This window comes from Geodermatophilus sp. SYSU D00710, assembly GCF_054050195.1.
The window spans coordinates 1-56,612 of the sequence record NZ_JBJGYX010000025.1 but is presented as its reverse complement, the minus strand read 5'-3'; the positions used below and the strand labels follow the sequence as shown (position 1 = coordinate 56,612).

The 56,612-nt window shown below is 75.6% G+C and carries 53 protein-coding genes, 3 tRNA genes and 1 pseudogene (1 of these 57 running past the window's edge); 27 read left to right on the top strand and 30 right to left on the bottom strand.

Features of this window, described 5'->3' with window-relative positions; genetic code table 11:
• The 5 genes in view from ACI78U_RS13380 to ACI78U_RS13360 are tightly spaced (at most 10 nt apart) and all read right to left on the bottom strand, a layout consistent with a single transcriptional unit that may run on beyond the window.
• Positions 1 to 961, bottom strand: the 5' portion of a protein-coding gene (locus ACI78U_RS13380; protein WP_456875810.1) for a pyridoxal phosphate-dependent aminotransferase. It extends 248 nt beyond the left edge of the window; only the first 961 of its 1,209 coding nucleotides appear in the window; its start codon is at positions 959 to 961; the stop codon falls past the left edge of the window.
• The gene (locus ACI78U_RS13375; RefSeq protein WP_456875809.1) at positions 958 to 2,424 is read right to left on the bottom strand and encodes an RNB domain-containing ribonuclease; all 1,467 of its coding nucleotides are present in this window, start codon (positions 2,422 to 2,424) and stop codon (positions 958 to 960) included. Before ACI78U_RS13375 ends, ACI78U_RS13380 begins: the two co-directional genes overlap by 4 nt.
• Positions 2,421 to 2,636 carry an RNA-binding S4 domain-containing protein gene (locus ACI78U_RS13370; RefSeq protein WP_456875808.1) on the bottom strand — a complete coding sequence of 72 codons (216 nt, stop codon included), beginning with the start codon at positions 2,634 to 2,636 and terminating at the stop codon, positions 2,421 to 2,423. The genes ACI78U_RS13375 and ACI78U_RS13370 overlap by 4 nt, the downstream gene beginning before the upstream one ends.
• A 10-nt stretch (positions 2,637 to 2,646) precedes the next feature.
• Positions 2,647 to 3,351 (bottom strand): MOSC domain-containing protein, encoded by a 705-nt coding sequence (locus tag ACI78U_RS13365; RefSeq protein ID WP_456875807.1) that lies wholly within the window; start codon positions 3,349 to 3,351, stop codon positions 2,647 to 2,649.
• A gap of 1 nt (position 3,352) precedes the next feature.
• Positions 3,353 to 4,276, bottom strand: coding sequence for an aldose epimerase family protein (locus ACI78U_RS13360; protein ID WP_456875806.1), 924 nt, complete (start codon positions 4,274 to 4,276; stop codon positions 3,353 to 3,355).
• A gap of 145 nt (positions 4,277 to 4,421) precedes the next feature.
• On the opposite strand from ACI78U_RS13360, the gene ACI78U_RS13355 reads away from it, so the two are divergent.
• Positions 4,422 to 5,594, top strand: coding sequence for a DUF222 domain-containing protein (locus ACI78U_RS13355; protein ID WP_456875805.1), 1,173 nt, complete (start codon positions 4,422 to 4,424; stop codon positions 5,592 to 5,594).
• Positions 5,595 to 5,660: 66 nt separating this feature from the next.
• On the opposite strand, the gene ACI78U_RS13350 is transcribed toward ACI78U_RS13355, so the two are convergent.
• The 4 genes and pseudogenes from ACI78U_RS13350 to ACI78U_RS13335 form a co-directional block, all read right to left on the bottom strand.
• On the bottom strand, positions 5,661 to 6,716 hold the full coding sequence (locus tag ACI78U_RS13350; RefSeq protein ID WP_456875822.1) for a hypothetical protein: 1,056 nt from the start codon (positions 6,714 to 6,716) through the stop codon (positions 5,661 to 5,663).
• Between the two features lie 118 nt (positions 6,717 to 6,834).
• Positions 6,835 to 7,182: pseudogene (locus ACI78U_RS13345) on the bottom strand (RNA polymerase sigma factor); the annotation flags it as partial.
• Between the two features lie 244 nt (positions 7,183 to 7,426).
• Positions 7,427 to 7,891: a GNAT family N-acetyltransferase gene (locus tag ACI78U_RS13340; RefSeq protein WP_456875804.1), complete on the bottom strand. Its 465-nt coding sequence runs from the start codon at positions 7,889 to 7,891 to the stop codon at positions 7,427 to 7,429.
• On the bottom strand, positions 7,888 to 8,475 hold the full coding sequence (locus ACI78U_RS13335; protein WP_456875803.1) for a TetR/AcrR family transcriptional regulator: 588 nt from the start codon (positions 8,473 to 8,475) through the stop codon (positions 7,888 to 7,890). Before ACI78U_RS13335 ends, ACI78U_RS13340 begins: the two co-directional genes overlap by 4 nt.
• 85 nt (positions 8,476 to 8,560) lie before the next feature.
• On the opposite strand from ACI78U_RS13335, the gene ACI78U_RS13330 reads away from it, so the two are divergent.
• From ACI78U_RS13330 to ACI78U_RS13320, 3 genes are all read left to right on the top strand, one after another.
• Positions 8,561 to 9,724 carry an acyl-CoA dehydrogenase family protein gene (locus ACI78U_RS13330; RefSeq protein ID WP_456875802.1) on the top strand — a complete coding sequence of 388 codons (1,164 nt, stop codon included), beginning with the start codon at positions 8,561 to 8,563 and terminating at the stop codon, positions 9,722 to 9,724.
• A 99-nt stretch (positions 9,725 to 9,823) separates the two neighbouring features.
• Positions 9,824 to 10,285 carry a DUF1707 SHOCT-like domain-containing protein gene (locus tag ACI78U_RS13325; protein WP_456875801.1) on the top strand — a complete coding sequence of 154 codons (462 nt, stop codon included), beginning with the start codon at positions 9,824 to 9,826 and terminating at the stop codon, positions 10,283 to 10,285.
• 70 nt (positions 10,286 to 10,355) lie between these two features.
• Complete coding sequence (locus ACI78U_RS13320; RefSeq protein ID WP_456875800.1) at positions 10,356 to 10,751, top strand: nuclear transport factor 2 family protein; 396 nt, start codon at positions 10,356 to 10,358, stop codon at positions 10,749 to 10,751.
• Positions 10,752 to 10,758: 7 nt separating this feature from the next.
• On the opposite strand, the gene ACI78U_RS13315 is transcribed toward ACI78U_RS13320, so the two are convergent.
• Both ACI78U_RS13315 and ACI78U_RS13310 read right to left on the bottom strand, forming a co-directional pair.
• Positions 10,759 to 11,820 carry a hypothetical protein gene (locus tag ACI78U_RS13315; protein WP_456875799.1) on the bottom strand — a complete coding sequence of 354 codons (1,062 nt, stop codon included), beginning with the start codon at positions 11,818 to 11,820 and terminating at the stop codon, positions 10,759 to 10,761.
• The gene (locus ACI78U_RS13310; protein ID WP_456875798.1) at positions 11,817 to 12,332 is read right to left on the bottom strand and encodes a SigE family RNA polymerase sigma factor; all 516 of its coding nucleotides are present in this window, start codon (positions 12,330 to 12,332) and stop codon (positions 11,817 to 11,819) included. The genes ACI78U_RS13315 and ACI78U_RS13310 overlap by 4 nt, the downstream gene beginning before the upstream one ends.
• A gap of 209 nt (positions 12,333 to 12,541) precedes the next feature.
• On the opposite strand from ACI78U_RS13310, the gene ACI78U_RS13305 reads away from it, so the two are divergent.
• From ACI78U_RS13305 to ACI78U_RS13295, 3 genes are read left to right on the top strand one after another with little or no spacing between them, the layout of a single operon-like run.
• Positions 12,542 to 13,240 carry a hypothetical protein gene (locus ACI78U_RS13305; protein WP_456875797.1) on the top strand — a complete coding sequence of 233 codons (699 nt, stop codon included), beginning with the start codon at positions 12,542 to 12,544 and terminating at the stop codon, positions 13,238 to 13,240.
• A 34-nt stretch (positions 13,241 to 13,274) separates the two neighbouring features.
• Positions 13,275 to 15,203: a histidine kinase gene (locus tag ACI78U_RS13300; protein ID WP_456875796.1), complete on the top strand. Its 1,929-nt coding sequence runs from the start codon at positions 13,275 to 13,277 to the stop codon at positions 15,201 to 15,203.
• A gap of 9 nt (positions 15,204 to 15,212) precedes the next feature.
• Positions 15,213 to 15,851 carry a response regulator gene (locus ACI78U_RS13295; protein ID WP_456875795.1) on the top strand — a complete coding sequence of 213 codons (639 nt, stop codon included), beginning with the start codon at positions 15,213 to 15,215 and terminating at the stop codon, positions 15,849 to 15,851.
• Between the two features lie 11 nt (positions 15,852 to 15,862).
• Here ACI78U_RS13295 and ACI78U_RS13290 read toward each other — a convergent pair whose 3' ends face one another.
• Positions 15,863 to 16,357: a MarR family winged helix-turn-helix transcriptional regulator gene (locus tag ACI78U_RS13290; RefSeq protein ID WP_456875794.1), complete on the bottom strand. Its 495-nt coding sequence runs from the start codon at positions 16,355 to 16,357 to the stop codon at positions 15,863 to 15,865.
• A 56-nt stretch (positions 16,358 to 16,413) separates the two neighbouring features.
• Between ACI78U_RS13290 and ACI78U_RS13285 the strand changes: the two genes are divergently transcribed.
• Together ACI78U_RS13285 and ACI78U_RS13280 are read left to right on the top strand one after the other, a co-directional pair.
• Positions 16,414 to 17,397 carry an ABC transporter ATP-binding protein gene (locus ACI78U_RS13285; protein WP_456875793.1) on the top strand — a complete coding sequence of 328 codons (984 nt, stop codon included), beginning with the start codon at positions 16,414 to 16,416 and terminating at the stop codon, positions 17,395 to 17,397.
• A complete protein-coding gene (locus ACI78U_RS13280) occupies positions 17,394 to 18,242 on the top strand; it encodes a hypothetical protein (RefSeq protein ID WP_456875792.1) in 849 nt (282 codons plus the stop codon). Before ACI78U_RS13285 ends, ACI78U_RS13280 begins: the two co-directional genes overlap by 4 nt.
• A 70-nt stretch (positions 18,243 to 18,312) precedes the next feature.
• On the opposite strand, the gene ACI78U_RS13275 is transcribed toward ACI78U_RS13280, so the two are convergent.
• A tRNA-Leu gene (locus ACI78U_RS13275) sits at positions 18,313 to 18,398 on the bottom strand.
• A gap of 165 nt (positions 18,399 to 18,563) precedes the next feature.
• Between ACI78U_RS13275 and ACI78U_RS13270 the strand changes: the two genes are divergently transcribed.
• The 7 genes from ACI78U_RS13270 (at position 18,564) to pknB (ending at position 28,199) form a co-directional block, all read left to right on the top strand.
• Positions 18,564 to 19,385 (top strand): FhaA domain-containing protein, encoded by an 822-nt coding sequence (locus ACI78U_RS13270; RefSeq protein WP_456875791.1) that lies wholly within the window; start codon positions 18,564 to 18,566, stop codon positions 19,383 to 19,385.
• Positions 19,386 to 19,398: 13 nt separating this feature from the next.
• A complete protein-coding gene (locus ACI78U_RS13265) occupies positions 19,399 to 19,860 on the top strand; it encodes an FHA domain-containing protein FhaB/FipA (RefSeq protein ID WP_456875790.1) in 462 nt (153 codons plus the stop codon).
• Positions 19,861 to 19,945: 85 nt separating this feature from the next.
• Positions 19,946 to 21,352, top strand: coding sequence for a PP2C family protein-serine/threonine phosphatase (locus ACI78U_RS13260; protein WP_456875789.1), 1,407 nt, complete (start codon positions 19,946 to 19,948; stop codon positions 21,350 to 21,352).
• The gene (locus ACI78U_RS13255; RefSeq protein WP_456875788.1) at positions 21,352 to 22,767 is read left to right on the top strand and encodes an FtsW/RodA/SpoVE family cell cycle protein; all 1,416 of its coding nucleotides are present in this window, start codon (positions 21,352 to 21,354) and stop codon (positions 22,765 to 22,767) included. Before ACI78U_RS13260 ends, ACI78U_RS13255 begins: the two co-directional genes overlap by 1 nt.
• Positions 22,764 to 24,212, top strand: coding sequence for a peptidoglycan D,D-transpeptidase FtsI family protein (locus tag ACI78U_RS13250; RefSeq protein ID WP_456875787.1), 1,449 nt, complete (start codon positions 22,764 to 22,766; stop codon positions 24,210 to 24,212). The genes ACI78U_RS13255 and ACI78U_RS13250 overlap by 4 nt, the downstream gene beginning before the upstream one ends.
• Positions 24,212 to 26,113 carry a serine/threonine-protein kinase gene (locus ACI78U_RS13245; protein WP_456875786.1) on the top strand — a complete coding sequence of 634 codons (1,902 nt, stop codon included), beginning with the start codon at positions 24,212 to 24,214 and terminating at the stop codon, positions 26,111 to 26,113. Before ACI78U_RS13250 ends, ACI78U_RS13245 begins: the two co-directional genes overlap by 1 nt.
• A gap of 139 nt (positions 26,114 to 26,252) precedes the next feature.
• Positions 26,253 to 28,199, top strand: a complete 1,947-nt coding sequence (gene pknB, locus ACI78U_RS13240; protein ID WP_456875785.1) for a Stk1 family PASTA domain-containing Ser/Thr kinase — start codon at positions 26,253 to 26,255, stop codon at positions 28,197 to 28,199.
• Between the two features lie 67 nt (positions 28,200 to 28,266).
• On the opposite strand, the gene ACI78U_RS13235 is transcribed toward pknB, so the two are convergent.
• Together ACI78U_RS13235 and ACI78U_RS13230 are read right to left on the bottom strand one after the other, a co-directional pair.
• Complete coding sequence (locus ACI78U_RS13235) at positions 28,267 to 28,917, bottom strand: aminodeoxychorismate/anthranilate synthase component II (protein ID WP_456875784.1); 651 nt, start codon at positions 28,915 to 28,917, stop codon at positions 28,267 to 28,269.
• Positions 28,918 to 28,941: 24 nt separating this feature from the next.
• A complete protein-coding gene (locus ACI78U_RS13230) occupies positions 28,942 to 29,718 on the bottom strand; it encodes a DUF881 domain-containing protein (RefSeq protein WP_456875783.1) in 777 nt (258 codons plus the stop codon).
• 148 nt (positions 29,719 to 29,866) lie between these two features.
• Between ACI78U_RS13230 and crgA the strand changes: the two genes are divergently transcribed.
• Complete coding sequence (gene crgA / locus ACI78U_RS13225; RefSeq protein WP_456875782.1) at positions 29,867 to 30,139, top strand: cell division protein CrgA; 273 nt, start codon at positions 29,867 to 29,869, stop codon at positions 30,137 to 30,139.
• Positions 30,140 to 30,655: 516 nt separating this feature from the next.
• The gene (locus ACI78U_RS13220; RefSeq protein WP_456875781.1) at positions 30,656 to 31,063 is read left to right on the top strand and encodes a PH domain-containing protein; all 408 of its coding nucleotides are present in this window, start codon (positions 30,656 to 30,658) and stop codon (positions 31,061 to 31,063) included.
• Between the two features lie 9 nt (positions 31,064 to 31,072).
• Here the strand turns inward: ACI78U_RS13220 and ACI78U_RS13215 are convergent, their stop codons facing one another.
• The 8 genes from ACI78U_RS13215 to gyrB form a co-directional block, all read right to left on the bottom strand.
• Complete coding sequence (locus ACI78U_RS13215; protein ID WP_456875780.1) at positions 31,073 to 31,927, bottom strand: rhomboid family intramembrane serine protease; 855 nt, start codon at positions 31,925 to 31,927, stop codon at positions 31,073 to 31,075.
• A 47-nt stretch (positions 31,928 to 31,974) separates the two neighbouring features.
• Positions 31,975 to 32,511 carry a peptidylprolyl isomerase gene (locus ACI78U_RS13210; protein WP_456875779.1) on the bottom strand — a complete coding sequence of 179 codons (537 nt, stop codon included), beginning with the start codon at positions 32,509 to 32,511 and terminating at the stop codon, positions 31,975 to 31,977.
• Between the two features lie 63 nt (positions 32,512 to 32,574).
• Positions 32,575 to 32,647 (bottom strand) — tRNA-Ala (locus tag ACI78U_RS13205).
• A gap of 40 nt (positions 32,648 to 32,687) precedes the next feature.
• Positions 32,688 to 32,837, bottom strand: coding sequence for a DLW-39 family protein (locus ACI78U_RS13200; RefSeq protein WP_456875778.1), 150 nt, complete (start codon positions 32,835 to 32,837; stop codon positions 32,688 to 32,690).
• 75 nt (positions 32,838 to 32,912) lie between these two features.
• A tRNA-Ile gene (locus ACI78U_RS13195) sits at positions 32,913 to 32,986 on the bottom strand.
• Between the two features lie 60 nt (positions 32,987 to 33,046).
• Complete coding sequence (locus ACI78U_RS13190) at positions 33,047 to 33,847, bottom strand: DUF3566 domain-containing protein (RefSeq protein ID WP_456875777.1); 801 nt, start codon at positions 33,845 to 33,847, stop codon at positions 33,047 to 33,049.
• 156 nt (positions 33,848 to 34,003) lie between these two features.
• Positions 34,004 to 36,472: a DNA gyrase subunit A gene (gyrA, locus tag ACI78U_RS13185; protein WP_456875776.1), complete on the bottom strand. Its 2,469-nt coding sequence runs from the start codon at positions 36,470 to 36,472 to the stop codon at positions 34,004 to 34,006.
• A 102-nt stretch (positions 36,473 to 36,574) separates the two neighbouring features.
• Entirely contained in the window at positions 36,575 to 38,608 is a 2,034-nt protein-coding gene (gyrB, locus tag ACI78U_RS13180) for a DNA topoisomerase (ATP-hydrolyzing) subunit B (RefSeq protein ID WP_456875775.1), read from the bottom strand.
• 292 nt (positions 38,609 to 38,900) lie between these two features.
• Between gyrB and ACI78U_RS13175 the strand changes: the two genes are divergently transcribed.
• Positions 38,901 to 40,415, top strand: coding sequence for an SDR family oxidoreductase (locus ACI78U_RS13175; RefSeq protein WP_456875774.1), 1,515 nt, complete (start codon positions 38,901 to 38,903; stop codon positions 40,413 to 40,415).
• Positions 40,416 to 40,575: 160 nt separating this feature from the next.
• Here the strand turns inward: ACI78U_RS13175 and ACI78U_RS13170 are convergent, their stop codons facing one another.
• The 7 genes from ACI78U_RS13170 to dnaA all read right to left on the bottom strand — a co-directional run bounded on the left by ACI78U_RS13170 (position 40,576) and on the right by dnaA (position 49,982).
• Positions 40,576 to 42,357, bottom strand: a complete 1,782-nt coding sequence (locus ACI78U_RS13170) for an ABC transporter ATP-binding protein (protein ID WP_456875773.1) — start codon at positions 42,355 to 42,357, stop codon at positions 40,576 to 40,578.
• A gap of 7 nt (positions 42,358 to 42,364) precedes the next feature.
• Positions 42,365 to 43,258, bottom strand: coding sequence for a hypothetical protein (locus ACI78U_RS13165; RefSeq protein ID WP_456875772.1), 894 nt, complete (start codon positions 43,256 to 43,258; stop codon positions 42,365 to 42,367).
• Between the two features lie 40 nt (positions 43,259 to 43,298).
• Entirely contained in the window at positions 43,299 to 43,799 is a 501-nt protein-coding gene (locus ACI78U_RS13160) for a DUF721 domain-containing protein (RefSeq protein ID WP_456875771.1), read from the bottom strand.
• Positions 43,796 to 44,959, bottom strand: coding sequence for a DNA replication/repair protein RecF (gene recF, locus ACI78U_RS13155; protein ID WP_456875770.1), 1,164 nt, complete (start codon positions 44,957 to 44,959; stop codon positions 43,796 to 43,798). The genes ACI78U_RS13160 and recF overlap by 4 nt, the downstream gene beginning before the upstream one ends.
• Before the next feature lie 66 nt (positions 44,960 to 45,025).
• Positions 45,026 to 45,958, bottom strand: coding sequence for a phosphogluconate dehydrogenase (NAD(+)-dependent, decarboxylating) (gene gnd / locus ACI78U_RS13150; protein WP_456875769.1), 933 nt, complete (start codon positions 45,956 to 45,958; stop codon positions 45,026 to 45,028).
• A 112-nt stretch (positions 45,959 to 46,070) separates the two neighbouring features.
• Positions 46,071 to 47,279 (bottom strand): DNA polymerase III subunit beta, encoded by a 1,209-nt coding sequence (gene dnaN / locus ACI78U_RS13145; protein WP_456875768.1) that lies wholly within the window; start codon positions 47,277 to 47,279, stop codon positions 46,071 to 46,073.
• An 810-nt stretch (positions 47,280 to 48,089) separates the two neighbouring features.
• Positions 48,090 to 49,982 (bottom strand): chromosomal replication initiator protein DnaA, encoded by a 1,893-nt coding sequence (gene dnaA / locus ACI78U_RS13140; protein ID WP_456875767.1) that lies wholly within the window; start codon positions 49,980 to 49,982, stop codon positions 48,090 to 48,092.
• Positions 49,983 to 50,651: 669 nt separating this feature from the next.
• Here dnaA and rpmH point away from each other — a divergent pair.
• From rpmH to ACI78U_RS13100, 8 genes are all read left to right on the top strand, one after another.
• Positions 50,652 to 50,789, top strand: a complete 138-nt coding sequence (gene rpmH, locus ACI78U_RS13135; RefSeq protein ID WP_456875766.1) for a 50S ribosomal protein L34 — start codon at positions 50,652 to 50,654, stop codon at positions 50,787 to 50,789.
• A gap of 1 nt (position 50,790) precedes the next feature.
• The gene (rnpA, locus tag ACI78U_RS13130) at positions 50,791 to 51,186 is read left to right on the top strand and encodes a ribonuclease P protein component (RefSeq protein ID WP_456875765.1); all 396 of its coding nucleotides are present in this window, start codon (positions 50,791 to 50,793) and stop codon (positions 51,184 to 51,186) included.
• Positions 51,183 to 51,593, top strand: a complete 411-nt coding sequence (gene yidD, locus ACI78U_RS13125; RefSeq protein WP_456875764.1) for a membrane protein insertion efficiency factor YidD — start codon at positions 51,183 to 51,185, stop codon at positions 51,591 to 51,593. The genes rnpA and yidD overlap by 4 nt, the downstream gene beginning before the upstream one ends.
• Positions 51,586 to 52,770 (top strand): membrane protein insertase YidC, encoded by a 1,185-nt coding sequence (gene yidC / locus ACI78U_RS13120; RefSeq protein ID WP_456875763.1) that lies wholly within the window; start codon positions 51,586 to 51,588, stop codon positions 52,768 to 52,770. Before yidD ends, yidC begins: the two co-directional genes overlap by 8 nt.
• A gap of 134 nt (positions 52,771 to 52,904) precedes the next feature.
• Entirely contained in the window at positions 52,905 to 53,561 is a 657-nt protein-coding gene (locus tag ACI78U_RS13115) for a Jag family protein (protein WP_456875762.1), read from the top strand.
• Entirely contained in the window at positions 53,558 to 54,214 is a 657-nt protein-coding gene (gene rsmG / locus ACI78U_RS13110) for a 16S rRNA (guanine(527)-N(7))-methyltransferase RsmG (protein ID WP_456875761.1), read from the top strand. Before ACI78U_RS13115 ends, rsmG begins: the two co-directional genes overlap by 4 nt.
• A gap of 106 nt (positions 54,215 to 54,320) precedes the next feature.
• Positions 54,321 to 55,442, top strand: a complete 1,122-nt coding sequence (locus ACI78U_RS13105; protein ID WP_456875760.1) for a ParA family protein — start codon at positions 54,321 to 54,323, stop codon at positions 55,440 to 55,442.
• Positions 55,439 to 56,491 carry a ParB/RepB/Spo0J family partition protein gene (locus ACI78U_RS13100; protein ID WP_456875759.1) on the top strand — a complete coding sequence of 351 codons (1,053 nt, stop codon included), beginning with the start codon at positions 55,439 to 55,441 and terminating at the stop codon, positions 56,489 to 56,491. Before ACI78U_RS13105 ends, ACI78U_RS13100 begins: the two co-directional genes overlap by 4 nt.
• Positions 56,492 to 56,612 lie beyond the last annotated feature (121 nt).

Sequence of the window (56,612 nt, the reverse complement as noted above, 5' to 3'; positions counted from 1 at the left end):
GGCCGGCCGCGCGCAGTCCGCCCACCAGCACGTCGCGCCGGCGCTCGAGGTCGGCGGCGATGCGGGTGAAGTAGGCGTCGGGCAGGCCGAGCCCGGCGGCGATGGCCGGCTGGAACGGGCCGGCGTTGACGTAGGTGAGGAACTGCTTGGCGGTGCGGACGGCGGCCACCAGCGGCGCCGGGCCGCAGGTCCAGCCGACCTTCCAGCCCGTGGTGCTGAACGTCTTGCCCCCGCTGCTCACCACCAGCGTCCGCTCGCGCAGCCCGGGCAGCGTGGCCGGGGAGACGTGCTCGGCGCCGGAGAAGACCAGGTGCTCGTAGACCTCGTCGGTGACCAGCAGCAGACCGGCCTCCAGCACGACCTCGGCGACGGCGTCGAGCTCCGCTCGGGAGAACACCTTGCCGGTCGGGTTGTGCGGGGTGTTGAGCAGCAGCAGCCGGGCGCGCGGGGTGACGGCGGCGCGCAGGTCGGCGGGGTCGAACGTCCAGGCCGCGCCGTCGGTGTCGGCCGGTGGCGGGGTCAGCGGCACCGGCCGCAGCACGCCCCCGGCCATCGCGACCGCGGCGGCGTAGCTGTCGTAGACCGGCTCGAACACCACGACCTCGTCGCCGGGCTCGACCAGCGCCAGCATCGCCGCGGTGAGCGCCTCGGTCGCCCCGGCGGTGACCAGCACCTCGGCGTCGGGGTCGTAGGTCAGGCCGCGGAAGCGCTCGACGTGCGCGGCGATCGCACTGCGCAGCTCCGGGGTGCCCGGGCCGGGCGGGTACTGGTCGTGCGCGGTGCCGATGGCATCCCGGGCGACGTCGAGCACCTCGGCCGGCCCGGGGGTGTCGGGGAAGCCCTGGCCCAGGTTGATCGACCCGGTGGCCGCCGCCAGCGCGCTCATCTCGGCGAACACCGTGGTGCCGAAGCCCTGCAGCCGGTCGGCCAGGTACGGCGCGCGGGTCGCGGGGGCACTCATGCGCCCACCGCCGCGAAGCGCACCGACCGGCGGGTGAGGTCGGCCTCCTCCAGCCGCACCCGCACCCGCGACCCCGGCTCCAGGCCCCCGCCCGCGCAGCGCGCGCGGACGGCGGGGTCGTCGAGGACGACGGTGCCGCGACCGCCGTCGGCGTCCACCACCACCGCGTCGAACTCCTCTCCCTCGCGGCCGGCCAGCAGCCAGGCCTCCGTGGCGTCGACGACCGCCCGCTCCACCGCGCGGGTGCGCCGGTCGGAGGCGGCCATGAGTGCCGGCAGCTCCGGCAGGACGGCCCGCACGGCGGGGTCGGGCCCCCGGCCCGCCGCCAGCGCCAGGCACACCTCGGTGCCGAACCGGTCGACCAGCCGCCGCAGCGGCGCGGTCACGTGCGCGTACGGGGCGCCGACGCCCGCGTGTCCGGCGTCGGCGGGCGGGTCGCCGTCGAGGGGCGTGTAGGCGGCGCCGCGCAGGAGGGCGGCGGCCTCCTCGAGGAAGGCCAGGTGCCGCGGGTCGGTGAGGTCCAGCGCGGCCAGCACCCGGCCGGGACCCACGCCCGCCGGCCAGTCGACGCCCAGCGCGGGGGCCAGCCGGCGCAACCGGGCGACGTCCTCGGGGCGGGCCTGCGGCAGCGTGCGCAGCAGGCCGACGCCGCCGTCGACCATGAGCTGCGCGGCCACCCGCCCGGTGAGCAGCGAGATCTGCGCGTTCCAGCCCTCGACCGCCAGGGGTGCGCGGGTGACCAGCGTCCAGCCGCCGCCGTCGGTGCGGACGACCTCCTGCTCGGGCGAGCCCAGCTCGATCGCGCCGCGGGCGGCCGCCTGCTCCTGCAGCAGCCGCCCGAGCTCGGGCAGCACGGCGACGGCGTCGGGCAGGGTCCCCGCGTCGGCCTGCGCCTGGACGTCGGGGTAGGCGAGCCGGGCGCGGCTGCGGACGCGCGCGCGGCGGAGCTCGACCGACCGGACGCCGGCATCGGAGTCCAGGCGGACGGTCCACAGCGCGGCGGCGCGGGGCTCGCCGGGCAGCAGGCTGGCCGCGTCCTCGCTGAGCACCGTCGGGTGCAGCGGGGTGCGCCGGTCGGGGGCGTAGAGGGTCTGGCCCCGGCGGCGCGCCTCGGCGTCGAGCGCGCCGCCGGGCGTGACGACCGCGCCGACGTCGGCGATGGCGTAGCTGACCCGGTAGCCGCGGCCGTCGCGCGCCAGGTGCACGGCCTGGTCGAGGTCGCGGCTGCCCGGCGGGTCGATGGTCACCAGCGGCAGGTCGGTGGCGTCGAGGTCGGGCAGCGGCCGGTCGGCGGCGATCCGCTCGGCCTCAGCCAGCACGCCGGCGGGGAACTCCTCGGGGACGTCGAACTCGGCCCGGATGGCCGCGAAGTCGGGTCCGGCGGGGGCCGCCGCGGGCCAGCGGGGCACCAGCAGCGGGGGCGGCGGCAGTCCGTTCCACGTGGAACGCTCGTCGGGTCTCACGCGACGCGCACGTCCTCGCCGCCGTCGATGGAGACGACGTCGCCGCGGCGGACCTGCCGGCCGCGCCGGTCCTCGGGCTCGCCGTTCACCCGGACCGCGCCGGTGACCAGGACGTCCTTCACCTGTGCGCCGGTGGGGACGGCGTCGACGAGCTTGAGCAGCTGGCCGAGGCGGATGGAGTCCTCGCCGGGGCGGAGTTCGACGGTGCGCACGGTCCCATGATCAGGCGAGGACGAGCTCGTCGCCCACCGCCACCCGGCCGGGCACCGGGACCAGCGCGCCGACGGCCAGCGTGCTGCCGCGCTCGCGGTGGATGGTCTTGAGCACGGTGGTGTCGCGGCCGATCCCGCCGGGCTGGGGCCGGGTGACCATGACGCAGCGGCTCACCGGCTTGAGCACGTCGAGCACGGCGGTGCCCAGGCGCACGGTGCTGCCCACCAGGGCGTCCTCGCCGGCGCCGTCGAGCAGGACGTTGGCACGGAACCTGCGGCGGTCCCAGGTGCCCAGCGTGCCGGTGGAGACCAGTGAGACCCGGATGCGCGAGCTGTCGTGGAACGCGCCGGTCGCGCCCTCGAAGGCGTCCCAGACGTCCTCGTCGTCGTCGGGGCTCTCGTAGTGCCGCGGGCCGCGTTCGGCCTCGGCGGCGCGCAGCGTCACCGGCCGGCCCAGCCAGTCGGAGAGGACGCCGTCGTCGGTGGTGACGGTGCCGTCGGGCAGCACCACCTCGACGCCGCCGTCGTCGCGGAGCCGACCGGCGGCGAAGAGCAGGTCGGGCACCCGGCGGGCGGTCAGCCCGAAGCCGGTCGAGCGGTCGAACAGCGCCCACTGCCGGTCGCCGGCCAGCCCCTGCGGGCCGACGTCGACGGCGTCGAGCCGCTGGCCCTGCAGCGACTTGACCGGGTAGCGCCACAGCTCGAGCACGCGCACGTCAGGCCGCCGTCCAGGCGAGGGTCCACGTGCCCGACCAGGTCTCCCCCGGACCGAGGACGACGAGGTCGACGCCGTCGGCCAGCGCGTTGGGCGGGCAGGTCATCGGCTCGACGGCGAGGCTGCGGCGCCGCTGGCCCTCGGGCAGCGTGTCGCCGCTGTAGACCTGCAGCCACGGCCACGCCTCGTCAACGGTGAGCTCGAGGGTGCCAGCGCGGCCGCGCAGCCGGACGCGGGCCCGGCCGTCGTCGTCGCGGATCAGGTCGGTGAGGGCGTCGTCGAGGGGCCGGTCGCCGATCCGGCCGACGGCGCCGTCGAAGGGCCGCCGGGTGCCGGTGGGCAGGCCGCCGTCGAGGTCGAGGGCGGTGCGCGCCGGGACGGTGAGCTCGGCGTCGCCGATCCCGCCGTCGGCCGTGGCGCCCACCGACAGGTAGGGGTGCATGCCGGCACCGAACGGCGCCGGACGCCCACCGGCGTTGCGGACCCGCACCGTGACGGCCAGCCGGTCGCCGGTCAGGTGCGTGTCGACGGCGGCCGCGAGCCGGAACGGGTAGCCCGGCCGCGCCTCGACGACGGTGCCGACGCTCACCGCGTCGGAGTGCCGGGCCAGGACCGACCACCGCTGCCAGGTGACCAGCCCGTGCGCGGCCGGCTTGCCGGGGCCGGCGGTGTCGAGCTGGAGCTGCTGGCCCTCCCAGGTCCACCGCCCGTCGCGGAGCCGGTTGGGCCAGGGCAGCAGCACGCCCCCGCGCCGCCCGGTGGGCACCGTGCCGGCGGGGTAGCCGTCGAGGACGCCCCAGTCGCCGACGGTCAGCGCGCGCAGCCCACCGCCACGCAGGTCGACGGCGAGCCGGGCGTCCCCGCTGACCAGCTCCACCTCCGCCGGCTCGGTCGCGGGCCACGCGGTCATCGGCGGGACGCTCATGCCCGGCAGCCCACCACACCGGCGCTCCGTCAGCCCAGCGGTCCGGCTCCGGGACGAGTGTCAAGGCCTCCGCGGGATCTGTGGACGGGCCTCTGACCTGGGGATACGGGTCGCGTAGTGCGGTCGAGTCCAGTGTTCTTCGATCATGTGTTCGAGTAGGTGGGAGACCGGTGACGTCCTCGACGACGTCGCCGCGCTCATCGCCGAGCGCAACCGGATCGACGCCGCCCTGGCCCGCAGGGTCCGCGCCGCGGAACTCGCGCAGGCCCCCGAGCGCGACGGGCAGAAGAGCATGGCGGCCTGGCTGCGGGGGCACTGTCGGCTGTCCGGGTCGGACGCCGCGCGGCTGGTCGGCAACGGCCGGGCACTGGAGCACCTGCCGGCCCTCGCCGAGGCGCACGACGCCGGCTGGGTGACCGCGGCGCAGGTGGCCGAGGCCGCCGGGCTGCTCACCCCGAAGCGGCGGGCGGCGTTCGCCGCCGCCGGGGTCGATCTGGGTGAGGTCGACGGGGTGCTCACCGGGGTGGCGGTCGAGCAGGACCACGCCGCCTTCGTCACGGTGGTCAAGCACTACGAGCACGCCTGCGACCCGGACGGGCCCGAGCCCGATCCGACCGAGGGTCGGTCGTTGACGGTGTCCAAGCACGCCGACGGCACGGTGTCCGGACGGTTCCACCTCGACGCGGTGGGCGGGGAGAAGGTGCAGGCCGCCCTCGAGGCGCACGTGCAGGCCGACCGGCCCGCCGGCGACGAGCGGACCCGGGCTCAGCGGCAGGGTGACGCGCTGGTGCAACTGGCCGACACCAGCCTGGCGTCCGGCGACCTCCCGGTCCTGCGCACCGTCAAGCCCCATGTGGCTGTGCGGGTCGATCTCGACGACCTGGCCGACCCGGCCACCGGGCCCGGCACCGCGACCATGGGGTTCGGCGCGACGATCTCCGCGGCGCGGGCCCGGTGGCTGGCCTGCGACGGCGCGATCTCCCGGGTGGTGTTCGGGCCCGACGGGACCCCGCTGGACCTGGGGCGCAGCCGGCGGCTGGTCAGCCGGCAGCTGCGCCGCGCCGTCGAGCTGCGCGACGGGGGGTGTGTGTTCGCCGGCTGTGACGCCCCGACCCACTGGGCGGACGTGCACCACCTGGTGCACTGGATCGACGGCGGCGAGACCAGCCTTGCCAACTCGGCGCTGCTGTGCGAGCGGCACCACACCAAGGTCCACCACGGCTTCCGCGTCGAGCGGCAACCCGACGGTCGATGGTGCACCTGGCGCCCCGACGGCACCGAGATCACCGTCCCCGCACCGCTGGCACCCGCCGCCTGACCGACCCGCGCACGCCGGCACGGCCGCCCGCATCTCGCGCGGACGGCCGTGCCGGCGTGCCCGCGGTCAGGCCGCGGCGGTCACCTGCTCGCCGATCTGGAGGACCTGCTCACGGGTCAGCGCCTGCGGGGCGAGGAGCTGGAAGAAGCGCCCGTCGGCGAGCCGGCCGACGAGCATCCAGGAGGGAGGGGCACCGGCGTCACCCTCGACGAGCGCCAGCCGCCCGGGCCGCTCCTGGACCGTCACCGTCTCCACCGGCGCGGCCAGCGGGAGCCCGGCGAGGAGCCCGTCGATCGTCCCCGGGTACTCCTGGCCCACCGCGCTGAGCCGCAGTGACAGGCCGGGGTCGGTGTCGCTGACGAGGTCCAGGCTGCGGCTCTCCTCGTAGCCGCCCACCGACCAGCCCGCCGGCGCGAGCCCGAACTGCAGGCCCACCGGCTGCGGCCGGTCGACGACCGACTCCCCCACCGCGACCAGCGCCCCGGCGTCGGCGTGGACGCCCTCACCCGAGAGCTGGATCCACTGCCCGTCCCGGCGCTCCCACAGGAGGGTGACCACGCCGTCCTGCCGCCACACGGACGCCTCCACCCCGTCGACGGTCGCCGTGCCGGCCGGAGCCCCCTCGTGCCAGAAACCGTAGTCCTCCGACGTGCGCGGGTCCTCCGGGTAGACGCCGAGCAGCACCCGGTCCCCGCCAGGGGACGTGTGGTCGGCGATGGAGTACGGCGGCGTGCTCCCGTACTGCGGCATCCCGCCCCGGCGGCTGTAGGACGGCGTCAGCCCCTCGGGCACCGGGTCCAGGGACACCGGGAACGTGACCGCCTCGGCGGCGACCAGCACGATCGCACCCGGCGCCGGCGCGGCGACGGACGGAGCCGGGCGCGGCGGGGCCGGGGACGTCGGCTCGGCGACGACCACCGCCGTCGCCCAGGCGGCCGCGACGGCCAGCAGCCCCGCACCGACGTGCAGCGACGTCCGCCGGCCCGGCGGCCGGAGGCGGCGCCGGCCGGTCCGGGCGGTGCCGATCTCCTCGAGCAGCGCGGCGCGGGCCGCCGCGCGGGCGGCGGGCGTCAGGGCCGGCGCCTCGGGCCCCGCCTCGCGGAGCAGGGTGGTCTCGTTCACCGGATCTCCTCGGGGTCGGGTCCCGACAGCAGGTCGGACAGCGACGGGCGTCGAGGGCCGCGCGGGTCTGGCGGCGGGCGCGGTGCAGGCGGGAGCGGACCGTCCCCACCGGCACGTCGAGGACGGCCGCGACCTCCTCGTAGGACAGGTCACCCCAGGCGACCAGCAGCAGGACGTCGCGGTCGCGCCGCTGGAGGCCGGCCAACGCGGCGGCGAGCGGTCCGCGCAGCGCCTGGGCGTCCAGCCGGCCGTCCGGGTCGTCGTCGGGCCGCACGTCCCGCTCGCCGGCCACCCGGGCCAGCGCCCGGTAGCGGCGCCGCTCCGCCCGGGCGGCGCCGCGCAGGAGGTTGGTCGCGATCCCGATGAGCCACGGCCGGACGTCGAGGTGCTCGGGGCGGTAGCCGGCCCGGCGCCGGAATGCGACGAGGAAGGTCTCGCTGAGCAGGTCGTCGGCGAGCTCGCCCACCCGGCGGCCGAGATAGCGGTGCACCGCGGTCGCGTGCCGGTCGAACAGCGTCGCGAAGCGCTCCGGGTCCACCAGCGACGCCGCGACCAGCTCCGCGTCGGTGGGCAGGGCGGAGGGCAGCGCACGCAGCGGCACGGCGTCCGGCTGCTCCGCCGAGCGGGACAGGGCGGTCACGACCGGTGATGATCTGGCAGCGCAGGGTGGGCTCGTCACACCCCTCCATGTCCGGAGTGGCGGATCGGGTTCACGACCCGTCGAGCACCCGCTCGTAGTACAGCGAGCACCCGGCGTCGGGATGGTCGACGTAGGCCCCGAACGCCGGGATCGCCCGGTACCCGGCGCCCTCGTACAGCGCGATGGCCTCGGGCTGGCGCGGACCGGTCTCCAGCCGCAGCGTCGTCCACCCGCGCGACCGGGCCGCGGCCTCCAGTGCCGCCAGCACCAGCTTCGACACGCCGCGGCCGCGGGCGGCGGGGACGACGTACATGCGCTTGACCTCGGCCACGTCCGCACCCAGCGCCCGCAGCGCCCCGCAGCCCACCGCGGTGCCGTCGGCGTCCCGGGCCACCAGCACCACGCTGACGTCGGCGGCCGACGGCGGCGTCCCGGGCTCGCCCTCGCCGTCGTACCGCGCGCGCAGCTCGGCCTGCTGCGCGGCGGTCAGCCGCTGCACGTCCGCGTCGTCCCAGGCCGCCGGGGTGACCCTCACCGGCTGATCCCGTGCAGCAGCAGGCCGGCCAGCTCCCGGTAGGCGGCGGCGTCGTCCAGGCCCGTGACCCGGGCGGTGTCCCCTCGGCCGATCCGCAGCATGAGCGTGGTGACGGTGTCGGCCACCAACGCGGGGTGCACCTCGCGGAACCGGCCCGCGGCCACCCCCTCGGCGATCAGCGCGCTCACCCGCTCCGCCGCGACGGCGGTGTTCTGCTCGTACACCGCGCGCCCGGGCGGGAACGCCTCCAGGTCGCGGTGGAACGCCCGCGACGCCGGGGTCAGCGCCCGCGCCACCGCCTCCAGGTAGGCCGTCACCCGCTCCGCGGGGTCGTCCTCGGTCGCGGTGCGCGCCTCGACCTCGGCGGTGGCCCGGCGGAAGAAGTGCCGCACCACCCGGACGGCGAGCTGCTCCTTGCTGTCGGCCAGCGCGTACAGCGTCGTCTTCGAGCAGCGCAGCCGGACGGCGAGGTCCTCGAGGGTGAACCCGGCGAAGCCCTCGGCCAGGAACAGCTCCTCCAGCTGGTCGAGCAGCTCGGCCTGGCGCACGGTCAGCCGCCGCTCGCGCTGCTCCGTCGTGGTCACCACGTCTCCCCACCCTCACGCCTGGACGGAGCACAGTACCGCGGTACCGTTCGCAGTACTGCCGTCCGCGACGAGGGGGACCCCTGTGGCCGTCGACCGTGAGCTGCCCACCCAGGAGGCCGCCGACCTGATCGCGCTCACCCGCGAGCTCGCCGACGCCGAACTGGCGCCCCGGGCCGCGGAGTACGAGCGCGAGGAGCGCTTCCCGCGGGAGGTGTTCGCCAAGCTCGGCGAGGTCGGCCTGCTCGGGCTGCCCTTCGGCGAGGACGTCGGCGGCGGCGGCCAGCCCTACGCCGTCTACCTGCAGGTGGTCGAGGAACTGGCGATGCGCTGGGCCACCGTCGCGCTCGGGGTCAGCGTGCACACCCTCGCCTGCGGCCCGATCGACCGCTTCGGCACCCCTGAGCAGCGCGAGCAGTGGCTGCCGGAGATGGTCGGCGGCCGGCTGCTGGGCGCCTACTGCCTGTCCGAGGCGCACGCCGGCTCCGACCCCGCCGCCATGCGCGCCCGCGCCGTCCGCGACGGCGAGGGCTGGGTCGCCTCCGGCGAGAAGGCGTGGGTCACCCACGGCGGGCACGCCGACTTCTACTCCACCTTCCTGCGCACCCCCGACGACGGCGAGCGCGCCATCTCCTGCTTCCACCTCACTCCCGACCTGGCCGGGTTCACCGCGGCCCCGCCCGAGCAGAAGATGGGCCTGACCGGCTCGACGACGGCGGCCATGCGCCTCGACGACGTCGCCGTGCCGGCCGGCCGCATGGTCGGCGAGCCCGGCCGCGGTCTGTCCATCGCCCTGGGCGCGCTCGACTCCGGGCGGCTCGGGGTCAGCGCCGTCGCCGTCGGGCTGGCGCAGGCCGCCCTCGACGTCGCCGTCGCCTACGCGATGGAGCGGGAGGCCTTCGGCCGGCGCATCGTCGACCACCAGGGCCTGGCGTTCCTGCTCGCCGACATGGCCGCCGCCGTCGAGTCCGCCCGCGCCACCTACCTGGTGGCCGCGCGCCGCAAGGACGCCGGGCTGCCCTACTCCCGGCAGGCGAGCATCGCCAAGCTCGTGGCCACCGACGCCGCGATGAGGGTGACCACCGACGCCGTCCAGGTGCTCGGCGGCGCCGGCTACACCCGCGACCACCCCGCCGAGCGGTACATGCGCGAGGCCAAGGTCATGCAGATCTTCGAGGGCACCAACCAGATCCAGCGCATGGTCATCGGCAAGCACCTGGCCAAGGAGGCCACCCCGGCGAACGGCTGACCGTGTGCAGGACGCACGGGCGATCGATGACGTCTGTCAATGGGCACGGTCCCGGACCGCGGCGAGACTCGGGGCACACCGCCTGACGAGGAGTCCCCGATGCCCGAGCCGCACCTGCTCGCCGCCGACGCCGACCGCGCCGCCGTGGTCACCCGCCTGGACCAGGGCCTGGCCGACGGCCGGCTGACCCTGGCCGACTACGAGGACCGCTCGGCCCGCGCCCACGCCGCCCGCACCTACGGCGAGCTGGCCGACCTCACCGCGGACCTGCCCGCCGCGGCCCGGCAGCCGGACCGGCGCCCCGCCCCGGTCGCCCGGGCGGTGACCTGCGGCTCGTGGCACGGCGCGTGGGGCGCCGACCTGCGCGCGGCCTGGAGCCAGTGGGCGGTCACCGCGGTGGTCGTCGTGGGCATCTGGCTGGTCTCGATGCTGGCCACCGGCGACCTGCAGTACCCGTGGCCGGTGTGGGTGGTCGGTCCGTGGGGCGTGGTGCTGCTGGCCCGCACGCTCGGCGAGCGGCGTCCGGGGCGCAGCGACCGGCAGCAGCGCCTCCCCGCCTGATCCGGGCGGGTGTCGTCCGGACCGCTCGGGTAGGGGTCCCCCGACCCCAGCCACGCACCCGGAGGACGCCGTGCACACCCTGACCGAGCGCTTCACCGCTGCCCTGCACCACCTCGACGCCGAGCGCGACGCGCAGCCGATGGTCGAGCTGACCGGCGAGGACGCCGTCCTCATGAAGCTCAACGAGGACCACGAGGCCCGCGGGCCGGAGGGCGCCAAGCGCTTCTGGGAGGACTACCGCAACGTCTTCGGCGACCTGGAGACGACGTTCACCTCCAGCACCGTGGGGGAGAAGACCGCGGCGCTGGAGTGGGAGTCGCGGGGCACGCTGCGCAGCGGGAAGCCCTTCCGCTACAAGGGCGTGACCGTGATCGAGAGCGACGGCTCCCACGACGGCCCGCTCACCGGCGTCCGCACCTACTACGACTCCGCTGCGTTCGTGCAGGAGAGCGCCGGCACCGCCTGACCGGTACTCACTCCCCCGTCCGCGCCCGGGCGGCGCAGTCGTCGACGACGGCGTCCCAGCCCGCCCGGGCCTGGACCAGCTCCACGTCGCTGCGCCGTCCCACCGCCATCGGGTAGGTGTAGGTGAGGCCGCCGTCGGCCGAGAAGCGCAGCACGAACCCGTGTGGCAGCAGGCAGGCGACGAAGCGCTCCTCCACGGCGGGATCCGCCGACAGCGAGGGGTCGGCGGCCGAGGCGAACGCCCACGACACCGGGGCGGGGGTCCCCTCCGTCCGCGAGATGTAGCGGAGGCCGGTCGTGGACCCGTCGCGGACGAGCTCGACCACCTCCGAGCCGGGGTACACCGGCGCGGGCACCTCGGCGACCAGCGCGCCGTCGTCCTCGGGCAGCTCCGTCCACTCCCGGCCGATCGCGCCGTCGCCGAAGCGCACCGTGCCGGGCGAGTAGCGGCCACCCTCGCCGGGCCGGGTGACGACGGCCAGGGCCGGCGCGGCGCCGGTCGTGTCGAGCAGCGCCACCGTCGCACCCCGTCCGCTGCGCTCGGGCGGGGCGAGCAGGGCCAGCTCGCCGGGCGCCGCGCCGGGCGGGCCGCCGAACCAGGCGTGCAGCAGCTGGCCCTCGTCCTCGCCGATGACCAGCGCCCAGCGCCGGCCGTCGGGCAGCTTGCCGGCGAAGGCCACGTGCCGGGCCGACTCCGGCGGGCTGAGCTCGGTCCCGCCCGGACCGAGCGGCGCGGACCAGTCGATGGCCGCCACCCCGGCGACGAAGTCCTCGTCGGCGGCGAGCGAGCCGCGGGTGGGGAGGTCGTACAGGAGCGGAGCGGCCTGCGGCGTGCGCTCCCCGGCGCCGGCGACCTCCCCCGCCCCGGGGCCGGCGTCGGGCACGAGCGCCGGCGCCGCGGCCCCGAGCAGGGCGACGGCGAGCGCCCCGGCGACCCAGGCGGCCCGCGTCCGCCGCTGCCGGCGGGCCAGCGCGACGGCGGCGTCGGCGGCGTCGGCACCGCGCGGCGGGCCGGCCTCGGCGGCCAGCCGGTGCAGGGCGTCGCGGACGTCGAGGTCGGGGTGGGTCACGACGGGTTCCTGTCGGTCGAGGAGGCGGTCTCGGGGCCGAGCACCCGGCGCACGGCGGCCAGGCCGCGGGCGGTGTGCGTGCGCACGGTGCTGGGGGAACAGCCGAGCAGGGCGGCGGTCTCGGTCTCGGTGAGGTCCTCGTAGAAGCGCAGCACGAGCACTGCGCGGGCCCGCGGGGAGAGCTGGTCCAGGGCCCGCCGCAGCTCGTCGCCCAGCGCGTACGCGTCCTGCCAGTCCCCGGCGGCGCGGTCGGGCAGCGTCTCGAGCACCTGCTCGCCGTGCCAGAGCCGGCGCCGCCAGTCCAGGTGGCAGTTGAGCAGCAGCCGCCGCACGTAGGCGATCGGGACGTCGGCCCGCTGCACGCGGCTCCAGTGCCGGTGGGTCCGGGCCAGCGCCGTCTGCACGAGGTCCTCGGCGTGGCCGCGGTCGCCGGTGAGCAGGTAGGCGGTGCGCAGCAGCGCTGCCTCGTGCGCCACGACGAACGCCGTGAACTCGTCCCGGTCGGCGCCCATGTCCACCCGCTCCCGTGGTGTCCCTGACCAGTTGACCCGGTGGGAGGCCACGATGCGCGACGGCGGGAGGTCACGGAAGGGTCACGGTTCCCGGTCGCGGTCCCGGTCAGGAGGGGACACCGCTCCCGTGTGCCCGGGACCGGTCCGAGCAGACGGTGGGTGCACACCGGCGGGGACGTCCCGCCGCAGCGGACCCGGAGGTCCCTCCCGTGCACACCACCGCCCCCGCCCCCGCCCCGGCCGCGCCGGCGCCCGCGCGCACCCTCGGCCCCGTCGGCCGCCGGCTGGCCGTCACCGGCCTGGTCGTCGGCGCCGTGCTCAACACCGCCGAGGCGGCGCTGCTGCAGTTCCTGCCCGAACGCCCGGAGGAGATCGTCGACCAGCTCGCCCTGGTCGGGGAGCACACCGCCCTGTTCACCACCCGCCTGGTCACCGGCACGCTCGCCATCCCGTTCATGGCGATCGCCTTCCTGGCCGCCGCGGGCCTGCTGGCCACCCGCATGCGCAAGACCGCGTACGCCGCCGGCGCCCTGCTGCTGGCCGGCGTGTGGGGCTTCGTGGGTATCCACCTCATGGGCTACCTGCAGCTGCCGGCGTCGGAGTCCGGCGACCTCGACGGCGCGGCCGCCCTGCTCTACGCCGCCGAGGCGCACCCGGTGTTCCTCGCGCTGTTCCTCGCGCCCTTCCTCCTGGGCACGACGCTGGGCATGGTCACGCTCACCGTCGGCCTGCTGCGCTCGGGCGTCGTCCCGCGGTGGATCCCGGCGGCCTGGCTGGTGTTCATCGTGCTCGACTTCTCCGTCGGCGCGGTCGGCCCGGTCGACCCGCACTACCTGTGGCTGGCCGGTGCCCTGGGGCTGGCGGTGCACATCGCCCGCTCGGGCGAGCGGCGCGGCCTCGCCTCCTGACCGGGACCGACCCCGACCCCTACGGTCCCCCGACGTGTACCGGAACCGGCGCGGCAGCCGGGTCGCCCTCCCGGCGGCCCGGCTGCTCGCCGTCGCCGCGGTGCTCGCCACCGCCGCCGCCCTGGCCCTGCCCGTCGTGCGCGCCGGGGACTGGCTGCCGCAGCTCTTCCGGACGCCGGAGCCGGTGGCCGGCCCCAGCTTCGCCGTCGCCGGCGCCCTGCTCGTGGGGCTGCCGCAGGCGCGGCGCCTGGGCTGGCTGCTGGTGGCCGTCGGCTGCTCGGCGTCGGCGTACGTGCTCGCGACGTCCTGGTGGGCCGCGGCCGGCCAGACCGGGCCGGCCGGCTGGGTGCGCGGCTGGGTGTGGGTGCCGGCGCTGCTGCTGGTGACCACCGTCCTGCCGCAGGTGCTCCCCTCCGGCCGGCCGCTGCCCGGGTGGTGGCGGTTCCCGCACGCGGCGGCCCTGGCGCTGACGGTCCTCACCACCGCCGCGCTGGCGCTGCCCCTCGGCATCGGCGACCCGTTCGGTGTCCCCGCCTTCCCCGTCCTGCTGGGCACGCTGGTGGTGGCAGGCGTCGCCTCGCTGGCGGTCCGGGTCCGCCGTGCCGACGGCGTCCAGCGGCGGCAGCTGGCCTGGGCCGGCTACGGCGTCGTCGCCGCGATCGCGGCCACCTTCCTCGCGCCGTGGTGGGGCGTCTCGCTGGCCGTGCTGCTCGTGCCGGCCGGGCTCGCCGTCGCCGCGTTCCGGTACCGGCTCTACGACATCGACGTCCTGGTCAACCGCACCGTCGTCGGCGGCGTGCTGCTCGGCCTGACCGCGCTGGTGTACGCGGCCGTGGTCGGCTGGGCCGGCGCGCTGCTGGGCGACCGCCGCGGATGGGCCCCCTTCCTCGCCGCCTTCGCGGTGGCGCTGGCCTTCCACCCCGCCCGGCTGCACGTGCAGCGCCTGGTCGACCGGCTGCTCCACGGCGACCGCGGGGACCCCTACACGCTGCTCACCCGGGTCGACGCCGCCCTCGGCGCCGCCGCCTCCCCCCGGCAGGCGCTGCGCGACGGCGCCGCCGCGGTGGCGACCGGGCTGCGGCTGCGCGGAGCGGCGGTCGAGGTGCCGCTGCCCGGAGGCGCCGTCGTCCGGGAGGAGTCGGGCCGGGTGCCCGACGGCGCCCGCCGGGTGCCGCTGGAGCTGCACGGCGAGCCGGTGGGCGAGCTGCTCGTGGCGCCGCGGGCCGCCGCGGCCGGGCTGGACCCCGCCGACGACCGGGTGCTCGCCGACCTCGCCGGGCGGCTGGCGGCCGCCGCCTACGCGGTGCGGCTCACCGGCGACCTCGCCGAGTCGCGGGAGCGGCTGGTCACCGCCCGCGAGGAGGAGCGCCGCCGGCTGCGGCGGGACCTGCACGACGGCCTGGGCCCGCAGCTGTCGGCGGTGGTGATGACCCTGGACACCGCCGGGTCCGCGCTGCGGCGCGACGACGCCGCCCGGGCCGCCACGCTGGTCGCCGCCGCCGGCAGCCAGGCCGCCGACGCGGTCGCCGACGTCCGGCGGCTGGTGCACGGCCTGCGCCCGCCGACGCTCGACGACCTGGGGCTGCTCGGCGCGCTGCGCGCCGGCGCCGCGCCGCTGGCCGAGGGGGGACCGCGGGTGACCGTGACCGGCGAGGGCGTGCTGACCGGACTGCCCGCCGCCCTCGAGGTCGCCGCGCTGCGCATCGCCCAGGAGGCGCTGCACAACGCCGTCCGCCACGCGGGCGCGCGCACCGTCGCCGTGCACGTCCGGGCCTGCGCGGACGCCGTCGAGGTGGAGGTCGCCGACGACGGCCGCGGGCTGCCCGAGCGGCCGGTCGCCGGCGTCGGCCTGCTGTCGATGCGCGAGCGCGCCGCCGAGCTGGGCGGGTCCTGCTCCGTCGGTCCCGGCGAGCCGTCGGGCACCCGCGTCCACGCCGTCCTGCCGCTGCCGGCAACCGACTGAGGAGGACCCGTGCGCGCCGTCGTCGCCGACGACCACCCCGTGTTCCGCCAGGGCCTGCGGGTCCTGCTCGAGGACCTCGGCGTCGACGTCGTCGCCGAGGCCCCGGACGGGACCGCGGCCGTCGAGGCGGCGCTGCGGGAGCGCCCGGACGTCGTCCTGATGGACGTGCAGATGCCCGGCCTGTCGGGGATCGAGGCGACCCGGCAGCTGGTGGAGCAGTGGCCGGAGGCCAGGGTGCTCGTGCTCACCATGGTCGCCGACGACGAGGCCGTGTTCGCGGCCGTGCAGGCCGGCGCGCTCGGCTACGTGCTCAAGGGCGCCGGCCAGGCGGAGATCGGCCGGGCGCTGGAGTCGGTCGCCGCCGGGCAGGCGGTCTACGGCGCGGAGGTCGCCCGGCGGCTGCGGGCGTTCTTCACCGCGGGGTCCGGCGTGGTCGCGAAGCCCTTCCCGGAGCTGTCCGACCGCGAGCGGGAGGTCCTGGACCTGATCGCCGCCGGGCTGCCGAACACCGCGATCGCCTCCCGGCTGTTCCTGTCGGAGAAGACCATCCGCAACAACGTGACGTCGATCTTCGCCAAGCTGGCGGTGCGCGACCGCGCCGAGGCGGTGGTGCGGGCGCGCGAGGCGGGGCTGGGGCGCGGCCGGTAGGAGCGCGTGCCTCAGCCGGCCGTCGTCTCTCCGGTGGTCTCCCCGGTGGCCGCGGCGTCGGCCGTGGCCGCCTCGGCCGCGTCGACGCAGGCCCGCAGGAACCGCTCGACCACCTCGGCCTCGTCCGGCGGCAGGTCGCCGACCACCCCGCGCAACCGCCCACCCAGGGGGCGGAAGGCAGCGGCGGTCAGGTCCCGCGCCCGCTCGGGGAGCACCAGCACGCTGCTGCGCCGGTCGTGCTCGGCGGGGACGCGGACCACGTGGCCGGCCCGCTCCAGGCGGCCGATGAGCGCCGAGGTCGCGGGCGCGCTGAGCGACAGGGCCGCGGCCAGCCGGCTCGGGGTCAGCGGGTCGCGGCGGGCCTGGGCCCCCCACAGGTGCCCCAGCGCCTCGAGGTCGGTGCGGTGCAACGCGTGCCGCCGGGCGACGACGTCGGCGAAGCGGTCACTGACCAGGGTGAACTCGCGCAGCAGGGCCACCAGGTCCCCCGCCCGTTGCGCGTCCACCCGCGGGATGCTACTACTTCCATCATGGAAGCACCTGGGTCGGCAGGGTCCCCTCGGTGATCGAGGTCGACGGGCTGGTGAAGCACTACGGGCCCACGCGCGCGCTGGACGGGCTCTCCTTCACCGCCCGTCCCGGCACCGTGACCGGTTTCCTGGGCCCGAACGGTGCCGGCAAGTCCACCTCCCTGCGGATCCTGCTCGGCCTGGACCGGGCCGACGCCGGCACCGCGACCGTCGCGGGCCGGCGCTACGCCGACCTCCGCGCACCGCTGCACCTGGTGGGCAGCCTGCTCGACGCCCGGGCGGTCGCGCCCCGGCTGAGCGCCCGCGCGCACCTGCTGGCGCTCGCGCGCAGCAACGGCATCGGCGCCCGCCGCGTCGGCGAGGTCCTGGCCACCTGCGGGCTGGAGGACGCGGCACGCCGCCCGGTCGGGGGCTTCAGCCTCGGTATGAGCCAGCGCCTGGGCCTGGCCGGCGCCCTGCTCGGCGACCCCGCCGTCCTGGTCCTCGACGAGCCGGTCAACGGCCTCGACCCCGAGGGCGTCATCTGGATCCGGGAGCTGCTCCGGGAGCTGGCCGGCGAGGGCCGCACCGTGCTGCTGTCCTCGCACGTGATGAGCGAGATGGCCGTGACCGCGCACGACCTGGTCGTCATCGGGCGCGGGCGCTTGCTGGCCCAGACCACGGTCGCCGACGTCACCGCCCGCGCGGAGGGGTCGGGTGTGCGCGTCCGCACGCCCGACCCGCGGGCCGTCGCCGACCTGCTGCGGGCGCGCGGCCTGGAGGTCACTCCCGACGGGCCGCCGGACGACGACGGCCGCGGTGCGCTGTGGGTGCGCGCCGGCAGCACCGACGAGGTCGGCCGGATCGCCGCCGAGCACGGGGTGACCCTGCTCGAGCTCAGCGCCCGGCAGGGATCGCTCGAGGACGCCTACCTGCAGCTCACCGCGGAGGTGGCGCAGTACCGCGGCCGGCCACCCGCGACCGACGTCCCGGGCAACGCAGCGACGGGTGCCGGCGCCGGGCGGGCCGCCGCGTGAGCGCCTCCGACGCCGGCCCGGTCGCCGGGGCCGCCGTCCTCGCCGACCGGCTGGCGCGGGCCGCACCGGGGCGGCGCCGCCAGCTGGTGCGGGCCGTCTCCGCCGAGTGGGTCAAGGCCCGGTCGCTGCCGTCCACCTGGACGGCGCTCGGGACCTTCCTCGGCATCATGCTCGGCCTGGCGGTGCTCATCCCCCTGACCCGCGACCTGGGGTCGCTGCCACCGGCCGAGCGGGCCCGGGTCGAGCCGGTCGCCGAGGCGCTCAGCGGCGTGTTCATGGGTCAGGTCGCCCTGGCGCTGCTCGGCGCGCTGCTGGTCACCGCCGAGTTCTCCTCCCGCGCCATCACCGTCACCGGCCTCGCCGTACCGCAGCGGCGCGTGCTGCTGGCCGCCAAGGCGCTGCTCCTGCTGACCCTCACCGTGCCGGTCGCCGTCCTGGCCACCACCGTCGGCACCGCCGTCGGCCTGGGCATCCTCCGCGGGCAGGGCCTCACCGTGGGCCTGACCGACGCCGGCGTCCCCCGAGCCGTCCTCGGCGCAGCGGCCTACCTGGTCCTCGTGGCACTGCTCGGCCTGGCCGTGGGGACGCTGCTGCGCTCGACCGCGGCGACCGTGGTGCTGCTCACCGGCGTGCTGTTCCTGCTCCCGGTGCTGGTCGGGCTCCTGCCGGCCGCCATCGCGGACGCGGTCGGACCGTGGCTGCCCAGCCAGGCCGGGCAGGCGGTCCTCCAGCTCGGCGAGCCGGCCGGCTACCTCCCACCGGTCGCGGGGGTCCTGGTGCTGGCCACCTACACCGCCGTCCTGCTGACCGCCGCGGCCCGGGTGATCGGACGCCGCGACCTCTGATCCCCGGGACCGGGCACCGGGCCGGACGCGCGAGACCCCGCCCGGTCGTCCGGACGGGGTCTCGACGTGCTGGTGGGCAAGGGGGGAGTTGAACCCCCACGTCCTTCCGGACACACGGACCTGAACCGTGCGCGTCTGCCATTCCGCCACTTGCCCTGGCGAGGAACGACCTTAGCAGCCGGCCGGCCGCAGCCGGCGGAGGGGGCCCCGTCGCGGCGGCCGGCCCGCGTGGCGCGTCGCGTCGCGGGCCGGTCACCGCCCGTCGGCACGGCTAGGATCGTCGGGAGGACCATCATTACCGGGTGAGGTGGAGGAGCGACTGTGGGCGTGCTGCAGCGCTTCGAGCGACGCCTCGAGGGGATGGTCGGCGTCGCCTTCGCCCGCCTGTTCAAGGGCAAGGTCCACCCCGCCGAGATCGCCAAGGCCCTGCAGCGGGAGGCCGACGAGCAGCGCTCCGTCATGGGCGAGGGCCGCGTGCTGGCGCCCAACGTCTACGACGTGCGGCTGGGTCCCACCGACTACGAGAACCTCGCCGAGTGGTCCGAGCAGCTGGCCGCCCAGCTCGCCGACATGGTCTCTGAGCACATCGAGAGCGAGGGCTGGCAGGTCTTCGGCACCGTGCAGGTCCGCCTCGAGCGCGACGACGACCTGCCCACCGGGGTCTTCGAGGTCAGCTCGCACGTCGCCGACCCGGCGCGGCCGGGCTCCCGCGCCGACGGCGCCGTCGTCCCGCCGCCCCCGCCGATGACCGGCTCCGGCGCGGTCCCGCCGCTGCCGCCGCTGCCCGGGCGGGTCGCCACCGACACCGGCCGGCAGCACCCGTCGGTGGTCGGCCGCGCCGGCTCCCGGCCCGGCGTGACGCACGTGCTCGTCGTCGACGGGCCCGGCACCCGGCACGAGCTGACCACCGGCCGCAACGTGATCGGCCGCGGCACCGACGCCGACATCCGGCTGCCCGACACGGGCGTGAGCCGCAAGCACGTCGACGTCGTCCTGGAGGGCGGCACCGCCGTCGCCGAGGACCTCGGCTCGACCAACGGCACGCTGGTCAACGGCCGCCGGATCAGCCGGCAGGCACTGTCCGACGGCGACGTCATCCGCATCGGGCACTCCGTGCTGGTGTACCGGCAGGACGGCACGTGAGCGGGCGCCGGTCGTGACCGCCGAGATCGTCCTGCAGCTGTTCCGCTTCGGGTTCCTGCTGCTGCTGTGGCTGTTCATCTTCGCCGCGTTCCGCGTGGTGCGGGCCGACCTGTTCGGCGGCCGCACCGGGCGGGTGGCCTCGGTGCCCCCGCGCGCCGCCGCCCCCGGCCGCCGGCGCGGACGCGGCCCGCGCACGCTGGTCGTGACCGCCGGCCCGCTGACCGGTACCAAGATCACCCTCGGGGAGCAGCCGATCCTCATCGGCCGCGCCGACGACTCCACGCTCGTCCTCACCGACGACTTCGCCAGCTCCCGGCACGCGCGGCTGACCAACCGGGGTGGACAGTGGTACGTCGAGGACCTCGGCTCCACCAACGGCACCTACCTGGACCAGCAGCGGGTGCAGGGGCCGTTGCTGGTGGCTCCCGGCCAGCCGATCCGCATCGGCCAGACCGCCCTGGAGCTGCGCGGATGACCTCGCTGACGACCACGACGACGCACGCGCCGACCACGGGCGCGACGACCACGGGGAGCGACCGAGCAGACGTGAGCAGGGTCCGATGAGTCTCGCGCTGCGCTACGCCGCCCGCTCCGACCGCGGTCTGGTCCGCGGCAACAACCAGGACTCGGTGTACGCCGGGCCCCGGCTGCTGGCCGTGGCCGACGGCATGGGCGGCCACGCGGCCGGCGACGTCGCCAGCAAGGTCGTGATCGCCGCCCTCGAGCACCTCGACGACGACGCGCCCAGCGGCGACATGCTGCAGGCGCTGCGCGAGGCGGTCTTCGACGGCAGCGAGCACCTGCGCGAGGTCATCCGCGAGTCGCCGCAGCTGGAGGGCATGGGCACCACGCTCACCGCCGTCCTGTTCGCCGGGGGCCGGATCGCCCTGTGCCACGTCGGCGACTCGCGCGCCTACCTGCTGCGCGACGGCGTCCTCACCCAGATCACCCACGACGACACGTTCGTGCAGACGCTCATCGACGACGGCCGGATCACGCCCGAGGAGGCCAACCACCACCCGCAGCGCTCGCTGCTGCTGCGGGCCCTCAACGGCCAGGACGTCGACCCCGACCTGTCGATGCGCGAGGCCCGCGCCGGCGACCGCTACCTGCTGTGCTCCGACGGGCTGTCCGGCGTGGTCAGCGAGGAGACGCTGGCCCACGCGCTCGAGGACCCCGACCCGCAGTCGACCGCCGACCGGCTGGTCGAGCTCGCGCTGCGCAGCGGCGGCCCGGACAACATCACCGTGATCGTCGCCGACGTCGTCGAGGACAACGGCTCGGGCAGCATGGACCCGGTCGTCGACGGCGCCGCCGGCGACAACCGCGGGCAGCGCGAGGTCGACCCCCGCTCGGCCGCGGGGCGGGCGGCCCTCGCCGATCCGCCGCCGGTCCCGCCACCCGCGCCGACCGCACCCACGGCCGCTGCTCCCCCCGACCGTCGCCGCTCCCGGCGGCGGTTGTTCGTCGCTGGGGGCGCGGTGCTCCTCCTGGTGGGCGCCGGCATCGCCACCTGGCTGTGGGTCCTCACGCACTGGTTCGTGGGCGTGGCGGCGGCCGCCGACGGCAGCGACCACGTGGCGGTCTTCCGCGGGTTCAACGCCGACCTCCTCGGGCTGGACCTCTACCGCGTCGACGAGGTCACCGACATCCCGCTCGAGGACCTGTCGTCCTACGACCAGAACAGCGTCCGGCAGGGCATCGACGCCGACGACGTCGACGACGCCCAGCGCATCGTCGACGACCTGCACGCGGCCGCCGTCCCCGAGTGCCCGGCCGGGGTGACCGAGGAGCGGTCCTCCGACAGCCCCGCCTCCAGCGCCGCGCCGTCCGGCCTGTCCCCGCTCCCCACCGAGGGTGGCCTGCCGGTCCCCCCGTCCGAGTCCTCCCCGACGTCGCCGAGCCTCTCGACGTCCTCCTCGACCACGGGGCCCGAGCCGGGGGTGGACTGCCGGGAGGCGGAGTGATGGGCAGCCCCTCCACCGATCCCCGGGCCGCGCTCCCCGGCACGGTCGTCCCGAAGCGGCGCAACACCGAGCTGGCGCTGCTCGGCTTCGCCGTGCTCATCACCCTCGCGGCGCAGTGCATCGTCGACATCACCCTCACCGGCTCGCTGCGCCCGGAGCTGGCCACCTTCGGCGGCTGGTTCGCCGCGCTGTGGCTGGTGGTGCACCTGGTCGTCCGCCGCTTCGCGCCCTACGCCGACCCGCTGCTGCTGCCCGCCGTCGCGGTGCTCTCGGGCCTGGGCCTGACGATGATCCACCGGCTCGACCTGGCCGGCCTGCAGGTCGACGCCGAGGCCACCCGCGAGGACGCCCCCGTCCAGCTGCTGTGGGCCACCGTGGGCGTCGCGCTGTTCGTGGCCATCCTCGTGGTCCTCCGCGACCACCGGCTGCTGTCGCGCTTCGCCTACACCCTCGGCCTGGTCGGCCTGGTGCTGCTCGCGCTGCCCGCGGTGCTGCCCGCGTCGGTCTCGGAGGTCTACGGCGCCAAGATCTGGATCCGCGTCGCCGGGTTCAGCATCCAGCCCGGCGAGTTCGCCAAGATCTGCCTGATCGTCTTCTTCGCCGCCTACCTGGTCGACAAGCGCGACGTCCTGGCCCTGGCCAGCCGCCGCGTCGCCGGGCTGGAGCTGCCCCGCGGCCGCGACCTGGGCCCGGTGCTCGCCGTCTGGGTGGTGTCGATCCTCGTGCTCGTCTTCGAGCGCGACCTGGGCAGCTCGCTGCTGCTGTTCGGCATCTTCGTGGTGATGCTCTACATCGCCACCGAGCGGGCCAGCTGGCTGCTCATCGGCCTGGGCCTGTTCGCCGCCGGGGCGTTCCTCGCCTACCAGCTGTTCGGGCACGTCCGGGTCCGCGTCGACACCTGGCTGGACCCCTTCGCCTACCGCGACGAGGGCGGCTACCAGCTCGTCCAGTCGCTGTTCGGCCTGGGCACCGGCGGGCTGTTCGGTGCCGGGCTCGGCGGCGGCCGACCCGACCAGGTGCCGGTGGCCAAGAGCGACTTCATCGCCTCCGCGCTCGGCGAGGAGCTGGGCCTGTTCGGCCTGGTCGCGGTCATCGTGCTGTACCTGATCCTGGTCGAGCGCGGCCTGCGGACGTCGCTGGTCGTGCGCGACGCGTTCGGCAAGCTGCTCGCCGGCGGCCTGTCCTTCGCCATCGCCTGGCAGCTGTTCGTCGTCCTCGGCGGCGTCACCGGCCTGCTGCCGCTGACCGGCCTGACGACGCCGTTCGTCGCCTACGGCGGCTCGTCGCTGGTGGCCAACTTCGGCCTGGTCGCCATCCTGGTGCGCATCAGCGACGCCGCCCGCCGCCCGGCCACCCCGCCCGCCCCGCCGAAGCAGGCGCTGGGCGAGGCCCCGACCGAGGTCGTGAGCTCGTGAACGCCCCGCTGCGACGGGTGGCGATCAGCGTGCTGGTGCTCTTCACGCTGCTGATCGTCAACGTCAACTACATCCAGGTCGTGCGCTCCGACGAGCTGCGCGAGGACTCCGGCAACACCCGCGTGCTCACCGAGGAGTACTCGCGCGAGCGCGGGTCGATCGTGGTCGACGGCACCGAGGTGGCGCTGTCGGTGCCCACCCAGGACACGCTCAAGTACCTGCGCCAGTACCCGCAGGGGCCCACGTACGCGGCGGTCACCGGCTACTACTCGCTCATCTACAACAGCTGGCAGATGGAGCGGGCGGCCAACGACGTGCTCACCGGCTCCGACGCGCGGCTGTTCACCCGCCGGCTGGCCGACCTGTTCACCGGCCGCGACCCGGCCGGCGGCGACGTCGTCCTGACCCTGGACGCGGGCGTCCAGGAGGCCGCCATGGCCGGCCTGGAGGGGGTGACCGGCGCCGTCGTCGCGCTGGACCCGTCCACCGGCGCGGTGCTGGGCATGGCCAGCACGCCCACCTACGACCCCGCGCGGCTGTCCAGCCACGACCCGCAGGCGATCCGCGACTACGCCGCCGAGCTCGACGCGCTGGAGGCCGACCCGCGGCTGAACCGCGCGATCCAGGACAACTACCCGCCCGGCTCGGTGTTCAAGGTGATCGTGTCGGCCGCGGCGCTGGCGACCGGGGAGTACACCCCCGACACCGTCGTCCCGGCGCCGGACACGCTCACCCTGCCGGGCACCTCGACTCAGCTGCGCAACTTCGGCAACTCCTCGTGCAGCAGCAGTCAGGAGCAGTCGCTGATCGACGCACTGACCATCTCCTGCAACACCGCCTTCGCCCAGCTGGGCATCGACCTCGGTGAGGACCGCGTGCGCGAGATGGCCGAGGCCTTCGGCATGACCGGCGAGGGTCTGGACATCCCGCTCGAGGTGGCCGGCAGCAGCGTCGGCGACATCGAGAGCGAGGCGGCGCTCGGGCAGAGCTCGATCGGCCAGCGCGACGTGCGGATGACCCCGCTGCAGGCGGCCATGGTCGCCGCCGCCGTGGGCAACGACGGGACCCTGATGACGCCCTACCTGATCGACCAGGTGCGCGCCCCCGACCTGACGGTCCTCGACCAGGCCGACCCGGAGACGTTCTCCGAGCCGGTCACCCCCGAGGTCGCCGACCAGCTGAAGGAGATGATGGAGAGCGTCGTCGCCAACGGCAGCGGCCGGGCCGCCCGCATCGCGGGGGTGACCGTCGCCGGCAAGACCGGGACCGCGCAGGTCTCCGGGGACGTCCCCGACCACAACTGGTTCGTCGGCTTCGCCCCGGCCGACGACCCGCAGATCGCCGTCGCGGTGTTCGTCGCGAACGGCGGGGGTACCGGCGGGGACGTCTCCGCACCGATCGCCGGCGACGTGATGCAGGCCTACCTCGAGGGTCAGGGGGGCTGATGGCCCTGTCCACCGGCACCATCCTGGCCGGCCGCTACGAGATCACCGAGCCCATCGCCACCGGCGGCATGGGCGAGGTGTGGCGCGCCCGCGACCGCGTGCTGGACCGGGTCGTCGCCGCCAAGGTGCTGCGCAGCGAGTTCACCGGCGATCCCAGCTTCGTCGCCCGGTTCCGCAACGAGGCCCGGCACACCGCCGCGCTGTCGCACCCGAACATCGCCTCGGTCTACGACTACGGCGAGAGCACCGACGAGCGCGGGCACCAGCTGGCGTTCCTGGTCATGGAGCTGGTCGAGGGCAAGCCGCTGGTGACGATCCTCCACGAGGAGGGCCGGCTGCCGGTCGACTGGACGCTGCACGTGCTCGGGCAGTCCGCCGACGGCCTGTCCGCGGCGCACGCCGCCGGGGTGGTGCACCGCGACATCAAGCCGGGCAACCTCATCGTCCGGCCCGACGGCGTGGTCAAGCTGACCGACTTCGGCATCGCCCGCACCCGCGACGCGACGCCGCTGACCCGCACCGGCATGGTCGTGGGCACCGCGCAGTACCTCTCGCCCGAGCAGGCGCAGGGCATGGAGGTCACCGCCGCCTCCGACGTCTACTCGCTGGGCGTGGTGGGCTACGAGTGCCTCACCGGCGGGCGGCCCTTCGACGGCACCTCGCAGGTCGCCATCGCGCTGGCGCACATCAACCGGACGCCCCCGCCGCTGCCGGCGGAGATCCCCCCGCAGGTCCGCCTGCTCATCGAGCGGTCGCTGGCGAAGGACCCGCGCGACCGGTTCGCCGACGGCGCCGCCTTCGCCGCCGCGATCCGCTCGGTGGCCGGCGGCAACGGGCTGGGCCCGGCGACCGCGGCGACCGGGGCGCTGTCCACCGGCCTCGCGGCGGCGACCACCGAGGTGATCCCGGAGATCGACGGCGACGGCACCCGGGTGCTGGGCGGGCCGGTGGCCGGTGCCGCCGCCGCGGTGGCCGGCCCCCGCACCGGGGGCCGGCACGCGGCCGGGGCGCGCACCATGCCGCCCCTGCAGGGCCCGCCGGTCGACGACGACGACCGCGGCCGGGCCGCGGCCGGCGCGCCGCGCGGGGGCAACCGCCGGTGGGCGGTGGTCCTGGCGTCGCTCGCGCTGGTCGCGGCGCTCGCCGCCGGCGCCTGGTTCCTCCTGTCCGGCAACGGCGAGGGCGGCACCACCGCCGACCCCACCGCGACCAGCAGCGCGCCGACCGGCGGCTCGGCCGACCCCACCCAGGACCTCGTCACCATCCCCGCGGCCGCGCAGTACCTCGGGGAGGACGCCGACGACGTCGAGGCCGTGCTGCGCGAGGCGGGCCTCGACGTCGCCCGGGTCGACGCCACCGACGAGGACCTCGCCGCCGCCGGGATCGAGCTGAGCGCCGGGGACGTCGCCGCGGTCGACCCGGCGGGCATCCCGGTCCCCCGCGGCACCACCGTCACGCTGTCGGTGGCCCAGCAGGACCACAGCCCCGAGGTGGCCGAGGAGCCGGAGGACTCCGGCAGCGGCGACGACCAGGGCGGTGAGGACACCGGCGACCAGGGCGACGACGGCACCGGCGGCCAGGGCAACGGCGGCGGGGGCGGCGGTCAGACCCAGTCGTCGAGCCCGACCCGGTCCTCCACCTCCTCGTCGGCGAGCAGCAGCTCGTCGTCGGCCCCGTCGACCACGACGTCGAGCAGTCCGCCGACGACGCAGGGCGGCACCACGGCGCCGCCCCCTCCGGCGGACCCCACGACCGGGGACGACGGGACGACCGACGGGACCGGCACCGACCCGGACACCGGCGGGGGGACCGGGGCCGGGGCCGGAGCCGGCGCGGGGGCCGGGTCCTGGACGCCCGGCCCGGCGTCCGCTGGGGCTGCCGGGGCCGGCGGTACGCAGTAGTGACACCGCTCCTCCGCGGTGCCCGCGTCACGGGCTCCCCCGCCGTTAGGCTGCCCGCCGGGACCGGGGACGCCCCCGCCGCTCCTCCGTGTCCGGGTCCGCCCGCGCCGCACCACCGCACCGCCCGAGAGGACCACCGATGACCACCCCCCAGGTTCTCGGCGAGCGCTACGAGATCGGCGGGGTGCTCGGCCGCGGCGGCATGGCGGAGGTGCACCGCGGGCGCGACCTGCGGCTGGGTCGCGAGGTCGCGGTCAAGGTGCTGCGCAGCGACCTGGCGCGCGACCCCTCGTTCCAGGTGCGGTTCCGGCGGGAGGCGCAGGCGGCCGCGTCGCTCAACCACCCGGCGATCGTGGCGGTGTACGACACCGGCGAGGACCGGACGAGCACCGGCGCGACGCCCTACATCGTCATGGAGTACGTCGAGGGCGAGACCCTGCGCGACGTGCTGCGCCGCGACGGCGTCCTGGCGCCGGAGCGGGCGATGAGCCTGACCGCCGACATCTGCGCCGCCCTCGACTTCAGCCACCGCAACGGCATCGTGCACCGCGACGTGAAGCCCGGGAACGTGATGATCACGCCCGACGGCTCGGTCAAGGTCATGGACTTCGGCATCGCCCGCGCCGTCTCCGACTCCGCCGCGACGATGACCTCCACGGCCGCCGTCATCGGCACCGCGCAGTACCTCTCCCCCGAGCAGGCCCGCGGCGAGTCCGTCGACGCCCGCTCCGACGTCTACTCGGTCGGCTGCCTGCTGTTCGAGCTGGTCACCGGGGCGCCGCCGTTCACCGGCGACTCGCCGGTGTCGGTGGCCTACCAGCACGTGCGGGAGGACCCGCGGCTGCCGTCGTCGATCAACCCGCGGGTGCCGCCGGACCTCGACGCGATCGTCCTCAAGGCGCTGAGCAAGAACCCGGCCAACCGCTACCAGTCGGCCGCGGAGATGCGCAACGACCTGCTCCGAGCGCTGGCCGGGCAGCGGGTCGAGGCCACCCCCGTCATGGGCGACGACGAGAAGACCACCATCCTCGGCGCCACCCCGGCCGGCTACGGTGCCGGCGACTGGGACGACGACGAGGCGGCCGGCCGGCGCCGGCGCAACCGCGTCATCGCCGCCGTCGTCGGGGCCCTCGTGCTCGTCGGCGCCGTCGTCGGGGTCGCGCTGCTGGTCGACTCCGGTGGCGAGGACGACCCGGCGCCGGAGGCCACCACCACGCAGGTCACCGTCCCGGCGCTGGTCGGGGAGCAGCAGGCCGACGCCGAGGCGGCGCTGCGGGAGGCCGGCCTGACCGTCGGCGAGGTGACCCAGCAGGTCACCGACGACGACGCCGCCGTCGGCACGGTGCTCGACAGCGACCCGGACAGCGGGGCGCAGGTCCCGGAGGACACCACGGTGGCCCTCACCGTCGGCGTCGCCCCCGACACCGCGACGATGCCGCAGGTCGTCGGCCTCGACGAGGACCGGGCCCGGACGGCGCTGGAGAACGCCGGCCTGACCGGCAACGTCAACTCCGACCAGGCCGACTCGCTCGAGGCCGAGGGCACGGTCGTCGCGGTGGACCCCGAGGAGGGGACGGCGGTCGACCCGGACACCACCGTGACGCTGTCGGTCTCCGACGGCACCGCGGCCGTCCCCGACGTCACCGGCCAGGAGCAGGGCGCGGCCACCCAGGCGCTGCGCGCGGAGGGGTTCACCAACGTCACGACCGAGGAGGTCGACTCCGACCAGCCGGCCGGGACCGTCGTCGCCACCGCTCCCGCGGCCGGCCAGCAGGCCGGCGCCGACGACCAGATCACCCTGCAGGTGTCGGCCGGGACCGCAGAGGTCACGGTGCCGCCGTCGATCGTCGGGCAGACCGAGCAGCAGGCCCGGCAGACGCTGGCCGCCGCGGGGTTCACGGGCACGATCACGGCGCAGCCGACCGAGGGCGAGGCCGGGCAGGCCCCGGGCACCGTCGCCGGGAGCGACCCCCAGCCGGGTCAGACGGTCGACGCCGACGGGCAGATCACCCTGCTGGTCGTCACGCAGAGCACCGCGACGCCGACGAGCACCAGCCCGGCACCGGGCGGCGGCACCGGCGGCTGACCGGCCCCTCCGCAGCGCACGAGGGCCCCTCCCGTCCGGGAGGGGCCCTCGACGCGTTCTGGGGGCGTCAGGAGACGGCGGCGGAGAGGCGACGCGCACCGGCCGCGGCGGCCTCGACGACGGCCTCGTCCGGGGCCAGGCCGCAGGCGGTCAGCCACGTGGCCAGCATCCGGTGGCCCCCCTCGGTGAGCACCGACTCGGGGTGGAACTGCACTCCCTCGACGGGCAGCTCGCGGTGCCGCAGCGCCATGACGATGCCCGACGGCGTGGTGCCGGTGACCTCGAGCTCGGCGGGGACGGTCTCCCGGTCGACGGCGAGGGAGTGGTAGCGGGTGGCGGTGAACGGCGAGGGCAGGCCGGCCAGGACGCCCACGCCGTCGTGCACCACCTCGCTGGTCTTGCCGTGCAGCAGCTCGGGCGCGCGGACCACCTCGGCGCCGAAGGCCTCCGCGATGGCCTGGTGGCCCAGGCACACGCCGAGCACCGGGGTGTCGGCCTCGGCGGCGGCGCGCACCATCGGCACGGTCACACCGGCACCGGCGGGCGTGCCCGGGCCGGGGGACAGCAGCACCCCGGCGACGTCGAGGTCGGCGAGCTCGTCGACGGTGACCGCGTCGTTGCGGCGCACCACGCACTGCACGCCGAGCTGGCCCAGGTACTGGACCAGGTTGTAGACGAAGCTGTCGAAGTTGTCGACGACGAGGACCGGGCGGCTCACGGTCCCTGTGTACACGCGCGCGGCTCAGCCGTCAGCGGCTGTGGCGTAGGCCATGTCCAGCGGCGCGGTGTAGGCCGGCAGCAGGACCTCCGGCCGGTCCCGCACGGCGAAGGCGAGGCCGAAGTCCTCGACCGCCTGCCGGAAGACCGCCACCTGCGGGGAGACGTCGAGCTGGGCCCGGACGGCGGCGGGGTCCACGACGGCGGTCACGACGAACGGCGGCGACCAGGTCCGGCCGTGCAGCAGCAGCACGTTGCCCACGCAGCGGACGGCGCTGGTCGCGATGAGCCGCTGGTCCATGATCGCCACGCCGTCGGCACCGGCGGCCCAGACGGCGTTGACCACGGCCTGGACGTCGGACTGGTGGATGACGACGTCGTCGGGACGGGCACCGGCCGGCAGGCTGCCGTCGGGCCGGCGCGGGGCGTCGTCCAGGGTGATCTCCACACCCCGGCCCCGCAGCGCCACCACGCCCGCCGAGACCGAGCCCTGATCGCCGTCGGCCTGCGCGGCGGCGACCGCGCCGTCGCGGCCGGCGGCCTGGTCGGTGAGCACCAGGGCCTGCCGCCGCAGCTCCGCGAGCTGGGCCTCCTGCTCGGCGATGACCTCGTTGCGCTCGCCGATGAGCGCCGAGAGCTCGGTGACGTCGCCGGCGCGCAGGTCCGACCCCTGCGCGGTCTGGCCGGAGGTGGCGAACAGCAGCCCCGCGGCCAGCGCGACCACCGGCACCAGCGCACCCCAGGCGGTCCGCCGGCGCCGGGCCGGCCCCGGCCCGGCGGCCGGGGACTCCGAGGGCGTCACGGGGGCTCCAGGGGGACGGGAGGGACGGCGCGACGCCCGGCAGGACGGTCGGCGCGACCGGGGTGGTCGTCTCGCAGCTTAGGCTGGGAGGCGATCGTGCCGGTCGCGACGGACCGGCACCCCGAGCGAGTCAGCAGGAGTCGGTCCGGTGCCCAAGTCCAAGGTCCGCAAGAAGTCGGTCTACACGCCGCCGGAGGGTGTGCTGCAGTCGCGCTCCGCGGCCGCCCGTGCCGTGCAGCCCAGCCCCCGCTGGTACGCGCCGCTCATGGTCACGCTCATGCTGCTCGGCCTGCTGTGGATCGTCGTCTACTACGTGGCCGGCGACCGGATCCCCTTCATGGTCTCGCTGTCGGCGTGGAACTTCGCGATCGGCTTCGGGGCGATGGTCGTCGGCCTCGTCATGTCGATGCGCTGGCGCTGACGCAGGGCCTCTGCCGCCCCGTTCCGGCACGTCGCCAGGCCCCCGTCCCTCCCGGGACGGGGGCCTGGTGCGTTCCCGGGCGTCATCCCGGGCCCTCTACACCAGCCCGGCTCCCGGCCCGGCCGGGGGGTGTGGGCCGCTGTGCACAGGCCGTCGGTGGATCCACAGGTCGACATGACGTTCCGCCCCCAGGGTTGTCCACCACATGTGGAGAACGCCTGTTCGACTGCACGGCGCTGACCTGCGCCGATGCCAGAGGTGGGGTTCGTGGGACGAGGAGGACGGCCGCGTAACTACAGGTCTGTGCTTTGTCCCCAGCTGTGTACCCAGCTGTGGACGAGTCGACATGACCGCAGGCAGCGGGCGGTCACGCACCGCGAGCGGGTGGGTGCTGTCGAGGAGTCGACACGCGCGCCGAGCAGGGCGTATCCCCCGTGACGACCCGTCGTCCCCAGCCCCGCGGCCCTGTGGACGGAGCCGACGGCGGTGTGTCCACCGGCCTGGGAGGGTGGGGACGTGCAGTGGTCGGCGCGGACGGCGGAGACGGTCGTGCTGGGGACGGGCGGCGTGCTGCTGGTGCTGGCCGCGCTGACCCTCGACACCGCCGGCCGCGTGCTCGTCGGCGCCGCCGGGGTGCTGCTGCTCGCGCTGGCGCTGCGCGACGTCGTCCTCCGGCCGCGGCTGTCGGCCGGTCCCGGCGGCGTCGTGGTCCGGACCCTGGCCGGGCACACCCGGCTGGCCTGGCCGGGCCTGCGGGTGCGGCTGCGGGACACCCGCCGGCTGGGGGTGCGGTCGCGGCTGCTCGAGCTCGACACCGCCACCGGCCCCGACGACGACGGCACGCTGGTGCTGCTGGGCCGCCGCGACCTGGGCACCGACCCGGCCGCCGTCGCGCAGGCCCTGGAGGCGCTGCGCCCGGGGTGACGCCCTCTGTCAGCCCAGGACGGTCACCGGCACGGGCACCACGAGGACGAGGACGACCAGCACGACCGCGAGGGCGGCCAGCGCGGCGGCCTGCAGCGCGACGCGGCGCCGGGTGAGCACGAGCAGCGTGGTGGCGACCAGGCCCGCGACCAGGCCGCCGAGGTGCCCCAGCAGGGACACGTTGGGCAGGAAGCTGATGACGACGTTGATGGCCAGCAGGGTCAGCAGGCCGCGCAGGTCCTGGCGGGCGGCGACCATCAGCACGCCCAGGGCGCCGAGGAGGCCGTAGATCGCCGCCGAGGCGCCGGCGACGGGCCGGGCGGGGTCGCCGAACAGCTCGATGGCCACGGCGCCGCCGAGCGCGGAGAGGAGGTAGACCGACAGGTAGCGCCACCAGCCCAGCCGCGCCTCGATCTCGGGGCCGAAGAGCAGCAGGCTGAGCATGTTGAGCAGCAGGTGGGTGATCCCGATGTGCAGGAACGCCCCGGTGATGAGCCGCCAGTCCTGGCCGTAGACGTCGACGAGCACGGGGACGAGCGAGAAGTCGGCGAAGACCGGCGAGCGGAAGTTGTCCAGCGGGCTCTCACCGACCGAGACCGCCGAGACGGCGGTGACGACGAAGACGACGAGGTTGACCGCCACGAGCGTGGCCGTGACGGGGCCGAAGCGCCGGCGCGCGGCGCTCCACCTCGAGACCGGCCGCGGCCGGCGCACCCCCGCGTTGCCCTCGCGGACGTCGTCGGGGCACTGGAAGCCGACCGACGCCGGCGTCATGCACTCCGGGCAGATGGGCCGGTCGCAGCGGGTGCAGCGGATGCCGGTGGGCCGGTCGGGGTGCCGGTAGCAGGTGGCCGGCGGGGGCACCGGCGGCGGTGCGGCGCCGCCGGTGCCCTCGTCGGGTGGGGAGCTGGTCAGCTGCGCTGCACCTCGACCGACCGGATGACGACGTCCTCCACCGGCTTGTCGTTGCGGCCGGTGCGCACGGTGGCGATGCGGTCGACGACCTCACGGCTGGCCTGGTCGGCCACCTCGCCGAAGATCGTGTGCTTGCGGTTGAGGTGCGGCGTGGGGCCGACGGTGATGAAGAACTGCGAGCCGTTGGTGCCGGGCCCCGCGTTGGCCATGGCCAGCAGGTACGGGCGGTCGAAGGCGAGCTCGGGGTGGAACTCGTCGCCGAACTGGTAGCCGGGGCCGCCGAAGCCCTGACCGAGCGGGTCCCCGCCCTGGATCATGAACCCGCTGATGACGCGGTGGAAGATCGTCCCGTCGTACAGCGGGTCGGTGGTCTTCGCGCGGGTGGCCGGGTGCGTCCACTCACGGCGGCCCTCGGCCAGGTCCGCGAAGTTCGCGACCGTCTTGGGCGCGTGGTCGGGGAACAGGTCGACGGTGATGTCGCCGTGGTTGGTGTGCAGCACCGCGCGACGGGCGGGCGAGGTCGATTCGGTCACGCCCCCACTCTCCCATCCGCGCAGCCGGGCGGGCCGGGCCAGGTCAGGAGCGCGTCGGAGGAGTGGAGACGAGGGGAATCGAACCCCTAACCCCCGCCTTGCAAAGGCGGTGCTCTGCCAATTGAGCTACGTCCCCGGGGGTGCTGCCCGGAGTGGCCCCGGAACGGGGCCGCGGGTCAGCGGGTGGTGGGGCGGCTGACGGCGTCCGGGCCGCTCGTGGCCTCGTGCCAGAGGTCGGCCTCGGCCTTGCCGGTGCCGGCGGAGCGGCGACGGAGGGCGGCGACGGCGCCGGCCGCCGCGGCGACCAGGGCCAGCTGCTTGAGCACTCGGTACCTCCTGGGGACGACCGCGGCCACGGACGGGGCCGCGTTGCCGCGGTGCCGTGGGCACCGGTTCACGGGTGGGCCTGGGAGGACTTGAACCTCCGGCCTCATCCTTATCAGGGATGCGCTCTAACCGCCTGAGCTACAGGCCCGTGGACCTCGACCAGCTTACAAGGCCGGTCCGGGGCCCCGGCGGGCGGGGCCCCAGCCGCTCAGTCCCGCTCGGCGAGGGTGACCTCGAGACCGCCCACGAGGTCGGCGCAGAGGTTGTAGATGAACGCCGCGATCGTGGCCAGCGCCGTCATGAGCACGATGTTGATGGCGCCGATGACCGCCGCGCCGCCGAAGACGATGCCCGGGGTGATGACGTCGCCGCCGCCGTCTCCGCCCGAGGACGTGCCGAGCTGGCCGAACAGGTCGTTGAGGGTGTCGAAGACGCCCAGGCCGGACAGGACGCCGTAGAGGATCCCGACCGCGACCATCCAGATGAAGAACAGCGCGATCGACAGAACCAGCGAGATCTTCAGCGCCGACCACGTGTCGATGTGCCGCAGTTGCAGCCGGGCCCGGCGCGGACCGCGGTTGCCACGGCCCTTGGCGGCGGGCCGGCCGGCCTGCTGACCCGCCTGCTGGGGCGGCGCCTGCTGCGGCCCGGCCTGCGGGGCGGGCGCCTGCTGCGGGGGCCGCGGGGCAGCCGTGGCCGGCGGTGCCACCTGCGTGACACCCGACGGCGGCGGCATCGTCGCGTCGGCCGGCCGCTGGTGCTGCTGCGCGACGTGCTGCGGAGCAGCGGACGGCGGCTGCGGCGGGGCCTGCTGCGCGGCCAGCCCGCCGGTGACCGGCTTGGTCAGGGACGCGCCCCCGCCGGCCGCGCTCGCGCCCGCGGGCGAGGCTCCGGACGGACCGGGGGTCTGACCGGTGACGGGCGCCGAACCCGTCGCCGGGGCTCCGTCCGCTCCGGCTGCGCCTTCCGGGCGGACCCCGGTGCGCACCGCCTGCGGCCGGTCGCTCATGCCGTTCTCCCGTTCGCCTGCGGCCCTCGCCGCGCTCTCGCGTCCGGGTGCCCCGGCGCGGTGCCGGAGGCGCCCGGGCGCCGGTCGTGTCCGTCAGTGGGAGCCGGGGGTGGGGCGTGACCTGCCGTCACGCCCCACCGTGCTCCCGGTCTCACCCTAGGCGGCGGGCTCGTCGTTGTCCGTCGTCCGGGCGATCGCCACGATCGTCACGTCCTCGGGCAAGTTCATGAGCTTGACGCCCATGGTCGCGCGATCCTTGTTGTGGCGCACGCCGTTGACCGGCGTCCGGATCACGCCGCCGCCGGACGTGATGGCGTAGAGCTCGTCGCCGAGCCGCACCGACAGGGCCCCGACCAGGGCACCCTTGCGGGCCTTCGGGTCGGCGGTGAGCACGCCCTTCCCGCCGCGGCCCTGCGGCGGGTAGTTCTCGATGCCGGTCCGCTTGGCGAAGCCGCGCTCGGTGGCGACGAGGACGTCGACGCCCTCCTCGACCACGATCATCGACAGCAGCCGGTCCCCGGGGGACAGCGAGATCCCGCGGACGCCCTCGGTGGCCCGGCCCATCGGCCGCAGGGTCGCGTCGTCGGCCTTGAACCGGATCGACATCGCGGCCCGGGTGACCAGCAGCAGGTCCAGGTCGGGGTCGATGAGCGCGGCCCCGACCAGCTCGTCGCCCTCGCGCAGGTTGATCGCGATGACACCGCCGCTGCGCGGGCTGTCGAAGTCCGACAGCCGGGTCTTCTTGACCTGCCCGTTGGCCGTGGCCAGGACCAGGTACGGCGCGACGGAGTAGTCCTTGATCTGCATGACCTGGGCGATCCGCTCGTCGGGCTGGAACGCCAGGATGTTGGCCACGTGCGCGCCGCGGGCGGTGCGGTTGGCCTCGGGCAGCTCGTAGGCCTTGGCCCGGTAGACCCGGCCCTTGTTGGTGAAGAACAGGATCCAGTCGTGGGTGGAGCCCACGAAGAAGTGGTCGACCAGGTCGTCCTGCTTGAGGGCCGCCCCCATCACGCCCTTCCCGCCGCGGCGCTGCGACCGGTAGAGGTCGCTCTTGGTCCGCTTGGCGTAGCCGGTGCGGGTGATGGTGACGACGACCTCCTCCTCGGCGATGAGGTCCTCGACCGAGACGTCGCCCTCGTTGGCGACGAACTGGGTGCGCCGGTCGTCGCCGTACTTGTCGACGATCTCGGCCAGCTCGTCGCGGACGATCTGCCGCTGCCGATCCGGGGAGTCGAGGATCGCCTGCAGGTCGGCGATGCGGGCCTCGATCTCGGCGAGCTCGTCCATGATCCGCTGTCGCTCGAGGGCGGCCAGCCGGCGCAGCTGCAGGTCGAGGATCGCCGTCGCCTGGACCTCGTCGACCTCGAGCAGCTCCATGAGGCCGGTGCGGGCGGAGTCGGCCGAGGGGCTGTTGCGGATGAGCGCGATGACCGCGTCGAGCTGGTCGAGGGCCTTGGCGTAGCCGCGCAGGATGTGCGCGCGCTCCTCGGCCTTGCGCAGCCGGTAGCGGGTGCGCCGCTGGATGACCTCGATCTGGTGGAGCACCCAGTTGCGCACCAGCTCGTCGAGCCGCAGCGTCCGCGGGACGCCGTCGACGATCGAGAGCATGTTGCAGCCGAACGACGTCTGCAGCTGGGTGTGCTTGTAGAGGTTGTTCAGCACGACCTTGGCCACGGCGTCGCGGCGCAGGGTGATGACCAACCGCCGGCCGACGCGGTCGCTGGACTCGTCGGCGATCTCGCTGATGCCCTGCAGCCGGCCGTCCTTGACCGCCTCGGCGATCGACTCGGCCAGGTTGTCCGGGTTGACCTGGTAGGGCAGCTCGGTGACGACGAGCTGCACGCGGCCCCGCGCGTCCTCCTCGACGGTGACGACGGCGCGCATCTTCACCGAGCCGCGGCCGGTGCGGTAGGCGTCCTCGATGCCCTCGCGGCCGACGATGAGGCCGTAGGTGGGGAAGTCGGGGCCCTTGACCCGCTCCATGCACGCGGTGAGCGCTTCCTCGGGCTCGGCGTCGGGGTGCTCGAGCACCCAGTACACCGCCTCGGCCACCTCGCGCAGGTTGTGCGGCGGCATGTTGGTGGCCATGCCGACCGCGATGCCGGCCGACCCGTTGATCAGCAGGTTCGGCACGCGCGCCGGCAGGACCAGCGGCTCCTGGGTGCGGCCGTCGTAGTTGGCCTGGAAGTCGACGGTCTCCTCGTCGATGCCGGCCAGCATCTCCATGGCCAGCGGCGTGAGCCGGCACTCGGTGTAGCGCATGGCGGCCGGCGGGTCGTTGCCCGGCGAGCCGAAGTTGCCCTGGCCGTCGATGAGCGGGTAGCGCATCGACCACGGCTGGGCCAGCCGCACGAGGGCGTCGTAGATCGCCGAGTCGCCGTGCGGGTGGTAGTTGCCCATGACCTCCGCGACCGGGCGGGCGCACTTGACGTAGCCGCGGTCGGGGCGGAAGCCCTGGTCGTACATCGCGAACAGCACGCGGCGGTGCACCGGCTTGAGGCCGTCGCGGACCTCCGGCAGGGCGCGGCCGACGATCACGCTCATCGCGTAGTCGATGTAGCTGCGCTGCATCTCCTGCTGGAGGTCGACCGGCTCGACGCGGTCGCGGGCGGGTGTCTCGGTCACTGGTCAGATCTCTCCGGTGGATCGCACAGAGGTGGGACGTCCGGCCCCCTTGCAGGGCCCCGCCGCGAGCTCGCGAGCGGTGGGGGGCAAGGGGGTCCTTCCTCACACGTCGAGGAAGCGGACGTCCTTGGCGTTGCGGGTGATGAAGCTGCGGCGGGCCTCGACGTCCTCGCCCATGAGGATGCTGAACAGCTCGTCGGCGGTGGCGGCGTCGTCGAGGGTGACCTGCAGGAGCAGGCGGGACTCCGGGTTCATCGTGGTGTCCCAGAGCTCGCTGGCGTTCATCTCACCGAGCCCCTTGAACCGCTGGATCATCTCGTCGCGGACCTTGCGGCCCTCCTGCTTGCCGGCCGCCAGCAGCGCGTCGCGCTCCCGGTCGGAGTAGGCGTACTGGTCGCCCCACTTGCCGCCCCACTTGATCTTGTACAGCGGCGGCTGGGCGAGGTACACGTGGCCGGCCTCGACCAGCGGCCGCATGAAGCGGAACAGCAGGGTGAGCAGCAGCGTGCGGATGTGCTGGCCGTCGACGTCGGCGTCGGCCATCAGCACGATCTTGTGGTACCGCAGCTTCGACAGGTCGAACTCGTCGTGGATGCCGGTGCCGAAGGCGGTGATCATCGACTGGACCTCGGTGTTCTTGAGCACCCGGTCGATGCGCGCCTTCTCGACGTTGATGATCTTGCCGCGGATGGGCAGGATCGCCTGGAACATCGAGTCGCGGCCGGACTTGGCCGAGCCGCCGGCCGAGTCGCCCTCGACGATGTAGACCTCGGAGTTGCGCGGGTCGGTCGACCGGCAGTCGGCCAGCTTGCCCGGCAGCGAGTTGTTGCTCAGCAGGTTCTTGCGGGCGAGCTTGCGGGCGTCCTGCGCGGCCCGCCGGGCCCGGGCGGCCGAGGCGGCCTTGGTGATGATGGTCTTGGCCTCGGCCGGGTTGGCCTCGAACCAGTGCGCGATCTGCTCGTTGCAGATGCGCTGCACGAAGCCCTTGACCTCGGTGTTGCCGAGCTTGGTCTTCGTCTGGCCCTCGAACTGCGGGTCGCCGATCTTGACCGAGACGATCGCCGCCAGGCCCTCGCGGATGTCCTCGCCGGTGAGCTTCTCGTCCTTCTCCTTGAGCAGCTTCTTCTCGACGGCGTAGCGGTTGACGATCGAGGTCAGCGCGGTGCGGAAGCCCTCCTCGTGGGTGCCGCCCTCGTGCGTGTTGATCGTGTTGGCGAAGGAGTAGACCGACTCGGAGTAGGCGTCGGACCACTGCATCGCGACCTCGACGCTCATCCGCATGTCGTTCTTGCCGACGCCCTCGTCACCGAAGCCGAGGATCGAGCGGTGGATCGGGGTCTTCTTCGCGTTGATGTGGCGGACGTAGTCCTCGAGGCCGCCGTCGTAGCGGTAGGTGATCTCGGTGGGCTCGAAGGCGGCGTCCTCGGCGCCCGGCGCGGTGGCCTCCAGGGCGACCGACTTCTCGTCGCCCAGCCCGGTGTCGGCCTTGCCGTGCCCGGGGCGCTCGTCGCGCAGGACGATGGTCAGGCCCTTGTTGAGGAAGGCCATCTCCTGCAGCCGGCGGCTGATGGTGTCGAACGAGTAGGTCGTCGTCTCGAAGATGCCGCCGTCGGCCCAGAAGGTGATCTGGGTGCCGCGCTTGGTGGTGGGGCCGACCTCCTCCAGCGGGCCGGGCTTGGCCATGGCGTAGGACTGGTGCCACTCCTTGCCGTCCCGCCAGATGCGCACCTCGAGCGCGGTGGACAGCGCGTTGACGACGGTGACGCCGACGCCGTGCAGACCGCCGGAGACGGCGTAGCTCTTGCCGTCGAACTTGCCGCCGGCGTGCAGCACGGTCATGACGACCTCGACGGTCGGCCGCTTCTCGCGGGGGTGCAGGTCGACCGGGATGCCGCGGCCGTTGTCCTCGACCCGGACACCGCCGTCGGCGAGCAGGGTGACGCGGACGGTGTCGCAGTAGCCGGCCAGCGCCTCGTCGACGGAGTTGTCGACGACCTCCCACACCATGTGGTGCAGGCCGCGCTCGCCGGTGGAGCCGATGTACATGCCGGGCCGCTTGCGGACCGCCTCGAGCCCCTCGAGGACGGTGATGGAGCTGCCGGAGTAGCTGGTGTCGGTCTGGGTCCGAGCGACCACGTGGGGCCCTTCTGTCGCGCAGCCGGCACGCGGGCACGGCCCGCGCGGGGAGGGTCCCGAGGGCGCACAGCGCCACTCAGCCGGATGCTGGGGATTCCTGCCGTCCATGTTACCGGGTCCACCGACGAGAACGGCGTCGTGCACGCCCTGACGACGCGTCTGCGCCACTCGCGGTGCCGATCGCACCACCGGTCCTGCCCCCGCGCCCGACACGCCCGCCCAGGAGCGCTCACGGGCCGGAACCGGTCCGGCCGCCGGGCACCGGTCGCCCACCGCTCGCAGACTCGTCGACATGGAGTCCGCCGACCGCGCGCTCACCTGTCTGGTCACCGGTGCCACCGGCTACGTCGGCGGCCGCCTCGTGCCCGAGCTGCTCGCCGCCGGCCACCGCGTCCGGGTGCTCGCCCGCTCGCCGGCCAAGGTGCGCGACCGGCCCTGGACCGGGGACGTCGAGGTCGCCCAGGGGGACGCCACCGACGAGGAGGCGGTGGCCCGGGCGTGCGCCGGCGTCGACGTCGTCTACTACCTCGTCCACTCCCTCGCGGCGGGTCGCGAGTTCGAGGAGCGGGACCGGCGGACCGCCGAGGTGATGGCCCGCGCCGTGCGCGGGGCCGGCGTCGGCCGGCTGGTCTACCTCGGCGGCCTGGAGCCGGCGGACGAGGAGCTCTCCCCGCACCTGCGCTCGCGCGCCGAGGTGGCCCGCGTGCTCCTCGACTCGGGCGTGCCGACGGTCGTGCTGCGCGCGGCGGTGGTCCTGGGGTCGGGGTCGGCGTCGTTCGAGATGCTGCGCTACCTCACCGAGCGGCTGCCGGTGATGGTCACCCCACGGTGGGTGCACAGCCGCATCCAGCCGATCGCCATCCGCGACGTGCTGCGCTACCTGGTCGGCTGCGCCACGCTGCCGCCCGACGTGCACCGCTGCTTCGACATCGGCGGCCCCGACGTCATGGACTACGCGCAGATGATGCAGCGCTACGCCGAGGTGACCGGCCTGACCCGGCGGCGGATCCTGCCGGTCCCGGTCTTCACGCCGTCGCTGTCGAGCCACTGGGTCGGCGTCGTCACGCCCGTGCCCGCCTCGATCGCCCGGCCGCTGGTCGAGTCGCTGCGCAACACCGTCGTCTGCTCCGAACACGACATCGCGCGGTACGTGTCCGACCCGCCGGAGGGCCTGCTCGGCTTCGACGACGCGGTGCGGCTGGCCGTGCAGCGGGTCCGGGACCACGACGTCGTCACGCGGTGGACCGGGGCCTCGGTGCCCGGCGCGCCGTCGGACCCGCTGCCCAGCGACCCGGACTGGGCCGGCGGCAGCCTCTATCTCGACGAACGGACCCGGGAGACCGACGCCGCGCCCGAGGCGCTGTGGCGGGTGGTCGAGGGGATCGGCGGGGAGACCGGCTGGTACAGCCTCCCGCTGGCCTGGGAGGTGCGCGGCTGGCTGGACCGGGCGGTCGGCGGCGTCGGCCTGCGCCGCGGCCGGCGGCACCCGCGCGACCTCCACGTCGGCGACGCCCTGGACTGGTGGCGGGTCGAGGAGCGCGAGGAGGGCCGGCTGCTGCGGCTGCGCGCGGAGATGCGGCTGCCGGGCCTGGCCTGGCTGGAGTTCCACGTGGAACAGGGCGGGGACGGGCGCACCCGGCTGCGGCAGAGGGCGACGTTCCACCCGCACGGCCTGCTGGGCCACCTCTACTGGTGGAGCATCTCGCCGTTCCACGGCATCGTCTTCGGCAGCATGGTCCGCAACATCACCCGCGCCGCCGAGGCCCTCGACGAGACCGGGGACATGCGGGCCGGGCAGGCCGCATAGCGGTGCACCTGGTCGGCCGCCGGGCGCCACGGCGGTGGACCTCACCGCCCGCGGCGGCCCTCGCCCCGCGGTGCCCGACCTCACGCTGCAGGGCGAGGTCGGGCACCGCGGGCCGGGGGGCGGGCGTCGCCGGCCCCCGCCGCGCTCCCCACGGCGGCGCTCACACCAGCAGCTGGGCGGAGGCGAGCTCGCGGTAGAGCGGGCTGGTCCCGAGCAGCTCCGCGTGCGTGCCGCGCGCGACCACGCGGCCGGCGTCGAGCACCACGATCTGGTCGCTGTCGAGCACGGTCGACAGGCGGTGGGCGACCACCAGCAGCGCCCGGTCGGCGGCCGCGGCGGCCAGCGTCTCGCGCAGCAGCCCCTCGTTGCGGGCGTCGAGGCTGGCGGTGGGCTCGTCGAGCAGCAGCAGTGCGGGACGGGACAGCAGCGACCGGGCGATGGCCAGCCGCTGCCGCTCGCCGCCGGAGAGCAGCACGCCCTCGTCACCGACCGGGACGTCGAGCCCGCGCGGTGAGCGCTGCACGACGCCGGTGAGGCCGACGTCGGCGAGCACCGCCCACAGCTCGTCGTCGGCGGCGGACGGCGCGGCCAGCAGCAGGTTCTCCCGCACCGTGCCGGCCAGCACCGGCGCCTCCTGCTCGACGTAGCCCAGCTGGGCGCGCAGCGCGGACCGCGGCAGCCGGCGGACGTCGGTGCCGGCCCACCGGATCGTGCCGCCGGTCAGCGGGTAGAAGCCCTCCACCAGCGCCAGCACCGTCGACTTGCCCGCACCCGAGGGCCCGACCAGCGCCACCCGGCTGCCGGCCGGCACGGTGAGCGAGACCCCGTCGAGGACCGCGGTCCCGTCCGGGTAGGCGAAGGAGACGTCGTCGAGCTCGAGCAGCGGCACGCCCGGCGCCGGCACCCGGGGCGCCGTCGTGGCGCCGCCGACCTCGGGGGTGTCGTCGCGCTCGGGCTCGAGGACGAGGACCTCCTGGATGCGGGCCAGCGCGCCCAGCCCGGTCTGGAGCTGCGTCCACGCCGACACCGCCTGGCCCAGCGGCATGACCAGCAGGAACAGGTAGAGGATGAACGCGACCAGGTCGGCGACGGCGATCGAGCCGGTGGCCACCCGGTAACCGCCCAGCCCCAGGACGGCGAGGAACGCGCCCTGGACGGCGATCGACCCGGCCGGCGCCACGAGCGCCTGCACCCGGGCCACCGACACCCCGGCGCTGTAGGCGCGCTCCGCGCTGGTCCCGACGGCGTCGACCTCGCGCGCGGTGGCGCCGCTGGCCCGGATGGTGCGCACCGCCGACAGCGCCCGCTCGACGGCCGCCGTCATCGCGCCGACCTCGTCCTGCGCGCGGCGGGAGAGCCTCCGCACCCGCCGGCTGCTGAGCACCACCACGGTCATGCCGACCGCGACGGCGGTGACGGTGACCAGCAGCAGCCACACGTCGACCAGCGCCATCGCCACGAGCGCCCCGACGGCGACCACCGCGGAGCCGGCCACCTCGACCACACCGGAGGTCACCGTGGCCCGCAGCAGGGTGGTGTCCGCGCCGACGCGGGACATCAGGTCGCCGGTGCGACGCCGGTCGTACTCGGCGACCGGCAGCCGCAGCAGCCGGTCGGCGACCGTCCGGCGGGTGGAGAGGACCACGCCCTCCCCGGTGCGCTGCAGCAGGTAGGACTGCACCGCGTCGAGCACCGCCCCGGCGACGAGGACCAGCAGGAGCAGGGCGACGGCGGGCAGCAGCGGGTCACCGGCGCCGACCGCGGCGATCACCCGCCCGGTCAGCGCCGGCTGCGCGAGTGCGGCCGCCGCACCCACCAGCGACAGCCCGGCGGCCACCAGCAGTGGCCGGCGGTGCGGTCGCACCAGCGGCAGCAGCTCGCGCAGGCCGGCGGCCGGCGCCTGCTCGGCGGTGGCTCCGGGGGTGGTCCCGGCAGTGGTCATCGAGGCGTCAGAGGACGCCGGCGAGCGCGGCCACCATCGCGCCCAGCAGCCGGGCGTGGTGCTCGATCAGCTCGGGGCGCTGGCCGTCGGGGCGCACCGCGGCGAGGTGACCGGCCGCGGTCCAGAACTCGTCGCCGTCGTCGCTGCCCAGGAGCAGGCCGCGCACCGTCGCGTCCTCGACCAGCCGCCGCACCCCGGGCGCGTCCTCCGCGGCGAGGAGCACCCAGCGGGCGTCGAACGCGGGGTCGCCGCTGGGCAGGTGCAGCAGGCCGCCGGTGCGGTGCCGCCAGAAGCGGGCCGGCGCGAGCCGCAGCGGCGGCAGCGGCAGCAGCACCGGCGCCGCGGTGACCGCGTACTCCGGCAGCACGCTCCGCTTGTCGACGAAGACGACGTCGAACGCGACCAGCTCCAGGCTGCCGGCGCGGCCGCGCATCACGCCCGCCGGGCGGTGCTCCCTCGTCGCCCGCACGGGAGCGGTGGCCACCAGCTCGGCGAGGACGGCGTCCTGCGGGGCGGTGCCGTCGGAGATCTCCCAGCCGTGCTGCAGCGCCCAGCCCTGCGCGCCGACGGGGTCGCCCTGGTAGCGGAACACCTGCTCGACGACGCCGGGGGTGCGCGGGCGCCGGGCCGGCGGAGCCCAGGTGATGGCGCCCGGGGCGGCGCCGGCCGGCTCCCGGTCCCGCTGGGCGTCCCGCTCGCCCCCGCGGTCGGCGTCGCGGTCGGCAGCCCGCTCGGTGTCGCCGAGGTGGGCCGGCTCCTGCCAGCCGCCGTCGCCGGGCCGCCGGTCGCCGTCGGGTCCAGAGCCGTCGGACCCAGAGCCGTCGGGCCCAGAGCCGTCGGGCCCGGGCCCACCGGCTCGGGGGTCGTCGCCGCGGGGGTCGTCGTCGCGCGGGCTGCTCATCGCTGCACCGTCCTCCCGGGACGCCGGCGCCCGGCGTCCCTCATCCGTACGTGTCGCGGGGCCCCCGCCCGCGGACCGACCGCGGACCCTTCTTCCAGCTCGGGGCCGTCGGTCCGACAACGCGCAACCGGGTCACCACGTCCCCGCCGACCGAGGCGCGCAGCCGGGCCAGGATGGTGGGGGCCAGCAGCCGCAGCTGGGTGGCCCACGCGGTGGACTCCGCGACGACGAGCAGCTCGCCCTCGGTCAGCGTCTCCGGCCGGCAGTGCGCCGCGATGTCCGGGCCGACCAGCGCCGACCAGCGCCCGAACACCGCACCCACCCGGGTGTGCTCGGTCCAGTCCTGCGCGCTGACCAGCGAGTCGACCAGCCGGGCCAGCGGCTGCGGGTCGTCGTCGCCGGGACGCGGGCCGGTCCAGCTGCGCCGCGGGCCGGCCACCCGGCGGCGGGTGGGCGCCGGCCGCGCCGCCGACGCCGCGCGGGCGGCCTCCAGCGCGGCGCGGGCGATGTCGCTGGGCCGCGCGGGCCGCTCGTCGCTCACGGGGTCCCCTCCTCGTCGGCGACCAGGATGGCCGTCCCCTCGCCGACCTCCACCCGGGCGCCGCGCAGCTCCTCGGGCACGTCGTCGAGGACGGCGGCGGTGATGAGGGTCTGCTCGGCGGAGCGGGCGACCTCGGCCAGCGCCGCGCGCCGCCCGGCGTCGAGGGTGGCGAAGACGTCGTCGAGGACCAGCACCGGCTCCTCGCCGTCGGCGCGCAGCAGCGCGAAGCAGCCGAGCCTGAGGGCCAGCGCCAGCGACCACGACTCCCCGTGGCTGGCGAAGCCCTTGGCCGGGGCCGGCCCCAGGTGCAGCACGAGGTCGTCGCGGTGCGGGCCGACCAGCGTCATGCCGCGGTCGACCTCCTCGCGGCGGCGCTCGGCGACCCGCTCGCGCAGCGCCGCCGACAGCTCGGCCGCCCGCGGCACCGGCGCGTCCGGAGGCAGCGCGGCGCCGTCCCCGGCCAGCGGCACGGTGCTGGCGTACCCCAGCCCCGCGGCGGCGGCACCGGGCCCGGCGACGGTGGCGTAGGACCGGGCCACGTGCGGAGCCAGGTCGGCCACCAGCCCCAGCCGGGCGGCCAGCAGCTGCCCGCCGAGCTCGACCAGGTGGGTGTCCCAGACGTCGAGGGTGGCCAGCGCCTCGCCGCGGGCCAGCCGCGCGGTCTTGAGCAGGGCGTTGCGCTGCCGGAGCACCCGGTCGTAGTCGCTGCGCACCCCGGCCAGCCGCGGCGTGCGGCTGACCAGCAGGTCGTCGAGGAAGCGACGCCGCTCGGCCGGGTCGCCGCGGACCAGCGCGAGGTCCTCCGGGGCGAACAGCACGCTCTTCACCAGGCCGAGCAGCTCCCGCGGCCGTGGCAGCGGGGAGCGGTTGACCCGGACCCGGTTCGCCCGGCCCGGGTTGATCTCGACCTCCACCAGCAGCTCGCGGTCCTCGCGGCGCAGCGCCGCCCGGACCACCGCCTGGCCCGCGCCGTGGCGGACCAGCGGCGCGTCGCCGGACACCCGGTGGCTGCCCAGCGTCGCGAGGTAGCCGACCGCCTCGACGAGGTTGGTCTTGCCCTCGCCGTTGCGGCCGACGACCACGGTCGGACCGGGCCGCAGCGCCAGGTCGACCTTCTCCCAGCTGCGGAACTCGACCAGCTGGAGGTGCCGGACGTACACCTCAGCCCGAGCCGGGCGAGGTGCCTCCACCGCGATGAAGGCAGTCCTGGAGTCCGGAGCGCGCGCTCACGCGGGCCGTTCGACCTCCTGCGCCTGCACCGCGTGGACGGCGTGCCCGCCGAACTGCTGGCGCAGCGCGGCGACGGCCTTCATGGTCGGCGAGTCCTCCTGGCGGGAGACGAACCGGGCGAACAGCGACGCGGCGATCGTCGGCATCGGGACGGCGTTCTCGATGGCCTGCTCGACCGTCCAGCGGCCCTCGCCGGAGTCCTCCGCGTAGCCGCGGATCCGGTCCAGGGACGGGTCCTCATCGAGGGCACGCACGAGCAGGTCCAGCAGCCAGGAGCGGATGACCGTGCCCTGGGTCCAGGACTTGACGACGCCGGGCACGTCCTCGATCAGGTCGACGGCGGCCAGCAGCTCGTAGCCCTCGCCGTAGGCCTGCATGAGCGCGTACTCGATGCCGTTGTGCACCATCTTGCTGAAGTGCCCGGCACCCACCGGGCCGGCGTGCACGAAGCCCGCGCCGGGGAGCTCCTGGCCGGTCTCGTCGGTCGGCGACGGCGGCTTGAGCGCGTCGAACACCGGCTGGACCTTGGCGACGTCCTCCTTCGTGCCGCCGACCATCAGCGCGTAGCCGTTCTCCAGGCCCCACACCCCGCCGGAGACCCCGGCGTCGACGTACCCGATGCCCTTCTCGCGGCACATGACGTCGTGCACCTGGTCGTCGGTGTACTTCGAGTTCCCGCCGTCCACGATCACGTCACCGGGCTCGAGCAGTCCGGCCAGCTCCTTGACCGTGGCCCGCGTCGGCTCCCCGGCGGGCACCATCACCCAGACCACCCGCGGCGCCGGGAGCGCGCCGACCAGCTCCTCGAGGCTGCCGACGTCGCGCCGCTCGGGGTGGTGGTCGAAGCCGACCACCTCGTGACCGGCGCGACGCAGCCGCTCGCGCATGTTGCCGCCCATCTTGCCCAGCCCGATCAGCCCCAGCTGCACGTCCTCGTCCTCTCGTCGCGGTGTCGATCGGTGCTCATCGTGCCCGGCGGGCGGCCCTCCTGCAGGGCCCCGCCGCGAGCGTGCCGGCGGTGGGGGGCAGGAGGGTCCTCCGTCAGCCCGGGAGGCGCACCGGCATGATCAGGTAGCGGTAGCTCCCGGGCCGCTCGGCCGGCCGGGCGCCGTCGCCGTCGTCGGCGGCCGGCTCCTCGACGCCGGAGAGCACGGCCGGCTTGAGCGGGCTGGTGAAGTCCATCCGCGCGCGTCCGGTGTGCACCGCGGCCAGCCCGTCGAGCAGGAACGTCGGGTTGAAGCCGATGGTCAGCGGGTCGCCGTCGAACTCGACGTCGCAGCGCTCCTCGGCCTGGCCCTCGTCGTCGCTGCCGCCGGCGCGCAGGGTGACCTGGCCGGGGGTGAACTCGCAGCGCAGCGGCGTGCCCCGCTCGGCGACCAGCGCCACGCGCTTGGCGGCGTCGGTGAACTGCACGACCGGCAGTGTCGCGTTGGCGCTGGACTCGGAGGGCATGATCGCCCGGTACTTGACGAACTCGGCGTCGAGCAGCCGGGTGGTGGTCTGCCGGTCCTTGCCCGACAGGCCCAGGATCCCCTCGCCGGAGCCCCCGGAGGACAGCGAGACGGTGATCTCGGGGCCGCTGGTCAGCGTGCGGGCGGCGTCGGCCAGCGTGCGCGCCGGCACCAACACCGCGGCGGAGAGTCCCGGGGTCTCCGGGCGCCAGGCGAACTCGCGCACGGCCAGCCGGTAGCGGTCGGTGGCGGCGAGCGTGACCCGGTCGTCCTCGATCTCCAGGCGCACGCCGGTGAGCATGGGCAGGGTGTCGTCGCGCCCGGCGGCGACGGCGACCTGGCCGACCGCCTCGGCGAAGACGTCGCTGTCGACCACACCGGCCGACGACGGCATCGCCGGCAGCGACGGGTAGTCCTCCACCGGCAGGGTCGGCAGGCTGAACCGGGCGTTGCCGCAGGTGATCGACAGCCGGGGTCCCTCGGCGCGGATGTCGACCGGGTGCGGCGGCAGCGCGCGGGTGATCTCGGCCAGCAGCCGGCCGGGGACCAGGACCCGCCCGCTCTCGGCGGCCTGCACGTCGACCTCCGCGCGCGCGGAGACCTCGTAGTCGAAGCCGGACACCGACAGCTGGCTGCCGTCGACCTCGAGCAGGATGCCGGCCAGCACCGGCACCGACGGGCGCGGCGGGAGGCTGCGCGCCGTCCACGCGACGGCATCGGCGAGCACCTCGCGTGTCACCCGGAACTCCATGACCGACCCACCCCAGCTCTGCACGGTCCACTGCTGTCGTCTGCGCACCCGTGGTCCCCGGTGTCCGTGCAGGACCGGGGGCGGTGCTCTCTCGCCTGTTGCGGAGTTCATCGTGCCCGTCGGGGCGTGGGTGGGGGAACCCGGGACCCGATCAGGTGTCCACTCCCGTCCCTCCAGGTCGCTCCTCTCCCTGCTCCTCGCTGTTGCCTCCCAGGGCCCCGGACCGGAGCGTCCCCAGCCCTACTGGGGTTCGAGAACTCCTCGAGATCAATCCCTCATCTCCGTCATCACCGGTGTGGAAGCTGGGGATCGGGGCCCTTCCTGCAGGTCAGCGCCCGAGTCGACATGTTGGCCCGCTGTGGGGAACCGGCGTCTCGTTGTTGTCGACACGTGGACATCTCGACGGCCGTGCACAGCGACCCCCCGCCGTCCACGCGCTGTCCCCGGTCCTCCCCCGGGATGTCCCCAGTCCGTGCCCAGTCCCCGTCGGGGCCCGCCGCCGGCCGTCCGTCGGTCCCGTCCGGAGCCGGGGACGACGGCGCGCCGCTGGGACGAACGTGCAGGTCAGCGCGCGGAGGACACCGGGATGCACACGCTGGGGAGTGACCTGGGGACGGCGCGCGGTCGGGCCGGCCGACCTGCACCGCCGGTCACGTCACGATCACGATCTCCCCAGGGTGTGCACATCCCTGGGGACAACTCCTCGACGAGTCGACACCGCGCAGGCCGTCGACCGCCCGCGGAACCGCGGCCGCACGGGGCAGGACGGCCATCCCGGGCCGGTCCCCGGCTGTGGACAGCCGGTCGCGGCCGTCCACCGGCGCGGGACGGGGACGGGGACGGCGCTGCCGGCAGGCGCTACTGGCGGGCGCGGCTCTTGATGCGCGCGGTCAGCTCGGTGACCTGCGTGTACGTCGCGCGCCGCTCGCTCATCAGGTTGGTGATCTTCTTGACGGCGTGCATGACCGTGGTGTGGTCCTTGCCGCCGAAGGATGCGCCGATCCGCGGCAGCGACAGCTCGGTCAGCTCGCGGCACAGGTACATCGCGATCTGGCGGGCGTTGACCAGCGTGCGGCTGCGGTTGGAGCCCTGCAGCTCCTCCATCGTCACGGAGAAGTACTCCGCGGTCGCCGCCATGATGATCGCCGCGGTGATCTGCGGGCCCTGCTCGTCGCTGATCAGGTCCTTGAGCACCAACTCGGCCAGCGGCAGGTCGACCTGCTGCTTGTTCAGGCTGGCGAAGGCGGTCACCCGGATCAGCGCGCCCTCGAGCTCGCGGATGTTGGTCTGCACCTTGCTCGCGATGAACTCCAGCACCGGGTCGGGCACCTGCAGCCGCTCGCCGTAGGCCTTCTTCCGCAGGATCGCGATGCGGGTCTCCAGGTCCGGCGCCTGGACGTCGGTGATCAGCCCCCACTCGAACCGCGTCCGCAGCCGGTCCTCCAGCGTCGTCAGCTTCTTCGGCGCCCGGTCGGAGGTGATGACGATCTGCTTGCTGGCGTTGTGCAGCGTGTTGAAGGTGTGGAAGAACTCCTCCTGCGTCCGCTCGGCGCGCTCCAGGAACTGGATGTCGTCGATGAGCAGGAAGTCGATGTCCCGGTAGCGCCGGCGGAAGTCCTCGGCCCGTCCGGAGTGCACCAGGTTGATGAACTCGTTGGTGAACTCCTCGGTGCTGACGTAGCGCACCCGCACGTTGGGGAACATCCGCGCCGCGTAGTGCCCGATGGCGTGCAGCAGGTGCGTCTTGCCCAGCCCGGAGTCGCCGTAGACGAACAGCGGGTTGTAGGCGCGCGCCGGGGCCTCGGCGACGGCGACGGCCGCGGCGTGGGCGAAGCGGTTGCTGTTGCCGATGACGAAGCTGTCGAAGACGTACTTGGGGTTGAGCCCCGGGTCCAGGCCGGCCGGCGGACGGCGGTCCCCGAACAGCGGCACCGCGCCGCCGGTGCGGCTCCCCGTGCGCCGCGGGGCCGCGTCGGCGCGGTCCGCGACCGGGTCGGGTGCCTGGTCGGCGCCGTCGTCGCCGAGGTCGAACGGCAGCACCTCGGCGCCCTCGCCGGGGCGCACGCCGCGGCGGCGGCCGGTGCCGCGCGAGCGGACCGCCGGGCTCCAGTCGGTGCCGCCCCACTCCTCCGCGGCCTCGCCGACCGGCTCCCCGGCGCCCGGCCCGCCGGCCGGCGGGTAGGTCTCGTACGGCGCCTCGGCCGGAGTCCGGCCGTCGGTGCGGACCGGCTCGTAGCGGCCGCCGTAGGGGTCACCGCCGTAGCCGGCACCGGGACGGGGATCGCCGCCGTAGCGGCTCTCGTCCGCGGGGCCGCGCCCGCCGTCGGCCGCCTCGAAGGCGGACCGCTCCAGCGGGCGGGCGTCGCTGCGGACCCCGAAGGCGCTGCGGCCGTCGTCGGCCCGCTCGCGGTCCTCGTCGGTGGGTTCGTCGGCCGGCGGCGTCCAGGGCCGGCGGACGGGGGCCTCCGGCTCGGGCGCCGCGGCACCGGCCGGGCTGTCCTCGAGCTGGATGGCGACGCCGATGTCGCGGCCGAGCTGCTCGGACAGCGCCTCGGCCAGCACCCGGCGCATGCGCGACTCGAGCACGGTCTGGGTGAACTCGTTGGGGGCGGCGAGCACCGCGGTCCCGCCCACCAGGCCCACCGGCCGGGTGAGGTTGAGCATCGCGTTCTGCTGCCGGGTCAGGCTGGTCGCCAGCCGTTCGCGGACCGAGTCCCAGACCTCCGCCAGGTCCACCGTGGCATCGGCCATGACCGTGTCCTCCCCAAGCTGTCTCGTGCCCGTGACCGACGTCCCGGTGTCCGGGGTCCGGCGTCCGGCTGTGGACATCCGGACACACGGGTTCCACACGAGTGTCCACAGGCTGTGCACGACTGGCGACAGGACGCCTTGTCGACCCGCTGCTGCGGGACGGACCCGGCGTCGTCGCTGGTCGGGAGGGAGGTCGTGATACGGCTCGAGGCGGACGGCGGTCAGGTCGACCGGGTGGTCGGCCCCCGTGCCGGGCTGTCACCCGGACCGGAGCGACGGCGACGCTAACAGCCCCGTCCACAGCCCGGCAACGACGTCCGGGGACGTCTGGGACGCCCGGTGCGCGTGTCGTTCGGCGTGTCGTCCCCTAGCGGTCGGCGTGCCGACACCATCCGTCCCCCCGGGGGGTGCAGCCTGGCGGGTCGGCGCCGGCGGGACCCCCGCCCACCCGTCGGGAGAGAACGGTCCGGCGCCGGGCCGCGGCGACCGCCCCGCCCCTGGTTATGATGGGCGGAGTCCGTGCACCCGTGCCCGCCGTCGGAGCGGGCAGGTGCGCGGAGACCCGCCTCCGGGGTCCGGCACGCGGCTCGCGCCGATCGTCCGTGCCCCGCCCGCGTGCCTGCCCCCCGGCCGGCCCGCACCGTCGACGTCCTGCCGTAGGAGTACCCCGTGAGCAAGCGCACCTTCCAGCCGAACAACCGCCGCCGGGCCAAGACCCACGGCTTCCGGCTGCGGATGCGCACCCGCGCGGGCCGCGCGATCCTCGCCGGCCGCCGCCGCAAGGGCCGCGAGAAGCTCTCCGCCTGAGGTGCTGCCCGCGCAGGCCCGCCTGCGCCGGCGTCCGGAGTTCACCGCGGTCGTCCGGTCGGGTCGGCGTGCCGGTCGGCCGACCATGGTGCTCCACTACCTCCCCGTCCGACCCCCGGTCCCCCCGACCGGGGGTCTCGACGTGTCCGGGGACGGCGCACCGGGCGCCCGTGCGGGCTTCGTCGTCGGCCGGGCCGTCGGCAACTCCGTGGTCCGCCACCGGGTGACCCGGCGGCTGCGCGCCGCCGTCCGCGAGGAGCTGCCGCGGCTGCCCGCCACCGCGGACCTGGTGGTCCGGGCCCGGCCCGAGGCCGGCACGGCCTCCTCGGCGACGCTGCGCCGCGACCTCGCCGCGGGCCTCGACCGCCTGCTCGCCGAGCGGAGCCGGTCCTCGTGAGCGCCGCGTCGCCGGCGTCCGCGCGCCGCGGTCCCCTCGCCCGGGCCCTGCTGGCGGCCATCGGCTTCTACTCCCGGGCGATCAGCCCGGCCCTGCCCCCACGGTGCCGCTTCGCGCCCACCTGCAGCGCCTACGCCGCCGAGGCGGTCGCCGTGCACGGCGCCGCCCGCGGGTCCTGGCTCGCGCTGCGGCGGCTGCTGAAGTGCGCACCCTGGCACCCTGGTGGGTTCGACCCGGTCCCGGCGCCGCGTGCCGGGCGGACGACCCCTGGAACCGGCGGCGACGGCCGCACGTCGATGACAGCGGCACCCTCCTCGGGAGCCGCCGCCGACGGTGCCCGTCGACCCGCCCCCGAGACCCCGCCGGCTGACCGCCGGTCCCCGCAGCAGGAGGCTGGCGTTGCTTGACTGGCTGTACACCGCGATCGCCTTCGTCATGAAGACGTGGCACTCGGTGTTCTCGACGTTCCTCGACCCCGCCTCGGGCATCACCTGGGCGCTGTCGATCGCCTTCCTCGTCGTCACCGTGCGCCTGATCCTGTTCCCGCTGTTCGTCAAGCAGATCAAGAGCCAGCGGGCGATGCAGGAGATCCAGCCGGAGATCCAGAAGCTCCGCAAGCAGTACGGCGCCGACCGCCAGGGCTTCAGCCAGGCGATGATGCAGCTGCAGAAGGAGCGCGGGGTCAACCCGCTGGCCGGCTGCCTGCCGATCCTGCCGCAGATCCCGGTCTTCCTCGCGCTCTTCCACGTGTTGCGCCGGCTGCGGCCGGGTGCCGAGGGGCTCTACAGCTGGAGCTACGAGCTCACCCAGCAGGCAGCCACGGCCAAGCTGTTCGGCGCGCCGATCTCGGCGTCGTTCTTCATGTCCGGCCAGAAGGCCGAGGACATCCTGGCGCTGCCCGGGGTGAGCCAGGCCGGCATCCGCACCGTCGCGCTGATCCTCATGGTCATCATGTGCGTCACCACCTACGTGACGCAGAAGCAGATCATGAAGCGTTCCGGCCCGGTCGAGGGCCAGGCCGCGATGGTGCAGAAGCTGCTGCTCTACGGCATGCCGATCAGCCTCTTCGTCACAGGCTTCTTCTTCCCGATCGGCGTCCTGCTGTACTGGATGACCAACAACCTGTGGACGCTGGGCCAGCAGTTCTTCATCCTGCGCAAGATGCCCCCGCCCGGCTCCCCGGCCGCCAAGGCCAAGGCCGCGGCCGAGAAGCCCGCCGTCGACCCGAAGACGCTGGCCCCCAAGCCCGGCGCCAAGCCCGTCCGCACCACCAAGGGCGGCCGTCCGGCCGGTCCCGGCGTCGCCCTGACCAAGGGTGCCGACGGCTCCGTGCCCGACGGCTCCGTGCCCGACGGCTCCGCGCCCGACGCCCCTGCGTCCGACGGCGCGGCGAACGGTGACGGCGTGAGCGGGCAGACCCCCACCGGCTCTCCGCCGCCTCCCTCCGGTGGCGGTGCGACCGCCGCGGGCTCCGCGGGCGCGCCCAAGGGCGGCCGCGCCGGCGGCGGCAAGGGCACCCGCCCGGCCGCCCGGGCCCCGCACGGCCGCCCCGCCGGCACCGGCGGGAAGCGCAAGCGCCGCTGAGCCCCGCGTCCGGAGGACCTGCGTCCCCGGACGCCCCCGCCGGCCCGCCGGCCGCCGTCCCGCGACGACGCCGGCCGCGGCCCCCCCGACCCCCGGGTCCGCCCCGGCTGCCCGCACCGACTGGAGGTCCCTCCGTGAGCGTTCCGCACCGATCCACCGACACAGCCGCCACGTCCGCCACCGCCGAGGTCACCGCCGGCGCCGTCCTCAGCCCCGCGACCGGCACCCCGGACGGACCCACCGACCTGCCCGACACCGACGAGACCGGCGTCGACGCCTCGCTGGAGCCCGCCGACGAGGTGACTCCCGCCCACGCCCGCCCCGGCGGCACCGAGCTGCTCGTCCGCGAGGGCGACGTGGCCGGTGACTACCTCGAGCGGCTGCTCGACATCCTCGACGTCGACGGCGACATCGACCTCGACGTGGAGGGCGACCGGGCGTCGGTGGCCATCGTCGGCGGCGAGCTCGACGACCTCGTGGGCAGCGACGGCGCGGTGCTCGAGGCGCTGCAGGAGCTCACCCGGCTCGCCGTGGCCCAGTCCACCGGCGTGCGCAGCCGGCTCATGCTCGACATCGGTGGCTACCGCGCGCGCCGCCGGGCCGCCCTCACGGCCATGGCCGCCGACGCCGCCGAGCGGGTCGCCGCGAGCGGGCAGCCCGAGCGCCTGGCGCCGATGAACCCGTTCGAGCGCAAGGTCGTCCACGACGTCGTCGCCGGGGTCGCCGGCGTCCGCAGCGAGTCGGAGGGCGAGGAGCCGCAGCGGCGGGTCGTGGTCCTGCCGGAGCGGTGAGCGACACCCCCGTCCCGTCCGCCCCACCCGCCCCGGAGGTCGCGGCCGCCGTCTTCGGAACGGCGCTGCCCGAGGCCGAGCGCTACGTCGCGCGGCTGGCCTCCGACGGCGTCACCCGCGGGCTGATCGGCCCCCGCGAGGTGCCGCGGCTGTGGGAGCGGCACGTCCTCAACAGCGCTGCGGTCGCCGAGGCCGTGCCGCCCGACGCCCGGGTGGTGGACGTCGGCAGCGGCGCCGGGCTGCCCGGCGTCCCGCTGGCGCTGGCGCGGCCCGACCTGCGGCTGACGCTGGTCGAGCCGATGGCCCGGCGCGTGGAGTTCCTGGAGGAGGTCGTCGCCGAGCTGGGGACGGACTGGCGGGTGGTCCGCGGCCGCGCCGAGGAGCGCTCGGTGGTCACCGCGGTGGGGCCCGTCGACGTCGTCACCGCCCGGGCGGTGGCCGCCCTCCCCCGCCTGGTCGGCTGGTGCCGCGGCCTGTTGCGGCCCGGCGCCCGGCTGGTGGCCCTCGTCGGGGCCCGCGCGGTGGCGGAGCTGCCGGGGATGCTCCCGCGGCTGCACGCGGCGGGGATGCGGGACGTGCACGCTCGGGCTGTCGGCACGGGGCTGGGCGAGGCTGCCACTACCGTGGTGGTCATGACGCGTGGCCCGCGGTGAGGCCGCGGAGCCGGCGCACCGCGTTCCACGGCAACCCGTTCCACGTGGAACCAGCACCGACACCCGACCCGTTCCACGTGAAACGGGGCGGCAGGGAGGACCTGCGATGACCGACCCGGGCCAGCGGCTGCGCAGCAGCCTCGCGGCCGACTCGGCGGCCGGCGCCGCGGAGTTCGACAGTCCCATCGCCATGGAGGCACTGCGGGCCACCAGGGTCCTGCACGCCGCCGACCAGGAGCCCTTCCCCGCGCCGGGCCGGATCCGCGTCATCACCGTGGCCAACCAGAAGGGCGGCGTCGGGAAGACCACCTCGACGGTCAACCTCGGCGTCGCGCTCGCCCTGTACGGGCTGCGGGCGCTGGTGATCGACCTCGACCCGCAGGGCAACACGAGCACGGCGCTCGGCGTCGAGCACACGGTGGGCACGCCGTCGATCTACGACGCGCTCGTCGGGGACAGCTCCCTGGCCGACGTCGTCCACCCGACGACGGCGAGCTCCCTGCTGCGGTGCGTGCCGGCCACGATCGACCTGGCGGGCGCCGAGATCGAGCTGGTCTCCGTCGTCGCCCGCGAGTACCGGCTGCGGCGGGCGATCGAGGGCTACATCCGCGCGCTGCCCGAGGAGGAGCGGCCGCACTACGTCCTCATCGACTGTCCGCCGTCGCTGGGTCTGCTCACCCTCAACGCGCTCGTGGCCGGCGACGAGGTGCTCATCCCCATCCAGTGCGAGTACTACGCGCTGGAGGGCCTGGGTCAGCTGCTCAACAACATCGAGCTGGTGCGGGCCCACCTCAACCCGGGCATCGCCGTCCGCACCATCCTGCTGACGATGTACGACGCCCGGACCAAGCTCGCCGACCAGGTCGCCGAGGAGGTCCGCAGCCACTTCGGGGACCTGGTGCTGACGACGGTCATCCCGCGCAACGTGCGGGTGTCCGAGGCGCCGGGGTACGGCCAGTCGGTGCTCACCTACGACCCGGGCTCGCGCGGCTCGACCAGCTACGTCGAGGCCGCCCGCGAGCTCGCCGAGCGCGGCGTCCACCTGGTGCCGGAGTCCGATCCGCGGCCGATGGGGCCGCCACCTCCCCCGCCGCCGCCGGCGACCGCACCGATGCCGGCGGTCCGGCCGCAGTCCGGCCCGCCGTCCGGGCCGCTGCAGCGTGCCTTCCCCGAGTCCGACGCCGCAGTCGTGCCCGTTCCCACCTCCGTCGACGAGGAGACCCGATGAGCAAGCGTGGCGGCCTGGGCCGGGGCCTGGCGGCGCTCATCCCCACCAGCGCCCCGCCGGTGGAGCAGCCGCCGCTGCCCGAGGCCGACCGCCCGGCCGCCGCGCCCGAGACGGCCGAGACCGGTGAGGCGCGTGGGACGCCCGCCCCGGTCACCCTGCTGCCGCCGGCTGCGCAGGCGGCCGCCAGCGTCGCGGCGCAGGCCGTGTCGTCCGGTGTGGCCGCCGTCGGCGTGCCCGGCGCACAGCTGCGCGAGGTGGCCGTCACCGAGGTGGTGCCCAACCCGCGGCAGCCGCGCCAGGTGTTCGACGACGAGGCGCTCGAGGAGCTCACCCACTCGGTGCGCGAGTTCGGCCTGCTCCAGCCGATCGTCGTCCGCGAGCGGGCCGAGGGCGGCTACGAGCTCATCATGGGTGAGCGGCGGCTGCGGGCCGCCCGCGCCGCGGACCTCGAGACCGTGCCGGCCATCGTCCGCGACACCGAGGACGACGCCCTGCTGCGCGACGCGCTGCTGGAGAACATCCACCGGGTCCAGCTCAACCCGCTGGAGGAGGCGGCGGCCTACCAGCAGCTGCTGGAGGAGTTCGGCGCCACCCACGAGGAGCTCGCGCAGCGCATCGGTCGCAGCCGCTCGCAGGTGACCAACACGATCCGGCTGCTCAAGCTGCCGGTGCGGGTGCAGACCCGGGTCGCCGCCGGGGTCATCTCCGCCGGCCACGCCCGGGCGCTGCTGGGGCTCGACGACGCCGAGGCCCAGGAGGCGCTCGCCGCACGGATCGTGGCCGAGGGGCTCTCGGTGCGGGCGACGGAGGAGGCGGTCGCGCTCGCCGCCGCCGAACAGCCGGCCTCGCGCCGGCGCGCCCGCCGGATCAGCGCCCCCGGGGTCGAGGACCTCGCCGGCCGGCTCTCCGACGTGTTCGAGACCAAGGTCAAGATCCAGATCGGCCGGGCCAAGGGACGCATCGTCGTCGAGTTCGGCTCGGTCGACGACCTGCAGCGCATCATCGGCCAGATGGCCCCCGACGTCGCAGGGCGGCGCGAGGAGTCCTGACTCCAGGAACCACGAAGCGGGGGGGGGGGGGGGGGGGGGGGCGGCGGGGGGGGGGGGGGGGGGGGGGGGGGGGGGGGGGGGGGGGGGGGGGGGGGGGGGGGGGGGGGGGGGGGGGGGGGGG

Coding starts and splice junctions, on each gene's coding strand:
- ACI78U_RS13360 (WP_456875806.1), bottom strand. CDS start 4,276: ATGAGCGTCCCGCCGATGACCGCGTGGCCCGCGACCGAGCCGGCGGAG.
- ACI78U_RS13355 (WP_456875805.1), top strand. CDS start 4,422: ATGTGTTCGAGTAGGTGGGAGACCGGTGACGTCCTCGACGACGTCGCC.
- ACI78U_RS13325 (WP_456875801.1), top strand. CDS start 9,824: ATGCCCGAGCCGCACCTGCTCGCCGCCGACGCCGACCGCGCCGCCGTG.
- ACI78U_RS13310 (WP_456875798.1), bottom strand. CDS start 12,332: ATGGGCGCCGACCGGGACGAGTTCACGGCGTTCGTCGTGGCGCACGAG.
- ACI78U_RS13260 (WP_456875789.1), top strand. CDS start 19,946: ATGAGTCTCGCGCTGCGCTACGCCGCCCGCTCCGACCGCGGTCTGGTC.
- ACI78U_RS13255 (WP_456875788.1), top strand. CDS start 21,352: ATGGGCAGCCCCTCCACCGATCCCCGGGCCGCGCTCCCCGGCACGGTC.
- ACI78U_RS13245 (WP_456875786.1), top strand. CDS start 24,212: ATGGCCCTGTCCACCGGCACCATCCTGGCCGGCCGCTACGAGATCACC.
- pknB (WP_456875785.1), top strand. CDS start 26,253: ATGACCACCCCCCAGGTTCTCGGCGAGCGCTACGAGATCGGCGGGGTG.
- ACI78U_RS13190 (WP_456875777.1), bottom strand. CDS start 33,847: ATGAGCGACCGGCCGCAGGCGGTGCGCACCGGGGTCCGCCCGGAAGGC.
- ACI78U_RS13175 (WP_456875774.1), top strand. CDS start 38,901: ATGGAGTCCGCCGACCGCGCGCTCACCTGTCTGGTCACCGGTGCCACC.
- ACI78U_RS13170 (WP_456875773.1), bottom strand. CDS start 42,357: ATGACCACTGCCGGGACCACCCCCGGAGCCACCGCCGAGCAGGCGCCG.
- ACI78U_RS13165 (WP_456875772.1), bottom strand. CDS start 43,258: ATGAGCAGCCCGCGCGACGACGACCCCCGCGGCGACGACCCCCGAGCC.
- dnaA (WP_456875767.1), bottom strand. CDS start 49,982: ATGGCCGATGCCACGGTGGACCTGGCGGAGGTCTGGGACTCGGTCCGC.
- ACI78U_RS13105 (WP_456875760.1), top strand. CDS start 54,321: ATGACCGACCCGGGCCAGCGGCTGCGCAGCAGCCTCGCGGCCGACTCG.
- ACI78U_RS13100 (WP_456875759.1), top strand. CDS start 55,439: ATGAGCAAGCGTGGCGGCCTGGGCCGGGGCCTGGCGGCGCTCATCCCC.